This is a genomic window from Pedobacter hiemivivus, assembly GCF_004331685.1.
Lineage (GTDB): Bacteria > Bacteroidota > Bacteroidia > Sphingobacteriales > Sphingobacteriaceae > Pedobacter > Pedobacter hiemivivus.
The window spans coordinates 1-57671 of the sequence record NZ_SJSM01000026.1 but is presented as its reverse complement, the minus strand read 5'-3'; the positions used below and the strand labels follow the sequence as shown (position 1 = coordinate 57671).

Below are 57671 nucleotides of genomic sequence, written 5' to 3'. Positions count from 1 at the left end.
TCGACTCCTTCCCCAACAGCCAGTTTTTTTATGAATAATAAGTTAGTTAAAAACGAGTAATCTTGGATGAGATTACTCTTTTTTTTTGCTCTTTTTCGTTTCGGCGAGCTCTAAATTTTCTTTAACTCTAAATCTTGTCATTTCTTTAATCAGTTTTAGTGGCAATGGCCTATTCAGTGGCAGCTGAATCGCTGATGTACTCACTTTATAATCCGATAATTCATCTTTAAATGTATCGTAAACCTTAGATGGGGGAATAGAAATAGAGATGTGATTTTTGTATGCCGAATAAAAGATAAGCATCCCATGGAACTTGAAAGCAGGGATGTTGTAACTGATCACTTCTTCTGCCTTCGGTGCATTTTCCTTAATAGTTTCTCTGATCACCTCTAATAAAAATTGTACATCTTCAGGAACGTATTGATGTACGATTCAACAGTGGTGAATTTTGTTTTTTCTTCAGGCATCTTCTTTTGTTTTTATGTTGAAAAACAAATATCGGTGGCATTAACCAGATCTGATGGGGGCGTTGGCGACAATTTTGGGGTGGTTTACGGCAAAAAGACTTTAATTCATCCCTTCTTTTTTTAATTTGTAATGATTTTAAATACCAATTAGTATATAGCTTTTATACTAATCAGGAAGGAATTGGTTAAGTTTGAAAGAAAAAATATTATGTATCAGATTTTAAAAAGCGCACATTCAGGTTGGCGTTACCTGGTTTTAATTTTATTGGTAGTGGCAATTATTCAGGCATTATCTGGATGGCTTGGCAAAAAACCATATACTGAAGGAAATAGAAAAGTAAACCTTTTCACTTTAATCTCTGCGCACATTCAGCTTTTAATGGGTTTAATCCTCTATTTTATGAATGGATGGTATAAAATTGATAGCTCCGTAGCGATAGGTCGTTATTGGAAAATGGAACACATAGGAATGATGATTTTTGCCATTATTCTAATCACTGTAGGAAATGCGAGATCTAAGAAAGGTACAGATGCAGCGGTGAGACACCGTTCTGTTGCGCTTTATTTTGGCCTTGCACTGGCCCTAATTATTGCTGCAATTGTAGCGATGGTTAATGCCGATCCTAGCCGTTCATTCTTTGGTGTTTCATAAAAATTACAATTTTAATTTTGCATTGTAAGATTTATTTATATTTTTGTGACATATGATTAACAATATACATACTTGGCAATGGCGTAGTACTCTAAAAAAGAGTCTAGTCGTAGCTTTGTGTACCTTATAGTTTATCAACCTAAACCAAACCACATTAAAACCCGACGTAGACCACACGTCGGGTTTTTTGTATTCAAGGTTTTTTGTCCTACGGGGCAGATGCTTGGTTTGCTGATGCAGGTATGCTCCTCGTCATCCTGAATTTATTTCAGGATCTCGGAAGAGAAAGAGGACTTTAAGTGCGGGATCCTGAAATAAATTCAGGATGACGATGGTGCTAATAGAACGTTAAAAGAATATTAAAGAAATAGTTAACATGAAGACTAATTATATAATTAACACAACTTACAAGAAAAGACTTGCAGATACCACTACTCCGGTGAGCATCTATTTGCGGTTAAGGGATGTGTTTCCAAACACCATTTTGTTGGAAAGTTCGGACTATCATAGTCGTTCCAATTCAGTGAGTTACGTGTGTGCCGAGCCGGTAGCCGGTATTTTATTACAGAATGATGTGTTGTCCACTTATTTTCCTGACGGGCGCAAGGAAGAAAAGACGGATTTTGTACTGGCCGAAGAAATTGATGCTTTTAAAGCAGAGTTTGCACCGGGTGTAGTTGATGATACCAGGTACATTTCAAGCGGACTCTTTGGATATTTTACCTGGAATGCCGTACAGCATTTTGAAGACATTAAGTTTAGCGCGACTACGCCGAAAGGTCAGGAGATTCCAGTAATGCAATATCATATTTACAGATATATCATTGCGATTGATCACTTTAAAAATGAGATCACCTTATTTAAGAATACCTTTAATGGAGATGATAATGACGATCTGGAAAAGATTGAATACATTATTCAGAATAAGAATTTCCCGGAGTACAGCTTTAAGATTGATGGCGAGGAGCAGTCCAACATGAGTAACGAGGGCTTTATGGACATTGTGGAGAAAATGAAGAAACACATTTTGCGTGGTGATGTATTCCAGATTGTACCTTCCCGCGCATATAATCAAGGTTTCCTTGGAGACGAATTCAACGTGTACCGTTGTTTAAGATCTATCAATCCATCCCCTTACCTGTTCTATTTTGATTACGGAAGCTTTAAATTGTTTGGTTCTTCGCCTGAAGCGCAAATCACGATAAAGGATAATGTGGCTAATATTTTTCCAATTGCGGGTACTTTTAAACGTACCGGAAATGATGAGGAAGATGCAGAGCTGGCCAAAAAGCTGGAGCAGGATCCGAAAGAAAGCGCAGAGCATGTGATGCTGGTAGATTTGGCAAGAAATGACCTGAGTAGACATTGCAATGGTGTTGAGGTAAAATCGTTTAAAGAAGTGCAGTATTATTCTCACCTGATCCACTTGGTGTCGAAGGTAAGCGGAAATCTTCAATCAGATGTTTCAGCGTTTAAGGTTGTCGCAGATACTTATCCAGCAGGTACGCTAAGCGGTGCACCCAAGTATAGGGCTATGCAACTGATTGATGAATATGAGGGTTTGGGGCGTAATTTTTATGCAGGTGCAATAGGTTATATGGGCTTTAATGACCAGTTTAATCATGCCATCATGATCAGAACCTTTATGAGTAAAAATAACCAGTTGCATTACAGGGCAGGAGCGGGCATTGTTGCCGATTCTGTTGCCGTAAATGAGCTGAATGAAGTAAATAATAAAATTGCCGCCCTGCGAAAAGCAATACAGATGGCTACAGATATTTAAGAAAATGGATAAGAGCATACAAAAAAAGGTATTGGTTATCGACAACTACGACTCCTTTACCTATAATTTAGTCCACTTGGTGAATGAATTGGACAGAGAAGTGGAAGTGTGGAGAAATGATAAATTTGATTTGGCAGATGTAGATCAGTTCGATAAAATTATCCTGTCCCCAGGACCCGGCATACCTGAAGAAGCTGGTTTGCTATTGGATGTCATTAAGACTTACGCTGCAACCAAAAGTATTTTTGGTGTTTGCTTAGGGCAGCAAGCTATTGCACAGGCTTTTGGTGGAACCTTGTTAAATTTAGGAAGGCCAATGCATGGAATTGCAACGCCAATTACAGTGTTGGATAAAACGGAGCTGCTTTTTAAGGACTGCCCGGAGACCATAAATGTAGGTCGGTACCATTCATGGGTAGTGAACAATGAGGGATTGCCTGATTGCCTTACGGTAACTGCAACAGACATAGATGCAGAGATTATGGCTTTGCGTCATAAGGAATTAGATGTGCGTGGCGTTCAATTTCACCCGGAAAGCGTGCTGACAGAGTATGGAAAACAAATGATGAAAAACTGGTTAGAAAGCTAGATATGACTATTTTAGATAAAATTGTATTGCGTAAAAAAGAAGAAGTGGCTGCTGCTAAACAAGCTGTTTCTGTTAAGCAGTTAGAAGCAGGCTTACACTTTAACCGCAATCCGTATGTGTTTAAGGATTTTTTACTGGATAAAAATCGGACAGGTATTATTGCTGAATTTAAGCGTAGATCGCCATCCAAAGGGATCATTAACGACCAGGTAACAGTAGAAGAAGTTACCCATGCTTATGCTGCTGCGGGAGCCTCAGCACTTTCTGTGCTTACGGATGTGGATTTCTTTGGTGGTCATACCAACGACTTACTGGCAGCAAGAGCAGCCAATGAAATCCCTGTTTTGAGAAAGGATTTTATGATCGATGAATACCAGATCCTTGAGGCGAAAGCTTTGGGTGCTGATCTGATTTTATTGATCGCGGCGATTTTGACCCCTGCAGAGATTAAAAATCTATCTGCGTTGGCGAAGAGCCTGGGTCTAAATGTGCTGCTTGAAGTACATAATCTGGAAGAGTTGCAGCGCAGTATTTGTAAAGATTTAGATGCGATTGGGGTAAATAACCGTAACCTGGCCGATTTTACTGTAAATATTCAAACTTCTTTTGATTTGGTAAATCAAATACCTAATGAGTTTATGAAGATCTCAGAAAGTGCCATAAGTGCGCCAGAAACGATTAAAGAACTAAGGGCTGCTGGTTTCCATGGCTTCCTGATTGGAGAGAACTTTATGAAGACAAGTAATCCGGGTTTGGCTATGCAAGACTTCGCACGACAGCTGATCTCGGTATAACTTTTGTATCTTTGCACTTTAAGATGGGAAAACAGAAATATTACGATACGGCACTTAAGCAAGAACGAGCAGTACTTGTAGGAGTGATCAGGCCTGGTGAAAAGCCTGAAGAAACCAGGGAATATCTGGATGAGCTGGCCTTTTTGGTAGATACAGCTGGTGGTGTGGTGGTGCATGAATTTACCCAAAAAATGCTGAAGCCAGACCGCTCAACTTTTGTAGGTACTGGTAAGCTAGAAGAAATAGCGGCTTATGTAAAGTCAGAAGAAATTGATATGGTTGTGTTTGATGACGAACTTTCGCCATCACAACTTAAAAATATAGAAAGGGAACTGCAGGTTAAAGTATTAGACCGAAGCAACCTTATTCTGGATATTTTTGCTGGTAGAGCACAAACTGCTCAGGCAAAAACGCAGGTAGAATTGGCACAATTGCAGTATTTATTACCTCGTTTAACCCGATTATGGACTCACCTTGAGCGCCAAAAGGGTGGTATTGGTATGCGTGGGCCAGGTGAAACACAGATTGAGAGTGATAGAAGGATGATTCTCGAAAAGATCGCCCTTTTGAAAGGTCGCTTAAAGTTGATCGATAAGCAGAACGAAACACAGCGTAAAAACCGTACCGAATTGATTCGTATTGCCCTGGTTGGTTATACCAATGTGGGTAAATCGACCATCATGAATATGCTATCGAAATCGGAAGTGTTTGCAGAGAACAAGCTTTTTGCTACGCTGGATACAACGGTTCGTAAGGTGGTAATCGAAAATGTACCATTCTTATTGTCGGATACGGTTGGTTTTATCAGGAAATTACCACATCATCTTGTGGAGTGTTTTAAATCGACACTAGATGAGGTACGTGAAGCGGATATTTTAATTCATGTGGTGGATGTTTCACATCCCAATTTCGAGGACCAGATCAATGTGGTAAACGAGACATTGAAAGATCTGGGAGCCAGGGATAAGGAAACCATTATGGTGTTTAATAAAATTGACGCCTATGTGAGTCCTCAGCCTGACCATGAAGATGAGGAACAGCTTGTGCTTACGTTAGAAGATTTTAAAAAGAGCTGGATGGGGGCTGAGAATACACCTTCCCTATTTATTTCTGCCCTGCACAAAGAGAATTTAGAGGAATTTAGACAGTTATTGTATGATAAAGTTCGTGTTATACACACAGAGCGCTATCCTTATGATAAGTTGTTATATTAATAGAAGAAAGGAACCATTATGGAAAGTAAACGTCAACAGAAATTTGCCGGGTTATTACAAGAAGAGTTAGCTGCAATTTTTCAGCGTGAAGGAGCGGCATATTTGCCAAATACATTGGTTACCATTACCAAGGTGCGGGTGTCTCCGGATCTTGCTGTTGCAAAGGTTTATTTAAGCTTTTTGAATACTAATAATACCAGTTTGTCGGTTGCTGAAGTCAATTCACATGCGGGAGAAATCAGGTATAAACTAGGGGGAAGGATTCGTCACCAGGCCCGTGTAATTCCAACGCTTACGTTTTTTGTAGATGATACCAATGAGTATGTTGAACACATGGATAAGCTGTTCGATAAAATCTCCAAAGACCGTAAAGAAAGCGGAAGCGAAGAGGAATAATTTTAATCGCTCCGTTTTTAAATTGCTTTGATTTAAAAAGCGTAAATTAGTATATGACAAAGATTCTTTTAGCATTTTTTGTTTTATCAGCATTTACCCTAAAAGCCCAGCCTGTAATGAAAGGTGGGCTTGAAAAGTTTGTTACGGCCAATAACATCTACCCTCGCTATTCCTTACACAATTGTATTCAGGGGACGGTAATCATTAGCTTTAAAGTAAATAAGGGCGGCGAAGTATATGATTCGAAAGTGAGTTCTGGCATAGGCACTGATTTGGATGATGAAGCGCTAAGACTAATCAGAATGAGCAGTGGCAAATGGATTGTGCCCCAAGATCACGATACAACCGTATCTCTTATTGCACCGATAAAATTTAACCTTTCCGGTTACGATTGTGATCAAAAGAACCCTGAAGAGATTAAAAGGGCTATTATTGCGTACAAAACGAGCGAAGACCTTGCAAATAGTATCCAAAATTTTTATAAAAACAAAGAAAAGGGAACTTACAGAAAAGAAGAAGAGCCCAGGTTTGTTGCTTTAAAAGAGGAATTAGGCTATAACGATGAGTACTTTAAGGAACGAATATCGGATGGTCTTAAAAAGATTAAGCAAAAAGATAAACAAGGCGCCTGTGAAGACTTCCTTTTTGTAAAATACATGGGCTCGGATCTGGCAAATGAAATGCTGGAAAAATATTGTAAATAACTTGCAGTTCTTTTTGTTAGTTAATGATGTTGATCGCGTCTTCAATAATATGAGCCTTAATGCCAGTTACTTTTCCAATATATTCCCCGTCTACTTGAAAGTGAACTCTGCGTGTTGTTTTAATGGTAAGGCTTTTGGTCTGAAAGGATTCGATGTTTTTTGGATTGAAAGGTAAGTTAGTAAATCTGAGTTTTAAGATTTCCATTACTGAGTACTTCTTAACTAGGATTATTTCGAAAAGATCATCGTCTAATTTTCCTTCGGGGTTAATTTTAACACCGGTCCCGTACATGGTTGCATTTGCAATTACCACCATTGCCGCTTGTGATCGAATAATCTGATCTTTTATCTTAAACTCCACATGCATTTTGTTGTGGGTCCATAAAGCAGTCAAGGCAGCTTTTGCGTATCCAAGCATGCCCCGGTGTGATATATTGTCGAACTTTTTAACGAGGTATGCATTAAATCCAATATCTGCAAGGTGTATACACAGCTCCCCATTTACCATTGTTGCATGAATCTTTTTGGGTCTGCCGTTTACAGCAACATTTAGGGCCTCATTAATCTCTAATGGTATGCCTAATTCTCTGGCCATGCCGTTGGCTGATCCCGTAGGAATTATCCCAATAGGTGTATCTGTTTGAAGTAAACACTCAGAAACCATTTTCAAGGTCCCATCTCCACCAACAGCAATAACCCGATCGGCTTTTGATTTATGAATAATAGCCTTAATTTTTTCCAGTGCGCAGTTTTTAGGTAGTTCGTATAATTCAAAATGATGGTGACTATCGGTAAAGTATGCAGTTACGAGTTCATTGAAATTTATTTCTCCAACTCCGGAACCGGGATTTACAATAAACAGTAATTTTAGTTTCGAAGTTTCTTTATCCATCAGTTAAATACTTAATATAACAAACAACTACTACCGTAACCTGTTTTAATTAGTAATGAATAAATCTGTTAACGTTATAGTATACCACGGTTATGGGCATACACACAATTTGGTTGTGTACGGACATGTTTTTCGTTTTAAAGCTAAAAACAGGCAAGTTTATAGTGATAACCTATTTACAAACATCATTCATCTGATAAAGCTTTTTATACTTAAACCCTATCCCTTTATAAAAGTTAGGTTACAATTTTACGGCCAAACAGTTTATGGGCATACAGAATATGATGGCTTTTTTAGATTTGAGTGGGAGGCAGATAAAAATGTCATTGCTGGGTGGCATGGTGTTAAGGTGGCAGCCCTAGGTCAAAATGATGTGGTTCTTGCCGAAGATGATGGATTAGTTTATGTTCCTCACATTACTCAATTTGCTTTTGTTTCTGACATTGATGATACGATAATGATTTCTCATTCTGCTACAATTGGCCGTAGGCTTAGAGAATTGTTTATTAAAAACCCCAGAACCCGTAAAACATTTGCAGATACGCGATCACTTTATAATAAACTGGCTTTATCACATACAGATCTGGGACACCCTAATCCTTTTTTTTATGTATCGAGTAGTGAGTGGAACTTGTACAATTATCTCGTAGAGACTTTTAGATTTAACGGGTTGCCCGAAGGCACTTTTTTGCTAAATCAGATTAAACGATGGAGAGATTTGATTAAAACAGGTAAAACCGGACATGATGGGAAGCTGATAAGGGTTATGCGTATTTTGGAGGCGTTCCCCAATCAGAAGTTTGTTTTTTTTGGAGATAACAGCCAACAAGATCCGCTCATCTACACCACTATTGCCCGCAAATACCCTGAAAAAATAGCTGCTATATATATACGCAATATTCGTAAAGAGAAGGAAGTTGAAACTAGAAGGCTTCTCGATGAAATTGAGAAGGCTCAAGGTATTAAAACCTGCTTGTTCGATAAGAGTAGTGATGCCATTGAATATGCCGTCATGACGGGGCTTATTTCGGTTTAGCGATTTAACTAATCGATTTGCCAAAAGGAGTAAAGGCAAGGTTCATCAATTTGAAATGTTGTCTACCAAAAGGTATTCCTATAATTGTAATACAAAAGAGTAATCCGAAAACTAGGTGGGTAAGTGCAATCCAGAAGCCCCCAAAAATTAGCCATATAACATTCATAATTGTAGACAGGCAGCCTGTATTTGAGGAGGTGTCGGTTATTTTAACGCCAAAAGGAGCGAGGCCTACAAATGCAAATTTGAAACATTGTAAGCCAAAAGGGATACCGATAATTGTTAGACAAAGGATTAAGCCACCAATTATGTATTCAAAGAATATAAATATGCCTCCAAAAACTATCCAGATAATATTACCAATTAAGTTCATTTTATTTTTTAAATTAAGATGAAATAGGGAAAGGTTAGTTACAGCGTAGTAATTTTTTTTGACGATTATAAAATGAGGCTATTGACATCATGTTTTTAGTGTGTAATATTGCGTATGGTTTTTAAGTTAGACGATAATGAAATTGTTTTCCCGAGGCCAGAACTGGCCGATCCAGATGGGTTATTGGCAATAGGCGGTGATCTGAGCGCCGAAAGACTTATGCAGGCCTATAAGCATGGGATTTTTCCCTGGTTTAGTGAAGGCGACCCAATATGCTGGTATGCACCAATGGAACGGTGTGTAATTTTTCCTGGAAATGTAGTGATCAGCAAAAGCATGTCTAAGCTGCTTAAATCCGGCGCTTTTAAGGTTACTTACGATCAATCTTTTAAAGAAGTGATAGAAAGTTGTGCCAAGATTGGTAGAAAAGATCAGGACGGCACATGGATAACTCAGCAAATGCAAGAGGCTTATATAGAATTGCACAGGCGTGGGCATGCGCATAGTGTAGAAGTATGGCGGGATGAGGTATTGGTTGGGGGCTTATATGGTGTTCAGATGAATCAGATCTTTTGCGGAGAAAGTATGTTTAGTAAAGTAAGCAATGCCTCTAAATGTGCCCTGATCTGGCTTTGCCAGAACAAGGATTTTGCGATGATAGATTGTCAGCTCCCCAATGATCATTTGATGAGCTTAGGAGCCGAGATGATTAGCAACACCGCATATGCAGATTGCTTAAAAACTATTTAAGCAGCTCGCTAATGTCATCTTTAGTTAATGACTTGAAGAAGCTTTCCTCGGTAGTAATTAAGGAGCTGGCGAGCCTCTTTTTACGGTTCTGAAGGGCTAGGATCTTTTCTTCTACCGTATCTTTTGCAATGAACTTATAAATAAACACTTTTTTGTCCTGTCCAATTCTATGGGTACGGTCAATCGCTTGTTGTTCAACTGCAGGGTTCCACCAAGGGTCAAGGATAAACACATAATCAGCCTGAGTTAAGTTTAATCCAACTCCGCCGGCCTTTATGGAGATTAAGAAAACCTTTAGTTCTGTATTTTGCTGAAATTCGGCTACAATCTCGCCGCGGTTTTTAGTTCCGCCATCAAGGTATGCAAATGGAATTTTTTCATCATCAAGATATTGCTTGAAGATAACGAGATGCTTTACAAACTGAGAGAAAATAAGAACTTTATGTCCGCCTTTAAGCACATTGTCGAGTGTATGTACTACGTTTTCGAACTTGCCAGAGTCGGAAGTATAGTTGTGATCAACCATTACAGGATGATTGGCCAGCTGTCGCAAGGCCGTAAGTCCCTGCAAGAGTTGTACCTGTTTTTTTGCGTACGTTCCATCGTCCATGCTATTCAGCAGATCATTCCTGTAGGCCGATTTGGTTTTCTCATAATACGCAGCCTGATCTTCACTCATGTTACAGTAAAAGATCTGTTCTGTTTTTGATGGAAGCTCGGCAGCCACTTGCTCCTTTGTTCTACGCAGAACAAAAGGTTTAATGATAGCCTGTAATTTCCGGGCCTTATCCTCGTCTTTTCTCTTCTCAATAGCCTGTACATATTCTTCGTTGAAGAAGGCTTGTGTGCCTAGTAATCCTGGATTTAAAAACGTTAGCTGTGTCCAAAGGTCGCTTACAGAATTTTCGACAGGCGTACCGCTGAGGATCAATTTATGCCTTGATTTGAGTGCTCTTACCGCTTTGAAAGATTTAGAAGTGGGGTTTTTAATGTTCTGACTCTCATCGAGTATGATGTAACTGAAGTAGAATTCTTTGAGAACATCTATATCTACCCGCGTAATGCCATAGGTCGTAATGATGATGTCGAAATCGGAAAAACGGCCAACATCTTTATTTCTGGCGGTTCCAATATGCGCGTGAATCTTTAGCTTGGGCGTAAACTTCTTTGCCTCATTAAGCCAGTTGTATATCAGCGATGTTGGCATAACGATTAAGGAAGTGCTGTGTTTGGATTGCTCCTGATCCTCTTCCTTTAGTTTTTGCAACATGGCCAATGTTTGGATGGTTTTACCCAAACCCATATCGTCAGCTAAACAGCCTCCAAAATTATACTCCCTTAAAAAGCTAAACCAGTTGTAACCTGCTTTCTGATAACCTCGTAAATCACCTTTAAAATGAACAGGCATCTGCGTATCAGTTATATTTTCAAAGTCATTCAGTTTTTGAAGCTTCCGACTTAAAGTGATATTCGCTAAACTGTCTTCAGCCAATTCATTGATCAAGCCGATATGGTGTTTTTTGAGCTTAAGCGCCTTTCCACCATCAGATAGGCTAAAGAGGCTTCCATATTGGGTAAACCACTTGTCGGGAATGATGGCGATTGATCCGTCGGGTAATAGGAACTCTCTTTTTTTATGAAGAATATGTTGTTTTAGGGCGATAAATGGAATGGGGTGACTGCCAAAATAAACAATAGCATTGATGTCAAACCAGTCGTTGTCTTCTTTGATGTCAAAGCTGATTTTATTCGTCGCAAATAAAAAGCGTTTAGTGCCTTTATGCTGCTCTATTTCGAAGCCTTCCTGACTAAGCTGCTCCATGTGTTCGTTAACCCAATTGATAACTGCATAGGATGGATCCTCTTCCTGATCTACTGGTGCTTCCAGGTGATGATAAAGTGCGCTTGTTTTCTTAAGTCCAAGGTCAATCAGTAAATTGAATTTTTGCTTCTCCCAGGTCACATCCCTTTTGATGCGGGTGAAAATATAGTTATCGCCATCTTTATCCAGATGAACAGTTACTTTCTTTTCATTTCCCATAGCAAACATATGTTCACCATATTTAAAGTGTAATTGTAGCTGAGAAACTCCTGCATCCACGTAAATTACTTTAATGATGGGGGTTGGCTCGTATTTTTCTGTTTTAATGTCAAAGCCTTCAGCATAAACATGATACTTCTCTATTAATGGTGCTACAAATTTCCCAAAATAGGCGTCTTCAGTAGATTTTGGAATGGTGATGAATCTTTTATTTAGAAAAGGCATTAATTTTTTGCCTTCAATATCCTGCTCAAAAAAATAAAGCATCTCGTTTAGCAATAACCAGGCAGGCTGATTACTAATTACCTGAGCCTCTTTAAACATAAAGTCGATGCGTAGGCCTTGATATTTTATGGTAGGAAAATAACGGGTCTCTGTTTCATTTCTTCTAAAGTGAAATAAGACTGTTGCTGGTTCTGTGGCAATCTCGATTTTCCTTTCTGCAGGCCAGCCATCTTTATCCATCAGATATAAAGAACCTTCTAATTTTATGATCTCCAATACCTCGGACAGTTTTTTTTCAATCTTTGGGCGTACACTCTCGTAAAACTTGTCGTTAAAAAACTTGCTAAAGAACTCTACAGGTCTGATGGCTTTCTTATGAAATTTCTTGATAATGAAGTCTTGTTCGGTTTCATCCAGTATTTTAATCAGCTTAAGATCTGTGTCAGTAAGGTGTTTGATGAATTCCTTCGCTGTATGTGAAAAAACACGCTGATAAGTTAAGGAAAAATCGCCTTGCGGGTTTAATTGGACGATATGAGGTTCAATTAAATAGCCCAAATACGCATGTTTACATATAGAGTATACAATTTTGCAAGGTTTGGAGCTATCTACGCGTAACATTGGCTAAAAATTAAAACAATCAGGAGGTAAGCATTTAAAAATCTTTAAACTTACATCAAATTGAAATGCTATCAAATAAAATGGGCGAATTATTACCTGTTTTTTATTTCAGTTCGTCGAAAAAAAAAGGCTGTTGGTCGGGTATTACATTCATGTTGCCTAAAAGCATAAAAAATGCTGTAACGTTTCGCCGTTTCAGGCGACTTATATGTAAACAATTTGAAAAACTTAAAAACTTAAAAACTAAAAAATATGAAAACTTTAGCAAAAACATTATTCGCCTCAGCTTTAACATTAATCGTTTTAGCCACATCAACTTTCAGTTCATCAGCAACTGAAAAAAGTATTAATCTTGCAACATCGGTAGACTTTAATAAAGTGATCGTTTCAGGGAACGCAAGAGTTGTATTGATCCAGTCTAACAAGCCACATGTAATGATGCCTGAGAACTACAACAAGGAAACTACTACTATCATTCAAAAAGCCGACAAGTTGTATATTACAACAACAGAGAAGGAGATGATCGACATTGTTGTTTATGTGAAAGATTTACAACGGATTGACGCCTGCCAAAAAGCAATCGTAAATACCAGGGGTAAATTTACTTCCAAAGTGCTTCAGGTATTTTTAAAAGATAAAGCCAGCGCTTATGTAAATGGTGATATCGCGAGCTTATATACTGTCGTAAAGGACAACTCTTCACTTCGTTTAAAAGGAACTTCAAAAGATCACACGGTAACTAAAGGAAGCATTGCTAAATTAAAAATGGATAAATTTGCAGCATTAAAAACCACAGTTACTGCAGCCGATGGTCAGGTTTTAGCAACAGAGTATTCAACCGAGATTCCAAGAGATACAGTGCTTGCTGGTAATAAAACGAAATAAGACGGACACAGAAACCATTATACAAGAATGGCCAGAGAACTTATATTCTCTGGCCATTCTTGTATATGCATGCTGGGTTAGCTTTGGTTAGGCTAACGCGATCGTCATGCTGAATTTATTTCAGTATCTCGCACTCGCTGGGCCGCCTTTCTCTTGAGAGATGCTGAAATAAATTCAGCATGACGATCGGCTACAATCGGCTACAGGATGACGACTGGTTGTAAGGTGGCGACTTGATCACTGTACTAAAGATCGAATTTAATCCCCTGAGCCAATGGTAAAGTATTTGAGTAATTGATGGTATTGGTTTGTCGGCGCATATAAGCTTTCCAAGCATCCGAGCCACTTTCCCTACCACCACCAGTTTCTTTCTCACCACCAAATGCACCACCAATTTCGGCTCCTGATGTTCCGATATTTACATTCGCAATTCCGCAATCAGAACCTGCTACAGATAAAAACTGTTCTGCTTCGCGTAGGTTTAAGGTCATGATTGCAGATGATAAGCCTTGAGGAACGCCATTTTGTAAGGAAATGGCCTGATCGAGTGTCTTATATTTGATGAGATAGAGGATAGGCGCAAAGGTTTCTTCCTGAACAATCTCGTAATGGTTTTCTACTTCTGCTACACAAGGTTTTACATAAAAACCCGATTGGTATGGATTGCCGTTCAATACGCCGCCTTCTACTATAAATTTAGCACCTTCTTTTTTACCTTTTTCGATCGCATGCGTATACATATCTACCGCTGCGGTATCAATGAGTGGGCCTACATGATTGTGCTGATCCAGTGGATCGCCAATGCGTAATTGCCCGTATGCTTTAGTCAATTTATTTTTAAAGTCTTCGTAAATATCTTCGTGGATAATCAATCGTCTGGTAGATGTACAACGTTGACCCGCTGTACCCACCGCTCCGAAAACGGCTCCAATGATGGACATATCTATATCCGCATCTTTAGAGATGATAATGGCATTGTTACCGCCCAACTCGAGAATGCTTCTTCCAAATCTGCCCGCTACTGCTGATGAAACCACACGGCCAATACGGGTAGAGCCAGTAAAAGAAACCAAAGGGATACGTTTGTCGTTGTTGATTAGGTCGCCAACCGCATTTCCAATTAGCAAGTTACTGATGCCTTCAGGCATATCGTTGTTTTTAAGTACTGTTGCAATAATATGCTGACAGGCAACCCCACATAATGGCGTTTTTGAAGAAGGTTTCCAGATGCAAACATTACCACATACCCAAGCCAGAGCCGTATTCCAGCTCCATACGGCAACAGGAAAATTAAATGCAGATATGATGCCTACGATTCCCATAGGGTGCCATTGCTCGTACATTCGGTGATTCGGTCGTTCGGAGTGCATCGTTAATCCATAAAGCTGACGCGAAAGACCAACGGCAAAATCGCAGATATCAATCATCTCCTGTACCTCACCAAAGCCTTCCTGCAAACTTTTCCCCATCTCATAAGATACCAATGTGCCAAGATCTTCTTTGTGCAAGCGCAATGCATCACCAAATTGACGCACGATGTCACCCCTTTTTGGAGCCGGTAAGCTACGCCAGAAAATAAATGCTTCTTCAGCCTTTTTTACTACAGCTTCATAATCTTCAGCGGTAGCTAATTGTACACTAGCGATCTTTTTTCCATCAACAGGAGAAAGACTATCTATCGTTTTTGCGTTTGCCGAAGCGCCCCAATTGCTGCCCGTGCTAAAGGCCGGATTTAGATCAAGAACGCCTAAATTTTTTAAAACGGTACTGATATTATTTTGCATGACATAAATGGTTAGGTATACAAATCAACAAAAAAAATAATGGAAGGTTGGTAAGGAGAACCTCTAAATGAGTTTCGTGACTTGAATTTTACCTGATTTCAGATAATGTTGCGTTCTTTTGTAAAATAATACTGATCAGAGACCACTCGCATGATTAATATAATCAGTCAGTTAACTGTTAGGTTGTGTGTATGTTGAAAATTATTTCGCTTATCCCAACTATAATAGTTGTAAACTTATGATGTATTTAACAAAAAGGGATCTGTTCTTTAATTATTCGATACATGGAAGAGGAATTTTACTTTGATTTTAGTGATGATGCCCAACGATCAGTTGAGCGTTACGAGGAGATGATACGCAATCAGGATCAGTATTTTTTTGATGCCCAGGCTTTTGAAAATATTATTGATTACTATATTGAGAAGAGCGATCCAGTAAAGGCGTTGCAGGTGATAGAGTATGCAGTAAATCAACATCCATATGCTGCGGTTTTTTTAGTTAAACAAGCACAGTTGCTGTTTATAACAGATCAAACGGAACGCGCATTTTTATCCTTGCAGAAAGCTGAAATGCTGGAAGCTTCGGAAGCAGAGATCTATATTTTAAGAGGAAACATCTACAACAGCCTCGAAAGATACTCGGAAGCACTGGAGAACTTTCAGATCGCACTAGGCTTTGCAGAATCAACGGATGAAATTCTTTTGCAGATTGCTTATGTCTATCAGAATATGCTGGACTATGAAAGCGCAATTGTATACATTAAACAAAGCTTAGAGCAAAATATGGAAAACAAAGACGGTTTGTACGAACTGGCTTTTTGTTACGATATTTTGGATAAACAGGAAGAGAGTATCAAGTTTTATCAAGAATATATTGATAACGACCCATATTCTTATGCGGCATGGTATAACCTTGCCAACTCTTTTCATAAACTGGATCTGTTTGAGAAAGCCATTGATGCTTACGATTACGCTATCTTAATAAAAGACAACTTTGCTTCTGCCTATTACAACAAGGGCAATGCCCTGGTTCAGTTGGATCGTTATACGGAGGCCATTGAAGTTTATATACAAACTTTTGAATACGAACCACCTAATGCCGATACCTATTGTGCCATTGGGGAGTGCTATGAGAAGTTAGAAAAGATGGACGAAGCCAGGTCATACTATAAGAAATCTGTGAAAATGGATCCTAAGATGGCTGATGCATGGTTTGGAATAGGCGTTACACTTAACTTTGAGGAGCGTTATTTTGAGTCCTTGCATTTTTATAGAAAGGCCCTTGAGCTGGATGGTGAAAACCCAGATTTCTGGTTTGCTATGGCAGATGCGCATTACAAACTCGGACAGATAGATGAATCCGTTGCAGCCTACCATAAAGTACTTGAGTATAATCCGGTAGATGTAGAGGCATGGTTGGATTTTTCGACCGTATTGTATGAGCAAGGTAAGTTGCTGGAAGCATCTGAAACGATTTTAGATGCCATAAAAAACAATCCTGATGCTGCCGAGTTGTATTACCGTATGGTGGCTTATTTGTTTGCCCTTGGGAAAAAGAATGAAGCGCTTGTGTATCTTGAAACGGCCTTGGTTACTGACCCTGAAAAGCACTATATTTTATTTGAGTACTTGCCGCAATTGCAAGATAACAGCTCAATTATCGAAGTTATCAATAGGTATATTAAATAGTACTGTGCCTTTTATTAGATAGTATTGATAAAAACTGTCTATTTTTTTTCACCTTTGTGACCTATATGAATTACCAATTGAATAACATACCCGAGCGTCCTGTTAAACCACGTAATAAAGGAATTACAATGGTTATGGATAAGGGATTAAGCTTAAGACAGACAGAAGATTTTATAGAGGTTGCCGGAACGCATACTGATATTGTGAAGCTTGGATGGGCTACTTCCTTTGTTACCCCTAATTTAAAAGAGAAACTTCAGATCTATAGAGATGCCGGAATCCCAACCTATTTTGGCGGAACACTTTTTGAAGCTTTTGTGATACGCGACCAGTTTGATGACTATCGTCGTGTGTTGGATCAGTTTGGTATGGAGTATGCCGAGGTTTCGGATGGCTCTATTACAATTGAGCATGATTTAAAATGCGAATTTATTCAAAAATTAGCTCAGCAGGTTACCGTAATTTCTGAAGTAGGCTCTAAAGATGCAACCAAAATATTTGCGCCATATAAATGGATTAAATTGATGAATGCAGAGATTGAGGCCGGATCATGGAAGGTTATTGCTGAAGCAAGAGAGGGTGGAAATGTTGGTATTTACAGAGGCTCAGGAGAAGTTCGTGAAGGTTTGGTAGATGAGATTTTAACCCAAATACCTGAAGAAACAATTATCTGGGAAGCTCCGCAAAAGGAACAACAAGTTTGGTTTATCAAATTGCTGGGCGCCAATGTAAATATTGGTAATATTGCACCTGCAGAAGTTATCCCTTTGGAAACTATACGCCTTGGACTGAGAGGTGATACCTTTGATCATTTTTTGAACCTGGGAAAATAGTTCCTTAAACCCGTCTAAAGCTATAAATGAGAAAATTTGGTTTAATAGGTTACCCTTTATCACATTCTTTTTCGAAGAAGTTTTTTGGGGATAAATTTAGGGAAGAACAAATCGCGGATTGCGAATATGAGCTGTACCCTATACCCGAAATTGGACTCTTTTCTAACCTGATTACTGAAGATAGGGCGCTTTGTGGTATCAATGTAACTATTCCTTATAAGGTTCAGGTATTGCCATTTTTAAATGAAATGGATGAAGCATCAACTGAAATAGGAGCTGTAAACTGCATTTCCATAAAAAGAACTGAGGATGGGCAGTGGCTTAAGGGCTACAATACAGATGCCTATGGTTTCGAAGAGTCGCTAAAGCCTTTACTGGAACCTTATCATCAAAAAGCATTGATATTTGGTGATGGGGGAGCTGCAAAAGCTGTAAAGTACGTATTAAATAAATTGAATATTTCCTTTCTGGTTGTCACCAGGAAGCCCGCTGAAGGCTGTATTCTGTATGATGCAGTTGATGAAAAGCTACTTCAGGAACACACTGTACTGATCAATACTACGCCTCTGGGAATGTCGCCCAATGCAAATACTTACCCCGATATTCCTTATGCTTGTTTAACTGAGAAACATGTTGCATACGATTTGGTTTATAATCCTGCAGAGACTATCTTTTTAAAAGAGGTAAGGGAAAGAGGTGGAAAAACAAAAAACGGACTTGAAATGTTGCATCTCCAGGCGATACGTTCCTGGGAGATTTGGAATTTATAAAATGAGAAACTATTCTTTTATCCTCATGTTCGCTTGCTTATTGGCGCTTTCTGCCTGTAACAGCAATAGCTATACCCCTAAGCCAAGAGGATATTTTAAGATAGATTTTCCAGCTAAGGCTTATCAGAACTACGATAAGGATTGTCCCTTTTCATTTGATTATCCAAAATATGCAACGCTGGTTGCCGATAGCAGTACCGACACCCAGCCATGCTGGTACAATGTTAGTTTTCCTCAATTTAATGGTCGGTTGCATTTAACCTATTATGATATCTCTTCAAAAAAGGAGTATGAAAATTTAGTAGAGGATGCCCGCACATTTGCTTTTAAACATACTGTGAAAGCAAATGCCATTGATCAAAAGCTAATTAATTACCCTGAAAAAAAGGTTTATGGTGTTTATTATGCCATTGAAGGAAATACCGCATCTTCGGTGCAGTTCTTTTTAACAGACAGTGTGAAGCATTACTTTAGAGGAGCTTTGTATTTTAATGAGCGACCTCAGTACGATTCGATTCAGCCGGTAGTTAACTTTATTAAAAAAGATATTGATCGTATGATCAGTACATTCAAATGGAAAAATTAATAATAAAATAATGATAAGTATTAAACAATTCACCTTTAACCCTGTAAGGGAAAACACATATGTTCTGTTTGATGAGACCGGCGAATGTGTAATCATAGATCCGGGAATGTACGATGCAGAAGAGCAAAATGCAGTGGTGAACTTTATTAAAGAGCAGAAACTTAAGCCTGTACTTTTACTAAATACGCATTGTCATTATGATCATGTATTTGGTAATAAGTTTGTTTTCGACAATTGGGGATTAAAGCCTCAATTTCATAAAGGCGAGCTATATGTGTTGCAAGCTATTCCAGGTTATGTACCTCAGATGGGCTTACACTATGAACTTTCGCCTGAACCAGAAGTGTTTTTGGAGGAAACAGGGATAGTGAAATTTGGCAATAGCCAATTAGAACTCATCTTTGCACCTGGGCATTCACCGGCGCATTTATGTTTCTATGCTGCGGCGGATAACTTTTTAATTGGTGGTGATGTATTATTTTACTCCAGTATTGGCCGTACAGACCTTCCTGGAGGGAACCATTCACAATTAATCAATAGTATCAAAAATAACTTGTTTATATTGCCAGATGATTGCAAGGTTTACCCAGGACATGGTCAATCTACAACTATAGGTTTTGAAAAATTACACAATCCATTTTTGCAATAAGTATTAGTTCATAAGTATTGAATACACCATTTTACATAGCACGCAGGTATCTTTTTGCAAAAAAATCTACCAATGCCATCAACATCATCTCTGCAATTTCGGCAGCTGGTGTTTTTGTGGGTAGCGCTGCTTTGATCATTATATTGTCCGTGTTTAATGGCTTTGAGCAAGTGGTGTTAAAAATGTTCAATACCATTACGCCAGAGCTTGTTATTTCACCCGTTCGAGGCAAAACGTTCGATCCGAATACGGCATATTTTAATGAACTAAAAAAGAAAAAGGAGATTTATTCTTATACCGAAGTACTGTCAGAAAATGCGCTGTTAAGGTATAATGACAAGCAATCGGTAGGCTTGGTTAAAGGCGTGAGCCCGGATTATTTAAAAAATAAGAGCCTGGATAGCATTGCGGTTGATGGGGTGTTTAAATTAGAAAACAAAAGCTTGAATTATGCGGTTATAGGTTCGGCAATTCAGACTTATCTAATGGTAAATACCACTGATCCATTTAATCCACTTCAGGTGTTTTCTCCCAAAAAGAAAAGCAATCAAAGCGGCTCAATTAACCCTGCTGATGACTTTACCATTCTTTCTATCCCCGTTTCCGGTGTTTTTGAAGTCCAACAAGATTTCGATAATGTGGCTATTGTACCCTTAAGGTTTGCGCGAAAGCTACTCGAAGAACCAGTAAAGATCTCCTCTATTGAAATTAATTTGCAACAAGGAATCGAGCCAGATGAATTTAAAGCCCGCATTGAAGATCAGATTGGAAAAGACTTCGAGGTAAAAAATAGAATACAACAAAATACAGTGCTGTATAATATTTTAGGGAGCGAAAAATGGGCAGTATATATCATCCTGACCTTTATATTAATCATTGCTATATTTAACATCATAGGCTCTTTAACCATGCTTGTCATTGATAAACTAAAGGATATTGCCATTCTTAGTAGTTTAGGGGCGGGAAAGACCTTAATCAAACGTATTTTCCTATTTGAAGGAATGATGATTACCATGGCCGGCTGCATCTCCGGTTTAATTGTAGGCTTAATCTTTTGTCTGTTGCAGCAGAAGTTGGGCCTAGTAAAAATGTCTCAAGACAATTTGATTATTACCAGTGCTTACCCTGTTGCTTTAAAATGGAAAGATTTTTTGCTAGTATTTATAACAGTAACTGTTTTTTCTTTTATGGCATCAGCTTTGTCATCTAACTTGAGTGTCAAGAAGGTAAATCATTTAAATCAAGATCTTTAAAATCATGAATATATTTAAGCGTCCACTATTTTTATTAATAGCAATTGTTGTTGCGATTGCTGCTTGTAATCCTAAGCCTGGCGAGGTTCAAGAGAATGTCACACGTACGATGAAGGGGTTGTATAGTTACGGCCCAGAAATAAAGTCATTCACAGATTGTGAAGACGGGAATGAATACTGGGTTGCCGATAGCGCAAAAACGCTTGAACTGGCTTATAACAACCTTGGTTTCGAAAAACCTTACGAGCCGGTATATGTAGAGGTGGAGTGCCACACCATAAAATCAGACAGCCTGAATATGTCTGCTGATTATGATTCGACATTGGTGGTGACCAAATTGCTTAAGATTACAAAAGAGATACCTGATGGCCCTTGTAACTAAGGGATCAGGTAGATGTTTTGTTTAATGGGGGTAATCAAATCTCTTTCCTGAGCCATTTTAAACAACACATCGATGGCTTTTCGTCCCTCTTCGCCCAGTTCGATGCTATATTTATTGACATAGAGTTCGATGTGTTTGTACATTACTTCTTCACTCATTTCCTGCGCATGTTGCTTGATGAAATCCAGGCCTGATTTTGGGTTGGCGAAGGCAAACTCTACCGATTTTTTAATCAATCTGTTTACCTTTTCTTTGGTTGTCTGATCTAGGGCTCTGTTGATGACAATCCCGCCTAAAGGAATGGCGCATCCTGTGAGTTGCTCCCAGTAATTGCCCAGATCGACGATTTTATGCAGCCCTTTTTCAGTATAGGTAAATCGGTTTTCGTGGATAATTAAGCCCAGATCAATTTTATCTTCCAATAAAGAAGTTTCTATGTCTGAGAAAACCATTTCCTGTTTATTTGTCAAATGGGGGAATGCAATTCCCAACAAGAAATTCGCAGTGGTATATTTACCTGGGATGCCGACTTTATATTTGGGATTTAATTGTTCCCGCTGGGCAACTATGTTTTCATCATGGCAAATGAGTAGTGGACCTACACCAAAACCAAGGGCACTACCTGCATCTAGCAGTGCATATTGCTCATGGACATAAGCGAAAGCGTGAAAACTAAGTTTTGTGATGTCCAACTCCCCCCTCAGTGCTTTTTGATTTAGTGTTTCCACATCGTCAAAAAAAACTTCAAATTCTAAACCTTCAGTATCGATTTTATGATGGATCAGGGCATCGAAAATGAAGGTGTCATTAGGACAGGGAGAAAAGCCAAGACTAAGTTTCATCTTGTAAAGGTAAGGACTATGCGAAAAGCAATGGTTATGTATTTGTCAAAAATCCAATGGCCCATTCGTTAAGGTTCTTTATAGCCAGACCAATCTGCCATTTTTCCTTATTCCGAGGTTCAACATAATTGGATATGCTGCGGATCTGAAGGACGGGTAAAGATTCTTTTTCGCAAGCGTAAATCACAGCAGCACCTTCCATACTTTCCACTGCAGGGTTACTTTGCTTTATTACTTTAAGGATGCTATTCTCCTCTCCGTGGACCTTGTTTACGGTTATGCCATGCGCTTTTTGTAGCTTTTCTACACCATCGTGTAGCAAATTGTTTATGGCGCTATATCTGGCTTTGCCAAAACCCAATTCGTCAATAGTCAAAAAATCAGCTCCATTTTCGGCGCCTAGTTCGGAAAACTCATCTGTGGTTACATTTACCACAGTTCCTAAAGGGATGTTGCGATCAAAAGCGCCGGCAATACCGAGATTTAGAACCAGTTTGTAATGGTTGGATAGGTGCTTGCCCAGGGCAAAAGCCGTAGCAGTCATGCCAACACCTGTAAGCAAAATGTCAAAGTCTTTCGTGCGCACAAAATCCTGATCCGGTAAATGGAAGTGTGTGGCTAATAAAGCGATCTCAGCCCTTGTTGCGGCAACCAAAAGAATCTTCATGCTAGCTAAGTTAGATATTTAACCTTTCTACTTTAAGCTTTCTGCGTATATTTGTCGATAATATAACAGATAATGATTTATATAACCAGAAAAGCATCATTTAACGCAGCGCATAAATTATCCAGACCAGATTGGACTGACGATAAAAATACTGAAGTTTATGGCAAATGTGCCAATCCAAACTGGCATGGTCATAACTACCAATTGTATGTAACCGTTAAAGGAGAAATTAATCCGGAAACAGGTTTTTTGGTAGACCTGAAATGGCTGAAAGATATCACCAACACTTATGTCGTTGATAAAATTGATCATAGAAACTTGAACCTTGACGTTGATTTTATGAAGGGCAAATTGGCTTCAACAGAAAATCTGGCTATTGCCATCTGGGAACAATTGGCCGACCTGATCGCCGAATCGGGCGCGCAGTTACATAGCATAAAAATTTACGAGACTGAAAACAACTTTGTTGAATACTTCGGTCAATAACTGTACATAATGGACAACATACAACGTTTCGAGGAGGAAGAGGATAGCGGGTATATTAAAATTGACCGCTATAACGAAGATAAAATTGCTGCAGTAGCAGATCATTATAAAGATATTTTGGGTCAATTGGGTGAAGATCCAAGCCGCGAAGGTCTAGTGAAAACGCCTGAGCGTGTGGCTAAGGCCTTACAGTTTCTTACCCATGGTTATGACCTTAATCCGGCAGAAATATTGCGCTCAGCAATGTTTAGAGAGGATTATAGTCAAATGGTAGTGGTTAAGGATATAGAGGTTTTCTCTATGTGCGAGCATCACATGCTTCCATTTTTTGGGAAAGCCCATATTGCCTATATTCCAAATGGCCATATCGTTGGTTTAAGCAAAATCCCTCGTATTGTTGATGCGTTTGCAAGGAGGTTACAGGTACAAGAGCGTTTAACAAACGAAATCAGAGACTGTATACAAGATACTTTAATGCCTGCTGGTGTTGCCGTTGTTATTGAATGTAAACACCTATGTATGGCAATGAGAGGGATACAGAAACAAAATTCTGTAACCACCACATCAGCTTTTACGGGCGAATTTGCAAAAGATAAGACAAGAGCCGAGTTTTTAAGATTAATTACAGCTAATCTGCATTAGCAGAGTTTAAAACAAACATAAAACAAATGAAAGCATATATATTTCCAGGCCAGGGCGCTCAGTTTTCGGGCATGGGTAAAGAACTTTACGAAAACGAAGTTGCAAAAGCGTTATTTGAGCAAGCCAATGAAATCATCGGTTTCCGCATTAGCGATATCATGTTCTCTGGTAGTGACGAAGAGTTGAAGCAAACTAAAGTTACTCAACCTGCGATATTCCTTCATTCCGTAATTCTTGCTAAAACCTTAGGTGATGCTTTTAAGCCGGATATGGTAGCTGGACATTCATTAGGCGAGTTCTCGGCCCTTGTTGCAGCTAATGCACTATCTTTCGAAGATGGACTGAGATTGGTAATCACTCGTGCAAATGCGATGCAGAAAGCTTGTGAATTAGAGCCTTCAACAATGGCTGCAATCCTTGGATTAGCAGATGAAATCGTTGAAAACGTATGTAAAGAGATTCCTGAAATAGTTGTAGCGGCTAATTATAACTGCCCGGGACAGATCGTTATTTCCGGAAGTATTGAAGGTGTAGATATTGCCTGTCAAAAATTAACTGAGGCTGGAGCAAAGCGCGCACTGAAACTTAATGTTGGTGGAGCTTTCCATTCGCCATTAATGGAGCCTGCACGTCTGGAACTTCAGGAAGCAATAGAAAAAGTAACTGTACTTCCTCCAGTATGTCCTATTTATCAGAATGTAGATCCGGTTCCAAACGTTGATCCTCAAAAAATAAAAAATAACCTAATTACACAATTAACAGGCGCAGTGAAGTGGACACAGACAGTTGAGCGTATGCTTGCTGATGGTGCTGATGAATTTGTGGAAGTTGGCCCGGGAAATGTATTACAGGGACTAGTTAAAAAAGTAAATAGAGCCGTGCAGACCAGTTCTGCTTCAGCTTAGTGAAAGATGAAGAATCATTAAATAATATAACAAGCGTGAGTATAAGAGGTAAAATTAGATTTCTTTTATTAATACTGGGCGCTTGTTGTATTGTTACAGCTTTATCCTTAAAACACTCGATCACCAAAAGGGATCTGCTCAAGTACGATGCCCATCAGCTTCAGGAAAACCTGAAAGCCAAAGAGCAAACCATTTACAGTTTCCTTTCGGATTCCCTTCAAGTGGAGCGGGCTAAACAGTTTGATCAGAACGAACGTGCCAGCGCAGATTTTATCAAAAGCTATTCCGATAAGGGGCTTAGCTTATTGGTGTATAAAAATCGAGACCTTAAATTCTGGAGTTCATTCAATGTATTTCCTACTGATCCAAAGACGGCTAAAGAGGGTTCTTCTTTTGTTAAACTCCGAAATGGCTTTTATGAGCTGATCAAGAAGACTTCGGGGGATTATATCCTTATTTTTCTAATTGAAGTAAAGAGTCAGTTTGATATTCAAAATAATTTCCTCGAAAATATCATCTCAAAATACCTTTCTCCTTCTAATTCCTTGTTACTGGCAACTTATTCTGATCCAGAAGTATATGGGATAAAAAATCTAAAAGGAGAGCCCTTGTTTGAAGTTAAATTAAAACAAGAGGCATCTAAGAGCATTTACGGAACTATAGAAGTCTGGTTATGGGTGGTAGGGCTTTTCAGCTTTTGTCTGTTTTTAAACTCTTTTTGCGCCTGGTTGGTTAGAAGAGGACATTTACTAAGCGGAACGTTATTGCTGGCGGTCTTTTTTTTGGTAGTTAGGATTACAGACCTTGAATATGGCTGGTTTAATCACCAATTCAACTTGCAGATCTTTAGTCCAGCTATATTTGGTGAGAGTTTTTTCCTTCCCTCTCTAGGTGATTTTTTACTTAATGTAATTGCTATTACCTGGGTAGTCTTGTTCGTTTACACTTATCGGGATAAATATAAAGTTCCGGATTGGCTGGCTACAAGTAAGACAGGAGGTATAATCTTGCATTTGATCCTTTTGGTCGCTTTCTCAGGGCTGGCATTTTTGTTTGATCAGGTGTTTCATGGCTTGATCATGAATTCGAAGATAAATTTCAATATCACCAATATCGTTAACCTGGGCTGGATTAGCTGGATCAGCATTTTCATTCTATGCCTGGTATGGTTTAATGTTTATCTGGTTGGAAACATTGGCATGCAGCAAACATTGCAGCTCAACGTAACCAACAAGGAACGTTTAATTTTATTCCTTGCCGCTTTTTTTGCCTACCTCATCTACAGAATAGAAAATGGATTTAGCATATTTTTTATCGCGTATGCACTATTCATTTTTATTATGGGCTGGAATGTCTATATCAGAAGGGATAAGTTCTCTATAGGGATATTTGCGGCCTTATTTTTCTGTTTAGCTTTCATAACCTCAATTAAATATTTGAGATTTACTGATGAGAAGGATAAAAGTAAGCGCTACAACATCGCTAAAAAATTGGGTTATGCTGATGATCCAAAAATAATCAGTTCTATTGAGAATCTGGAAAAGGCCGTTTCTACAGATGCATTTATTGCCGAGTATTTTAAAAGGCCGATTTTAGATGGGACCTTTGATTTGGAGAAACATGTTAATAAAATATTACTAGGCGGATACCTTACACAGTACGAGTACAATTTGTATGAATATAACCGACAGGATTCTGCGATATCGAATAAAGATGGCGTTCCGCTCAGTTATTATAAAGATTTAGTAAAGTCGGGATCTGTTAAGGTGCCCGAATCGCAGTCCTTCTACAGGTTAAACTATACTTTTGGCTACCAGAATTATTTTGGGATCATACCAATATTTGTCGATAACCACAGGTTGGGGACATTGGTGATAGATCTTAAATCCCCACAGTACAACTATAACAGTCAGCTTCCAGAGATATTGGTAGATGGCAAGGTGAAAGGGGAGGAAGATTATACCAGTTACTCTTTTGCTTTTTACAACTCGGGCAAGCTAATCAACCAGTCAGGTAAATTTACCTATAAACTGTCCAACGCAGGGTTTAAAGGAGAGGTTGGGAAGGGCGAAGTTATTCGCGATACGCTTGGTTATACCCATTTAGTGTATATGCCAGCCAGCTCCAAGATGATTGTGATTAGTAAGGAACGCGTTTCCTATGTCGTAAGGCTAGCTACGCTGTCATTTTTCTTCCTTGTTTTTATTATTTTTTCGGTTACGCTTTATGCTTTGATCTGGCTCATCAAAAACATAGATGAAACCTGGGGTGGTTGGTTTAACATCAACCGGTCGTTAATGATTAATGCCAATAAGATTCTTTACAAAACCCGGATTCAGTTCTCCATTGTACTATCTGTGGTGGCTACTTTATTGATCGTAGGCTGGACGACTTATTTTTATATTCGTGATGAGTACCGCAAACAACAGGAAACGCTAATAAAAGAAAAGATCCGGAAAGTTCAGCTTGCTTACGAAAAAGTGGTTTTTAGTGCTGGTGCCATTCCTGATGCGAACGATCAAACTGAAGCTGACTTTAATCAATTTGCTAACGTTAATGCGGCCTACTTGAATCTTTTTGACATCAATGGGAATGTTCGCTTTACCTCCTTGCCAAAAATATACGACTTCGGGATTATTGGTAAAAAGATGGAGGCTACGGCTTACATCTATCTTAAATTACAGCAAGTATCAGAATATATTAATCCTTCAGAGCAGATTGGTGATTTTAAGTATGCATCAGCATATGCGCCGATAAGAAACGCAGAGAATAAAACGATCGCTTATATTGGATTGCCGTATTATGGGAATGAAGCGGATTATCAAAGTAAAATTGGCCTTTTTATCAATACGCTGATTAATATTTATGCGCTGGTATTTGTGGCCATAGGTATCCTTGCTGTTTTTTTGGCCAACCAAATTACCAGTCCGCTTACATTTATACAGGACAGTATCCGGAAAACCAAGCTGGGGCAAAAGAATCAACCTATTCAATGGTCGCGACATGATGAGATCGGCTCTTTAATAAAAGAGTACAATAAGATGATTGCTGCCCTGGAAGAGAGCGCCGCCAAGCTGGCACGCTCAGAGCGGGAGAGTGCTTGGAGAGAGATGGCTAAACAGGTTGCTCATGAGATTAAAAACCCACTGACCCCCTTGAAATTAGGTGTTCAGTTGCTCGAAAAATCATGGAAAGAGAAAGATCCTAATTTTGAAAAGAAGTTTGAAAGGTTTAATAAATCATTTATTGAGCAAATAGATAGCCTGTCGACCATAGCCTCGGAGTTTTCAAATTTCGCAAAAATGCCTGATACTAAGCTGGAAAAACTGGTGCTATTACCGATCATTGAGCAGGCGAGGAACGTTTTTACAAATACGGAGGATGCCGAGATTTATATCTTTAATCATTCGACTACAGAGCTGGTTGTGTTGGGCGACAAAGACCAATTGCTTCGAACCTTTAATAATCTGCTAAAAAATGGAATTGAGGCTGGTAATGTAAACCATAAATGTGTCATCAAGATTCGTATTGTTCAAGATGAATCGAATGTATTTATAGAAGTAGAGGACAATGGAAAAGGAATAGATACTTATCTGCAGGATAAGATATTTGTGCCGAATTTCACAACTAAATCATCCGGAACCGGATTAGGATTGGCGTTTGTTAAACAAGCTGTAGAAAATGCTGGTGGGACGGTTAGTTTTAAATCTGTAACCGATTTAGGTACTACATTTTACCTTAGCTTTCCCTTATCTTAAGGTAATGGAAGCCTTACCCATGGTAAAGCCATCTGTGTATAAAATGATGGAATAGTCTCCCTTGATAAAGGGATTAGGATTAATCCAGTCCATCACGTAAGCCGTATCATCACCAGAGTAGGCTATGGAAGTAGATGAGGTGTATTGCATTTCCTGCCCATCAGCTTCAAACATGTTGCGCTCATTGGCAATCAGGTTACCCACAGGATCAAAAATGCGAAGGTAAACTGTATGGTTGTTTTTCTCCGCAAGCTGATTAGGAACGATAGTGAATTTTACGCTTAGTTTTTTAGCGGTGCTTGCTCGGGTTACTTCTACGTTTTTACCACTACTTTTAACCTTATAAGCTGTAATCAGAACATTGTTTGCCTTTAAAGCCGCACTTGTTTTGACTTTTGCATTCAGTTCGGCATTCTTTTTCTCCAATTCGTTTGTCTTAAACCTTTCCGTACTAACGGACTGTTTTAAGCTATCTCGCTGTGTTTTTAAGAATAAGTTTTCTTGTTCCAGACGAAGAATCTGTTCGTTGTGGGTGCTCACAAATTGCCTTAGTTCGCGAACTTCTTTTTGGGCTGCGGTTAAATTCGCCTGAGTTAAGGTGCCTTTTTGGAGAGAGAGCTTCAACTCCGCTATCTTTTGCCTGGCTGATTGCTGCTCTTCCTGAAGCTTCCCAGTCAGCACTAAATTGAGCTCGTTCGCTTTATCTAATTCCACTTCAATTTTCTCGACCTCTAGTTGTAGCCGGTCTTTTTCGGTATTAATGGACACAAAACGTCCGTTTTGCTGTTCATCTTTAATATATAGATAAAGGTTAGTGCCAAGTAAAGCCGCAATAACTACAATCAAAAAATAAATTTTGTTGCGGTCACCTCTATTGACAGTATCATTTTGGTTTGACATTTTTTTATTCAAATAAGCTGTTAAAGAGGGAAGGCCATAAAATGCAGGATTAGGTAAAAAAACACTCAATTTGTATGAGAGCTGGAAAAAAATCGTTTAATTGCTAGATTCAGAGCGAATACTGTCTACTGAACACAACAAAATGAAACCAATTTTAATCACCACTAATTACAAAAGATGTTTAAAATACTAATTTATGCACTATTATCAGTTATAATCCCCATTTCCCTAATAGCGCAAACCCCATCAAAAATTGCTCCAAAAAGAGAGTTTAGAGGGGTGTGGGTTGCAACTGTTGCTAATATTGATTGGCCATCTAAGCCTGGACTTAGCGTTGACCAGCAAAAACAGGAGCTAATTGGGCTGTTGGAGCAGCATAAAGCAAATGGTATGAATGCGATTATGTTGCAGGTACGTCCTGCTGCGGATGCATTTTATGCTAAATCAAGAGAGCCCTGGAGTCAATGGCTAATGGGTAAACAGGGCGTAGCACCAGCTCCGGGTTACGACCCATTGGAGTTTGCCATCAAAGAAGCTCATTTTAGGGGAATGGAGCTCCATGCCTGGTTTAATCCTTACCGGGCAACCATGAGTGCCAACACGGTGGTTAGTGCTGATCATATGACACGAAAACGTCCCGATTTGTTTTTCGTGTATGGCGGTAAAAAACAATTCGATCCAGGAATACCCGAAGTAAGGGAATATATTGTTCAAGTGATTTTGGATGTGGTAAAGGGATATGATGTGGATGGGATTCATTTCGACGATTACTTCTATCCATATAAAATAGCTGGTCAAACGATAAATGATGCCACAACTTTTAACAAATACCCGAATGGCTTTACGAATGTGAGCGATTGGCGCCGGAACAATGTTGATTTGCTGATCAAACAGCTCGATGATAGTATCCATCATTATAAAAAGTATGTGAAGTTTGGCGTAAGCCCTTTTGGGATCTGGAAAAATCTTTCTGAGGATAGCCTCGGATCTGCAACCAATGGCCTGTCTAATTATTCTGAACTGTACGCGGATTCCCGCAAATGGATTAAAGAAGGTTGGGTAGACTATATTAATCCACAGGTATATTTTAGTTTTACGCGTAAGGCAGCGCCTTTTGCGACCATTGTAGACTGGTGGACGAATAATACCTATGGCAGGCATTTATACATCGGACAGGGCCCTTATTTGATCCACAACGGAACGACAAAGAAGGAAGCTGCCTGGGCTTTATCTAATCAGATTCCTAACCAAATCAGACATATCCGAAAGAGTAACCTGATACAGGGAAGCGTATTCTTTAGTTCTAAGTCTTTCTCTACTGTTGGACGGGCTTTTGGCGATTCTCTTAAGAATAACTTCTATAAATATCCGGCCCTGCCACCACAAATGCCATGGTTGGATGATGTGGTTCCTAATCAACCGCTCAATCTCATTGCTGAAGCACATGTCGATGGCGTTCACTTAAGCTGGGAAAAACCATTAAAAGCAGCAGATGGCGAAACGGCTTCCGGTTATGTAATCTATCGATTTAATGAAGGAGAAAAGATTGATGTGCTGGATGCAAAGAACATCATCAGGATTAGGTTCGAAGACTTTACTAAGTTTATAGATACCAATGTAGAAAAGGGAAAGCGTTATAATTACCTGGTCACGGCATTGGATCGGTTAAAGAATGAAAGTGAGCCGAGTGGACCCGTAGGAATTCAGACAAAGGAGCTTGCTAGTGCTGAATAAGGCTGCTGCGTGACGACCGTACAAAAATGACTATCATACATAAAAAATGGGGTGTTTAAATTAATAAACACCCCATTTTTTATGCTGATAATTCTTACTTCTGTGGCATCAATACCAAACGGATATAATTATCTTCATTTAAGTATTTCTTCGCAGTCGCTTTTGAAGTTTCAACAGTAACGCTGTTTAACCTTTGTTTAATGTCCAGGATTTGATCCAAATCATCTCCATACTTTAAACGGTTGGTTAGGTAGTTCAACCAAAAACTATTGTCACGTAAGCTTAGCTCAACCTGACGCTGTTCTTCTGATTTAAACTTACTGATGTCATCAACAGTGGCGCCATTGTTTTTAATCTGGTCAACCTCATCTAAAGCAGCAGCAATCAACTTTTCAACATTTGCTGTAGCGCAACTGAATGAAATGGTGAAATAATAATGAGCAGTTGGATACTTGGCTACGCTTAAACCTACACGTGGACTGTAAACACCGCTTTCTTTTTCGCGTAAGCGCTCTAGTATTTTATTTTCTAAAGCGGCCTTTAATGCATTTAACTGGATATTGGTTTGTGCGTCATAATTGTAATCACCATGGATGTACAATTGTACTTCCGCTTTATCTTCAAGACCCTTATATACTGTTTTGCTAACTTTTCCTTTTGGCGAGTTTATACCATTGTCAACAAAGTTTTGTTTTTTGTTTAAAGCAGGTAAGCTTGCAATGTAAGTTTCAAGAAGCGGTTTTATGCTTTCGATATTGAAGTTACCTACAATCACAAAAGTCTGCTCACTGTTGTCAGCAAAACGATCTTTATAAAAATTGTAAGCCTCATCCAATGATATTTTATCCAGGTCTGCTAAGGTTGTGGGCATTGCCCGTTTATGGTAAGATGACAATACTGCCTGTACCGTATCCGAAAAAACGCTTTCCGGGTTCGAATTTTTGTTCTCCAGGCTTACTTTATAATCGCTGATGCTTTTATTAAATAGCTCTACATCTTTACGTGGATTGGTTGCATAAGTATAAACCATCTGAAAAGCTGTTTCAAGGTCTTTTGGAGTCGAACTACCACCATATCCCTGGTATAAGTCACTTACATAACTGCCACCAGTTCCAGTTTTTCCAGCCATCAATTTATTCAATTGTGTTGGGTTGAAGGCGCCAACGCCACTTTGAGGGATTAGACTAACCATTTCGGCCGACTTAAAGTTGGCATCGGTAGCTAATGAAGTACCGCCTTTAGAGAAAGAGGTGAAAACGATCTGATCATTTTTAAAATCAGTAGGCTTAAGTAATACCTTAATACCATTGCTTAACGTAAGCTCAGTTACACCAATTTTATCAAATTTCTTTTCAGCTACCACTTTTCCGGCTACGGGTTTCTTATCCAATAGAGGTTTGTCTACCGTATTATCTACGTAAGCAGTTATATTGTTTCCTGCATTTTTTAACGCAGCAAGCAATTGAGCTTCTGTTGGAAGATTCGCTTTTTCTTTCTCTGGTGCCTGTACAATGATGATTTGGTTTTCTTTAGTGATCAGCGTTTTTGCCAATGCATTAACCTGATCAAGACTAATGTCAGCAAGTGCTTTTTTAGTCAACTCATAAGAAACTTCAGTAGACGGAATGATTGATCCAGTCAGGAAGTTGTTCAAGTATCTCTTTACAAGGGTTGCAGACTGTATTTTGTCCTTTTCCTTCAACCTCACGTCATTACCAGCGGCAATGTTCTTTTTAGCTACATCCAATTCAGATTGCATGAAGCCATACTTGTTCATACGCTCATTCTCGGCAAGGACGGCTGTAAAGGCTTTTTCAAGTGTAGCGCCTGTTTTAGATACAGCTGCCGACTGAAAGGCGTTAATGTTGGGTACTAAGCCGCCTTGGTAAGCACCATATCCGCTTTGACCCTGCAAAAATGGAGCATTTTCTTTTTGCATGATCTCTTGCATCCTTGCGCCAAGCATGCTGTTGATCATATTGTACATGATGCTCTTTTTGTAATCAGCAGCAGTTTTTGTGGTGTTGCCACGTTGTTTGTACATGATCTGTGCTACATTGTATTGTTGCTCAGGGTCAGTAATGATCTTTACAAGTGGTGCCTTGTTGTCAGGGAGATCATAGCTTGGTCGCGGTCTTGGGTTTGCTGGATTAGTTAGACCCGAAAAGTTAGCTTTGATCAATTGTTCAACCTCGTTCACATCAAAATCACCAACAGCAATTACAGCCTGCAAGTTTGGTCTGTACCAATCCTTATAGAAGTTTCTGATCTTATCGTGCGTAAAGGTGTTTAAGATGTCTATTTTACCAATAGGCAAACGATCAGCATAGCGAGAGCCTTTCAATAATAGCGGCAACAATTGCTTGCTCATGCGATCCTGCGCATTCTTACCGCGTTCACGATCTTCTTCTACAATTACACCACGTTCTTTATCTATTTCTACACCTTCCATGATAATTTTACCAGCCCAATTGGCTAATATTTTAAAGCCATTTTTAAATAAGGCGCTGCTATCTGTAGGAATAGGTAATTGATAAACGGTATGGTCAAAGCTGGTATAGGCATTAAGGTCGGCGCCGAAGCGAATCCCTGCTTTTTGTAGGTAATTGATCATTTCATTTTTAGGGAAATCTTTCGTTCCATTAAATGCCATGTGTTCTGTAAAGTGGGCTAATCCTTGTTGGTTGTCGTCTTCCATTAAGGAACCGATACGGGTTGCCAGATACAGCTCAGCTCTTTTTTTAGGCTCAGTATTCTTTTTGATGTAATAAGTAAGGCCATTTGAAAGCTTTCCAATTTTTACATTGGGGTCGTTGGGAATAAGATCTCCATCAACCTTTTTAGCCACAGCAGTTGTCGTTTTTTTAACAACCGTAGTTTTTTTCTGTGCGTACCCAGGCGTGTTTACAGCAAAAATGACTGCAAGTCCCAAGCTAAGGACGCTAAAATTTTTTCTCATGAATAATAAGTTTACCATCAAACCTACTAAGGCCATAGTATAGATGATAAAAATTTAACATAATTTAACAAATGGGCAGCTAGTTTCTGTTGCCTGAAATTAAATTTTGATGATGATTTTTCTATTGTACATCACCCAAAGTATCACTAGCCAGAATAAAATATAAGCAATGGCCCAGGCAAGAGAGGCATTGATGGGAGATAAGCAGCAGGTAAAGCCAGAATATAACCAAGCCTGAAGGTTCATTTCCGTTCCATCGGAAGCCTTTACCGAAAACATTCCCAAAGTTCTTGGGATCAGCCCCGAAAGGAAGAATACCGTGATTGCGTTTACACCATAAACCACGAACGGCTTGGTAAAGCGGTTGTATTGCTGAATGTCGATGATCCAGTAGCAAAAGGATAGGATAAGTGTAGCCAAACCACCGGTGTAGAGTACAAAAGAGCTTGTCCAAAGCGATTTGTTAATTGGAAACTGCAAATCCCATAGTAAGCCTAAGGCTACGGCCGTTATCCCGGTACAGAACAACCAGGCGATCTTCGTTGCGGGATCAATGTCTTTGCGTTTTAAATATACGCCAACCAATACGCCGAAAAGACCACTTGCAATTGCAGGTAGGGTGCTTAAAATTCCTTCGGGATCCCATGTTTTCGCGGCCTTCCATAAATGAGCTTCCGAAAGGATGCTGCGGTCTAGCCAGGCACCCAGGTTGGTCTCTTTCTCCAGGTTGGCATAACCAACACCCGGAACGGGAACAAAGGTCATTAGTGCCCAATAAACAGCCAGTATGGCAATCAGGATTTTGAATATATTCTTTTCTGAGTTTTTAAGAAAAATCACTGCCGAGATGAAAAATACAATAGCTATGCGTTGCAATACCCCCGGGATCCGTACATGTTGAAAAGCCTCAAGGGGTTCGGTGAAAACCTTAGGGTAGAGCGATAAGAACAAGCCCAATCCAAATAAGATAAGCCCTCTTTTTAATGCCTTTAAAATAGTTTTTCCATGAGTAGCGGGATCTGCTTTCTTGCTGCCCATGGCGTAAGCGATCGATACGCCCACAATAAACAGGAAAAACGGGAAAATAAGATCAGTAGGTGTACAGCCATTCCAGCTCGCGTGCTCTAGCGGCGCATAAATATTTCCCCAATCTCCGGGATTATTGACAAGAATCATGGCCGCAACAGTTGCGCCTCTAAAAAAATCAAGTGATAATAATCTGGTAGGAGCGTCTTTTGCAATTTGAGATTGGGCCATATAAAAGATCTTTAAACAAAAAAACCGCTAACAGTTTAACTGTTAGCGGTTATAAATATAATAATTTAACTAGAACTTATAGCGTACAAAAGCTTCCATAGCTTCGTACTCTGCTAAACCTAGGCTGTCATAAGCCTGGGCTGTTTCTCTGTTTCTGTCTTCAGCACGTTGCCAGAATTCTCTAGGGTCGTCACCAGGGAAAACAGCAGTGTCTTTTTGCGACTGGTGTTTGAAAATAGCCATTTTTTTACGCTCAACTTCTTGCGGACTAAGCGGAACTGCCATTTCAATTTCATGGGTCTCAAATTCTTGCCATGCACCACGGTACATCCATAACCAGCAGTCTTTAACCCAATCTTCAGTTTTAGCCAAACGTTTTAGTGCTTCTAAAATAATATTGAAGCAAACGATGTGCGTTCCATGTGGATCTTCGAAGTCGCCTGCTGCAAATACCTGATGCGGTTTTACTTTTTGCAATAGTTCCATTGTTAAAACAACGTCGGCTTCTGTTACCGGGTTTTTCTGGCTCTTACCACTTTCGTAGAAAGGTAATGCCATAAAATGGATATGGTCATCATCTAAACCGCAATATCTTGCTCCGGCAATCGCCTCCCCTTTTCTGATCAGACCTTTTACAGTTTGAATTTCAGGGGTATCAATTTGATTAGGTTTCTTTTTCCCCATGAAAGTACGCATGCTCTGATATAAAGCTTTTAATTCTTTCGTATCAAGGCCCATCTTCTCAGAGAAATCGATGTTAAACTCTACAAAGCGTAAAGCATCATCATCCCAAACAGCAGTGTTGCCTGAAGTTTGGTAAGCTACGTGTACATCTTGTTTCTGATCAGCTAATCTGATAAATGTACCCCCCATAGAGATTACATCATCATCAGGGTGTGGTGAGAAAATGATTGAACGTTTTTTAGCCGGCTCTGCGCGTTCAGGTCTTTGCGAATCATCAGCATTAGGTTTACCACCTGGCCAACCAGTAATGGTGTGTTGTAGTTTATTAAATATATCGATGTTGATGTTGTACACCGGACCTCTTTCAACAGCCAGTTGAGCCATACCGTGGTTGTTGTAATCGTCTTCAGTAAGTTTTAATACTGGTTTTTTAAGGGTATTGGATAGCCAGATTACTGCTTTTCTGGTTATTTTTTCATCCCATACACAGTCTTTAACCAACCATGGTGTGTCAAAACGGGTTAATAAACATGCTGCATCCTGATCTAAAATGAATTCAACATGCTGAGATAACTGTAAATAAGTTGCAGGAACTTCACTTGAAATTTCTCCTTCAACGGTTTTCTTAATGATTGGTGCTTTTTTCTTATTCCAAGCCATTAGGATAATTTCCCTGGCTTTGAAAATGGTACCTACACCCATGGTAATTGCTTTTGTTGGAACAAAAGATTTACCCCCAAAGTCTCTTGCCGCATCTCTTCTGGTCAAATCGTCTAGTGTAACCAGACGTGTTCCAGAGTTTGGTGCAGAACCTGGCTCATTGAAACCGATGTGACCTGTACGTCCGATACCGAGGATTTGTATATCTAATCCTCCCAGGTCCCCAATCTTTTTCTCATAATTCAGGCAAAATGCAGGAATTTCTTCTAAACTTAATGTACCATCAGGGATGTTCACATTGTCCTTATCGATGTCGATATGATCAAATAAGTTTTCATTCATGAAGGTCACATAACTCTGCGCAGCATTTGGCTGCATAGGGTAATATTCATCAAGGTTAAAAGTAACCACATTTTTAAAACTCAAACCTTCCTCTTTATGCATTCTTACCAGTTCGGCATAAACGGCAATTGGTGTAGCTCCAGTAGCTAAACCTAAAACCGCCTGAGCATTGTTTTTTTGTTTTTCCTTAATCAGTTTCCCGATGCGATGAGCAACGCTAAGTGATGCTGCTTTAGGGTTTTCAAAGACAGAAACAGGCAGTTTTTCAAAGCGTGTTTCTTCTAGAAGATTTAATCTAGCCATTTAGTTTGTTCTTAAAATTTGTACGGAGCAGTAAATATAGGCACTCTTGGGACTTTATCAAATTTTTTAATTACAAGATACTCTTTTTAAAAAATGTTTTTTTGAAGCGCTGGCTTCCAAAAGGTTGGTAAAATAACAAATCATCCTGTAAAAAAGTTCTTCAAGGAGGTCTAATTGCGGACCTCTCATTAACTTAATGGTTTAGTGGATGTTGTATTGGTATTTATATTATATTTATAACAAGATAACCGTTTTTAGCCAATGACAGAAAACAAGGGTTTAAAGAAAACGCTCAGTCCTTTTATGCTCTGGGGACTTGGGGTAGGGTACGTGATCTCAGGTATGTACTTTGGTTGGAACCTGGGCCTTGAGAAAGGAGGTACCGGGGGAATGGCCATTGCAACCCTCGTAATCATGGTGATGTACGTCACTTTTACTTTTAGTTATGCTGAGCTGGCTTGCGCCATTCCAAAAGCCGGTGGGGTGTTCGACTATGCGAATAAAGCAATGGGGAAAAACATCGGGTTTATAGCCGGCATTGCCCAGATTGTCGAATTTATCTTAGCTCCACCTGCGATAGCTTTTGCCATTGGCGCTTATTTCAACGCCTTTTTTCCGCAAGTACCCATACTGGCCTCTGCGGTGTCAATCTATTTTGTATTCACCGCCCTAAATGTTTATGGTGTTAAAGCTGCGGCCTCTTTTGAAGTGATCATCACCATCTTTGCAGTTGGCGAGTTGCTGCTTTTTTCGGGAATAGCAGCGCCAAAATTCCAGATGTCTAATCTTACTCATCATGCTTTCCCCAATGGATGGGGAGGTATTTTTGGCGCTATTCCCTTTGCCATTTGGTTTTTTCTGGGGATAGAAGGGATTGCAAATGTGGCCGAGGAGACTAAAAATCCGCAAAGAGATATTAGTAAAGGATTTGGCTGGGCCATATTTACACTTGTTATTCTATGTATATTGATTTTTGTAACAGCCACAGGGATTTCAGGCTGGGAAACGATTGTCTATAAAAATGGCGTTAGTGGAGAAACGTCAGATTCGCCGCTTCCACTTGCCTTGGCAAAAATAACAGGGAGCAATCATTTGATGTATCACTTACTCATCACAGTTGGCTTGTTTGGCTTGGTCGCGTCCTTTCATGGCTTAATCCTTGCGGCTGGTCGATCTACCTATGAGATGGGAAGAGTACACAACATACCTGCTTTTTTAGGTAAAATCTCCCCGCGGTTTCATACCCCGGCCAATGCGCTGATCGGAAATATGATCATTGGTATTTTGGCGCTATTGTCAGGTAAAACATCCGAAATTATTATCATATCGGTTTTTGGTGCGCTCACCTTATACATCATTGCAATGGTCTCCGTTATTATCCTCAGGAAAAAAGAACCGGAATTACACCGACCTTTTCGCCTGCGATTTTATCCTGCTTTCCCTATTATTTCTTTGCTGATCGCCACGGTATCTATTGTCGCCATGTTTATTTTTAACCTTAGCCTGGGGCTTATCTATTTTTCGATCCTGATCATTACTTTTTTACTGTATAAATTTTTTAAACCTGTAGACCGATGACAACAGAAGAGATTTTAACCTATGTAAAAGAACATCCTTTGGGCAAAGTAAAAATTGCCGTATCTGATATTGATGGCGTGTTAAGAGGCAAGTACATTTCGGCAGAGAAGTTTGCTTCGGTTGTAGCGGGACGCTTAGGTTTTTGCGATGTAACCTTTGGATGGGACATGGGCGATGTGGCTTATGACAATGTAAAGTTTACAGGATGGCATACCGGCTATCCCGATGCACAGGTAAAGCTGGATCTTACAACTTTCCGAAAAATCCCATGGGAAAACAATATCCCCTTTTTTTTAGGTGATTTTGTAGATGAAAAGCTTGTTCCTGTATATACCTGTCCAAGGCAATTGCTTCGAAAAGTGTTGGCGGATGCGGAAGCTTCAGGCTTTCAAGCCTACTTTGCACAGGAATTCGAGTGGTTCAACTTCGCGGAAACTCCTGAAACAGCGCATCAAAAGAATTTTAGTGGCCTAACGCCGCTAACTCCAGGTATGTTTGGTTATTCTATTTTGCGTAGTACGTTGAAAAATGAATACATGAGCGACCTGTTTGATCTCTTGAGCATGTTTGATATTCCTATAGAAGGTTTACATACCGAGACCGGGCCGGGGGTATATGAAGCTGCCATAAAGTATGCCTCGGTTTTAGTCGCGGCTGATCAGGCGGTGTTATTTAAAACGGCAGTTAAGGAGATTGCTTATAAGCATGGGGTCATGGCTACTTTTATGGCCAAGATTAGCGAGCACCTTCCGGGATGTAGCGGACATGTGCACCAGAGTTTATGGGATAAGGAATCTAAACAAAACCTGTTTCATGATGAAAAGGACAGGCATCAGATGAGTGAGCTGATGAAAAGTTATATCGCCGGACAGCTGCATTGTCTGCCCCATATTTTACCCATGATTGCACCCACCATTAATAGCTATAAACGATTGGTGGAAGGCGCTTGGGCACCAACCACATTGACTTGGGGCATCGATAACAGGACTGTCGCATTAAGGGCATTGCCTGGTCATACGAAGACCTGTCGATTGGAAACCCGTGTAGTGGGTTCTGATAGTAATCCTTATCTGGCTTTGTCGGCCTGTCTGGCTGCTGGATTGTACGGCATCAAAAATAAGATGAAGCTAGATAAAGAAGCAACCAATGGTAATGGTTACAAGGATCTCTCCAATGGCGTTTTTCCTCAAAATCTATATGAAGCAACACAACGAATGAAGCAGTCGGAGATTGCAAAAGAGCTGTTCGGAGCTGATTTTGTAGCGCATTTTACGCAGACCAGGGAATGGGAGTGGAGGCAATATGCAAAGGCAGTAACCGATTGGGAATTAAAAAGATATTTTGAAATTATTTAACCGCAATTATTCTATTAGCTATGACATTTGATCACATATACCAGTACAATTTTCCAACTACGATCCGGTTTGGGGCTGGAGCGATTAAAGAATTGCCGGCGTACCTCAGGCAAAATGGGTTGAAACGACCATTGATCGTCACAGATTCAACAATTGCTGTTCTTCCTTTTTTTAAGACTATTGTCAGTGATTTGCGCATTCACGGTATTGCGGTAGAGGTGTTTAGTGATATTCATAAAAATCCGGTAAAAAGCGATGTGTACAAAGGTACGGAGGTCTGGGACGATACCGCCAGAGACAGTGTAATTGGAATTGGGGGTGGTGCAGCGCTGGATGTGGCCAGGGCAATTGTGCTGCGGGTAAATCATCGTGAGGATCTGTTTAAGTACGATGACCTGATTGGGGGTGATGTTTATGTGACCAATGAGGTGCCACATTTTATTACAGTACCTACAACTTCAGGTACAGGTAGCGAGGTGGGGCGGAGTGCAATTATTGCCGATGATGAGACTCATCAGAAAAAGATTTTGTTCTCGCCAAAGCTCATGGCTAAGATTGTATTTGCGGATCCTGCCTTAACAATGGATCTGCCATCATTTATTACCGCGGCGACAGGTATGGATGCGTTAACGCACAATATGGAAGCTTTTTTAGCCAAAAATCCACATCCATTATGTGATGGGATCGCCCTTGAAGGTATTTCGCTAATCAAGGACGCACTAGAACCTGCAACAAATCGTCCGGATATCGAAAGTCGAAGCAAAATGTTGATGGCATCTATGATGGGAGCTATTGCTTTTCAAAAGGGGCTTGGTGTGGTACATTCCCTTGCGCATCCACTTTCTTCTTTACTCGATACACATCATGGTCTGGCCAATGCCGTAAATCTTCCTTATGGGATGGAGTTCAATATTGAAGGGTTTGAAGATAAATTCCGTCGCATTGCCCGAACGCTGGAATTGAAGGAGGAAAACGGAAAGGCTGTAGTCGAATATCTATTTAACCTCAATACTAAAATTAATATCCCACATCACTTGGGTGATATAGGTGTGAAATCGGAGCATATAGAAACGCTGGCCGATCTGGCCTTCGCCGATTTTGCCCACCCAAATAATCCAAAACCAGTGAGCAGAGCTGACTTTAAGCATTTGTATTTGACTGCGCTTTAATTAAATTGCAGTTGAAACAAATTTATACTGATGAAAAAGAAGTTAGGGATAAGTTATAGTGAAGCTAATTTTCAGAACTATTGGAACTGGTTTACTGCCGATGAGCTTGGTAATGAAATAGAATTGGTCGAGCTTTCCTTCCGGAAAAACAACAGGAGCGATATAGAGAAATGTGATGGTTTTGTATTGACCGGAGGAATTGATGTACTGCCCGCAATATATGGCGGAGCGGAAGAGTATCCTTATAAACCAGATGTATTTTTACCAGAACGGGATGAGTTTGAGCGATTGATTTACGACTATTCACAAAAAGCCAAATTGCCGGTGTTGGGTATTTGCCGGGGGATGCAATACATCAATATTCTAGAGGGAGGAAAGGTTTTTGAAGATAATGGTGCAGCGGTGAACGAGTTGCATAAGAAAGGTTCTGAAGATAAAGTACATGGGCTAAACATTGTTGAAGATAGCTTGTTATATGCGGTAACCGATAAAACGGTAGGGCATGTAAACAGCGCCCATCATCAGGGAGTTGATCCAGCACATTTGGGCAATAACCTGATGGCGAATGCTTATGCAGATACGCCAGATGCACTTATTGAAGGGTTGGAATTTAAAGATAAAACCGGAAAAGCTTTTATGCTTGGTGTACAATGGCACCCGGAAAGAATGAAAGAAAAAGAACTCAATCCTTTGTCACAAAAAATTAAGGAACAGTTTATAAAGGAAGTCAAAAATCATAAACGATGAATATTGTTAACCCCGCAACAGAAGAAATCATTGCAACAGTAAAGGAAGATGACAGCAAGTCGCTTGCTCATAAGCGCAATCTGCTTAAAATGGGACAAAAGGACTGGGCTTCCAAAACTTTGAAGCAACGTATACTGATTATCGAAAAGTTTTACAATCTGCTAGGTGTAGAAATAGAGCGCCTTGCTGTGGTGTTGACTTCGGAAGTGGGTAAGCCGCTATCGCAATCTCGCAATGAGATTAACGGAGCAAGAGGAAGGGTTCGGTGGATGTTGGATCATGCACTGCAGTATCTTTCTGATGAAATCGTAACGGATACACCAGAATTGAAGGAACAGATTTCCTATGATCCCTTGGGTATTGTATGTAACATATCGGCTTGGAATTATCCTTATCTGGTAGGGGTAAATGTTTTTGTGCCGGCGTTATTAGCAGGCAATGCGGTGATGTACAAGCCTTCGGAGTATGCGACTTTAACCGGACTGGAAATAGAAAAATTATTAAAGCGAGCGGGATTACCTGATGAGGTATTTAAGGTGGCTATTGGTGCAAAAGAAACGGGAGAACATTTGCTGGATATGAATTTTGATGGCTACTTTTTTACCGGATCTTATAAAACAGGCAAGTATATATATGAGCGGGTGGCGCCAAAAATGGTGCTTTGCCAGCTTGAGTTAGGGGGTAAAGATCCACTATATGTTGCTGATGATGTAAAGGATATTGCTGCTGTGGCTGCGGCGACAGCAGATGGCGCCTTTTATAATAATGGCCAGAGCTGCTGCGCAGTGGAGCGGATTTATGTGCACGAAAAAGTTTACGACGATTATATCGCCGCCTTTGTGGCAACGGTGCAATCCTGGGAAATTGGGGCGCCAACAGATGCTGATGTTTACTTGGGGGCACTGACCAGAAAAGAACAAATTGAAGTATTGGAGCAACAGATTAAAGACGCGTTGCAACATGGTGCTTTACTTTTAACCGGAGGCAAAAGAAAAGGACAAAAAGGCAATTATTTTGAACCTACAGTATTGGTTAATGTTACCAATCACATGAAGGTGATGCAGGAGGAGAGCTTTGGTCCTATCATTGGGATTATGAAAGTGAATGATGATACTGAAGCCACCTATTTAATGCAGGATACGGTATATGGTTTAACTGCCGCTGTTTATTCGGAAAGCATGGATAGGGCAAAGCGGATCCTTTCTCAAATGGATTCAGGTACAGGTTACTGGAACTGTTGCGATAGGGTAAGTGCAGGCCTTCCTTGGAGCGGCAGACGTCATTCTGGTATCGGAGCAACGCTTTCTCATCAGGGCTTGCGTGCCTTTACCAAGCCCAAAGCCTGGCATTTTAGAGCTTAATTAAGTTTATTGCTACTTTTGAATTATTCACTTTATTTTTAAGACCACGCTTATGAACTCAAACTGGAAAAGAATCTTCAATATCATTCAAAAGCCTGAACGCTTAATTATAGGATTGATGTCTGGCACCTCTATGGATGGCTTGGATATTGCCCTTTGTGGGGTCACCGGTAGTGGGATTGAAACTCGCGTTAGAGTAATCGAATTTAAAACGAAGGACTATACCAATGAATTTAAAGCGGAGATAAAGTCGATTTTCTCCCGGCGTGATGCTGATTTGCAAATGGTATGTCTGATGAATGAAAAAGTGGCGCTTTTGCATGCCGAAATGATATTGGAAGCAATTGCCGAATGGGGGCGCCAGCCGGAAGATATTGATGTGATTGCCAGTCATGGGCAAACTATTTTTCATGCGCCAAAGTCATTGCATGGCCTTGAAGATTATCCTAATGCGACTTTGCAGATTGGGGATGGCGACCATATTGCTGTTAAAACCGGGATTGTTACCATTGCTGATTTCAGACAAAAGCATATTGCTGCGGGTGGCGAAGGTGCTCCATTGGCTGTTTATGGGGATTATCTGCTTTTCTCAAAAAAGGATGAAGACCGCATCATGTTGAATATTGGTGGAATTGCCAATTTTACCTACCTGCCTGGTAGTAACGATGCAACTAAAGTATTCTCAACTGATGTTGGGCCCGGAAATACCTTGATGGATCAGTTTGTACAAAAACATTATAAAGGGTTGTATTACGATGAAAATGCAAGTATAGCGAGTGCTGGTGTGGTTAACGGTCAGCTTTTAAAAGAGTTGATGGAATCTGATTTTCTGGAGGCCGATTTTCCTAAAACAACGGGGCCGGAACTTTTTAATTTAGCGTATTTAGCAGCAGCACAAAACAACTCAAATACTTCGCAGATCAGCAAGGAAGATGTTATGGCTACGTTATGCAGTTTTTCTGCTCAGGTAATTGTCAATTCCGTTGAAAAATGCTTCGGAAAAGATAAAACTCCATCTATTTATATCAGTGGTGGCGGGATGCACAATCCCTTGCTTTTGCAGCAGCTTAAAACAAAGTTGAGCAATGCAAGCTTTCACTCCACTGATGCCCTCGAAATAAACCCAGATGCAAAAGAAGCGGTTTTATTTGCTATTCTGGCCAATGAGACATTGGTGGGCGATAAAATTGATTTTGGTAATCGTGCTGGAGTGCCATCTGTACAGATGGGAAAGGTCTGTTTGCCTTAGGGTTTACATTATTCTATACACTTTCTTAACAAAAAGGTGCTTTTTGTGGATTGGGAATGAAAAAGGTGTGAATAAGGTGTGAAGTAGTGTGCAATTTTGGGTTAGTGTTTTCTTTGGCGTAAACAATTTTATTCGAAAGAATGTTTTGTTTGAAATAGATAACTCACATGAAAATACTGTACTCACAAGGCTTCTTCAAAATTAAGTTTATTTTCTGGGTGCCAATCCTTCTGTTGCTGCTTGCTCATGTCGCAAACGCACAGACAAAACGATACACTTTAACCGGCAGGGTTACAGACGGTACGTCTGCTGCTGGGATCCCGGGGGTAGTTGTAAAAGTACAAAGCACAAATTTTGCAATGGCAACGAATGAGGATGGCCGGTTCAGTTTAAATGCTGATCTGTCACCAGGGACTTATCAGGTTGTGTTTTCTTCAATTGGTTACAAGTCTCAAACTAAATCTGTAGAACTGGGTGCTGCTACTCAGGTTACAGTCAACGGGGCGCTTACGGCTGATAATATTGGTCTTGATGAGGTCATCGTGACGGGTACCTCCCAAGGTACTACGCGTAAGCAAATGGGTAGTTATGTAAGCTCTGTAAAGGGTGATGATTTAGTAAAGGCGCCAAGCGGAAATGTGCTTTCCTCTTTGCAGGGTAAAGCACCTGGTGCGCAGATTACGCAAAACTCCGGGGATCCGGCGGGTGGAATGTCGGTCAGGTTAAGGGGAGTAAGTTCTCTGAATTCAAGTTCAGAACCTCTTTATATTATTGATGGGGTAATTGTTAATAATTCGACAACACGGGTAACCAATACATCGGCTAACTACGATGGGGGTGGTAGTGGTGTGGGGGGTAATGGCAACTTTGTAGGTGCTATTGGTCAGAATAGAATGAGCGATATCAATCCGAATGATATCGAACGTATAGAGGTTTTAAATGGGGCAGCTGCGGCAGCTATTTATGGATCGAGGGCAAATGCGGGGGTTATTCAGATCTTTACAAAAAGAGGAGTAAGTGGTAAGCCTGTCATTAGTTTGTCTACTAGTTTCACCACTAGCCATCTGCGCAAGGAAATTGAAGTTAACCAGTCGCCTGTTAAATTTGGAGGGTCGGTTGATGAATTGACGCAGGATTTGATATCGCTAGTAGGTACCCCTCCCGCTTTACCTACCACCACTACCCCTGTGACAAGGTATAATTATCAGGACTATATTTTTCAGTCTGCGATTGGAACAGACAATACGGTTTCTGTAGCTGGGGGGAATGATAACACCAAGTTTTATACCTCTTTGGGGTATTTTTCTAATCAGGGAATTATCAAGAATACCAATTATAGAAGGATGAATATGCGGGCAAACCTGGACCAGAAAATTAACGATTGGGCAAAGGTTTCTGCAAATTTTAATTATATACATAGTGATGCAGATGAAAAACCGGATGGGAATTCATTTTTCTCGCCAATGAACTCTGTTACCATTATAGGTAATTTTCATGATATTTTTGCCAGGGATGCTTTGGGTAATTTAAAAGCTGTGGGTGAACGGGGTAGGGTAAATCCTGTATCAGTAATTGAGGATATTAAACAGCGCCAGGCGGTTAACCGGGTTATTGCAAATGCCAAATTGGTTTTAAATCCGACTAAAAAGCTGACCGTAGATTATACTATAGGTGTTGACAATACCATTCAAAATGGAACTACTTTTATTCCTCCATTTGCCTATAATGTTAGCACAGGTTTTTATGGTGGCGGACCAACTTTAGACCCTAGTCTGAATGGTTACGCCAGTTCTGCCAGTTCTACGGCAACCTTATTTAACCATGAGCTCAACTTTACTTATGATACCAAGTTGAGTGATGATTTGTTGTCTACTACGCAGTTGGGGGGCTCTTATCAATATGAAAAATCAAATTATTTATTATTAAATGGTAGGGGGCTTGCACCATTCACGGAAAGTGTAAACGGCGCGAGTACGATTTTGCCAAATAACGACCTTAGGTTGCAAAGCTCTATCAGTGGAGCATATTTGCAACAGAACTTCAAGTATAAGGATCATTTGTTTTTAACAGGTGCTGTCCGTGTGGATCAAGCATCTGTTTTTGGGGAGAAAAATAGGACCAAGGTGTACTTCAAGGGGAATTTAAGTTATGTGCTCTCATCCGCAGATTATTGGAAGGGGCTAGCGGTGTCTGACTGGTGGGATACTTTTAAAGTTAGAGCAGCTTATGGGCAGTCAGGTAACCTAACCGGCATCGGACCTTATGATCGATTTAATGAGTATCTGTCTTCTTCTTACATTAGTAAAACCGCCTTGGTTTCAAAAACCAGTCTGGCTAATGTGGATATAGCTCCGGAAAAGCAAACGGAAATAGAGCTGGGAATGGATCTTTCATTTTTGAAAAACAGATTGGGTCTGGTATTTAACTGGTATGATAAAGAGGTTAGTGGTTTATTGGTGCCGGTTGTAATTGCGCCAACTACGGGTTTTTCTTCCTTATTAGAAAACAAAGGTTCGTTAAAAAATAGAGGGATTGAGGTGATGTTAACCGGAGCACCTGTCGCTGGGGAGGATTTCAAATGGAATGTTTCATTTATTTTTAATCGCAATAGAAATAAAGCAGTAGGTATTGGTGCATTGCAGTTGCTTTCTACCAATGCAGGTGCTCCTGTAGCTATAATTGATGGTCAGCCAATTGGAGTGTTCTATGGTACTTTCTTTGCCCGCAATGATGATGGTAGCTTGTTGACTAGTTCAGTTGGAATTCCGCAGATGGAACGGGGTATTCAAAACTCTTCGTTAACTTATACTCCTCAGCGCGGTCCGAATGGGTTGCCACTCTCTACTGGTACAACCTTGCGTAAAGTAGTTGGGGATCCAAATCCTGATTATACCGCTTCCTTCGTGAATGATTTTTCTTATAAAAAATTTGGTTTACATATACAGTTGGATGCTTCACAAGGAGCGGATGTATGGAATGCAGATTGGCGCACACGCCAGGGTGTGGGTGGTGGAAAGGTTGCTGAACAAGAACAGATGGGGTTATTACCAAGAGGTTATATTAATGGAGTGTATGCTATCGAAGAGTGGAGGATAGATGATGGTTCTTATGTTAAATTAAGAGAGGTATCTATAACTTATAATATTGGTAAGGTTAAGTTTATACAAGACCTGAGCATCAATCTAAGTGGAAGAAATCTGGTTTCATGGGATAATTATAAAGGATACGATCCTGAGCTGAATTCGGGTGGACAATCGACTATTCTAAGAAATATTGATTTTGGGTCGGTGCCTATTCCACGTACGTTTAGTTTAGGTGTGCGGGCTAAGTTTTAATTTAAGCTCATGATAGCTTTATAATCTTTAAAAAATAAACTATATACAGATGAAAACTTATATAAGTAAAATAGCATATATCTTTTTGATCCTGATTATAATATCAGCGTGTAAAAAGGAGTACAGAAATCCTTCGGGTGCAAATGCCAATGATGTGGTGACTACCGCAAAAGGTATGACAGGTATAGTTGTTGGCTTGCAAAAATTATACATATCAGGAAGATTGGGTGTTTATTTTAACTCCGTATCCGTTTCAGGATTTGTAACCAACGAAATTCTATTAAGGAATGCGGGTAATATTCCGGAATTGCAGTTGTTTACCGGGGGTGGTGCCGTTGATGGGACAAATAACATTCTGGCAAATTTGTGGACGACTAGCAATAAGATTATTTACGATGCTGACAATGTGCTCAATAATGCACCTAGTTTGGGTGATAAGGCGTATGCTTCAGGGCTAATCGCTTATGCGAGTATTTTTAAAGCGCTTGCATTAGGGAATCTTTCTCAATGCTGGGAAAGCATACCTGCTGGTACCGGACAAAATGTTAGTTTTATAAGTCGGGTTGATGGTTTTAATAAAGCCATTGGAGTGATTGATAATGCTTTTGCTGTCATGGCAGCAAACCCAATCAGTTCAGGTTTTATAAGTAATATGCCTCCAGGTATTGATATTCCTAATACTTTAAATGCCTTAAAGGCGCGGTATGCGCTTTTTGCAGGAAACTATCCCCTGGCATTGGCTGCTGCTAATAGTGTGGATTTAACGAGGAGATCGACCTTTAACTTTGATGCGCTGACTTTTAATCCAATATTTGAAATTGCTACTTCAACAAATAACGTATTTCAACCAACGGATATTAATCTGGGGTTGACTGGAGCGAATGTGCCTGATCCGGCGGATAGAAGGGTCCCTTTTTATACGGCAGTAGGTGTTAATCCTGTAGTTCGTTTAGCAGGCTTTGGTGTAGGGCTTGCTACTCCGATTCCACTTTATTTGCCTGGTGAGATTATTTTGATTAAAGCTGAGGTTTATGCCCGTCAGGCTGCACCGGATCCTGGGAATGCCTTGACTGAGCTGAACAGGGTAGTTACAAAGTTGCCCACAGTCGATATTTTTGGTGTAGGGGCGGCTTTACCACCAATTACCGGATCTTTAACTCCAGCCCAAATTCTACCGTTGATTTATAAGCATCGTTGTATAGAGCTTTATTTGTCGGGGTTGAAGCTGGAAGATATGAGAAGGTTTGGTTTACCTAATTCTGAGAGAAAGCGGAATTTCTTCCCATATCCATTTACAGAAAGGGATAATAATCCTAATACACCTGCTGATCCGGCGTTTTAGATCCTAATGCGCTTGTTCACCAAAGCAGGTTTCGTCACACATTGTTCACACCTCCTTCACACCAAAGCCACAAAAAGGTACGTTTTTGTGAAGGAAGTGTGTCTAATGTGTGTGTCATGTGAGGACATGACCTAAGGAGTGTATAGCGAATTACTAAAGAATCTGTAAAGATTTTATTCTGTAGGCATTCAATTCCGGCGCCTGTGGATCAAGTTCAGTGATTAAATAATCTATGTTTTCTAGTGGGGCTACTTTTAGCCTCAATGAAATGTCTAATTTTTCTGAAATACAGAGGATTCCTGCTTTTTTTGAAGAATTGAACATTGCTTTTTTTAGTTGATTGATTTCCCAATCGGTATCTGTTAGTCCGTCGTGCGGATGGATGGCGCTGGTTCCAAGTAGACAGAGGTCGGCATTGATCTCCGACAGCTGATTAATGACATGGCCACCGTAAGTTACTTGCGAATTTTTGGAGAATAAACCGCCAATCAGAATAACCTCGACTTTGGCGTATTTGGCAAGCTCTATGGCGACAAAAGGGCTAATCGTAAAAAAAGTGGCATTTAAATTTTCAGGTAGCTGCTTTGCCAACTCAATAATTGAAGTTCCACCACCAGTTAAAATAACCATTCCGTCTTTGATTAAAGAGATGGTTTTTTTAGCGATGCTGATTTTGGCATCCTTGGCATATACTTCACTATCATCGAAAGAAGATTGGTATGACTTTGAGAGTGCACCTCCATGTACTTTGGATAGTTGGCCCTTTTCGGCTAATTCCTGAAGATCACGGCGGATCGTGTCTTCTGAAACACTAAGTAATTGAACCAGATCGGAGGTGAGTACACGATTATGCAGATTGATTTGGCGCATTATAAAGTCGTGCCTTTCTTTTTTAAGCATATTGAAAATTTTAGCTAATGTAAATAAAAAATAAAGAATCCAAAATGCAGGGTTATGCGTGTTTATGCGCTATTTGTCATAAATAAAGTTAAAAATAGCATAATAATTATATTTTAATAGAAAAAGATTCTTTATATTTAATAAAAGATTGCAAATATGCGGGTTAATGCGTGTTTTTGTGATTTTTGAAACGAGCAACCAAACCAACTTAACAACCTAATTTCCTAATCAAAATTGACGTTTTATGAAAAAAAAACTACTCCTTCTTACTTTAGGTGGGTTATTGTTTTTTGTGCATGTCTTTGCCCAACAAAAAACAATAACCGGTAAAGTGAGCTCGTCGGGTGATGGCTTAACCATTCCTGGCGCTTCTGTTAAAATTAAAGGAACAAAGACGGTAACTCAGACAAATGCATTGGGTGTGTATTCGATACAAGCCAAAGTAGGAGACGTATTGATGTTTAGTTACATCGGAATGCAATCTCATGAACAGACTGTTGCTGCGGCTTCCCTAATTAATGTGGTGTTGAAGCCTGATACGAAGTCGTTGAATGAAGTTGTTGTAACGGCTTATGGTATTGAACGGGATGCGAAATCTTTGGGTTATTCTACCCCGAAAGTAAAGGGAGATGAGGTTTCTGATACGCAGCGGGAATCTTTCTTTGCCGGATTGCAAGGTCGGGTTCCTGGATTGACGATCAATCCTAGTAGTGGTGATCCCGGAGCTTCTTCTCAAATTGTTTTAAGAGGCTTTGTCTCTATGAGTGGAAATAACAGTCCGCTAATTGTTGTGGATGGTTTGCCGATCGATAATTCGGTTATTAATCAAACGGATGACTTAGTTGGTGGTGGAGTTAATCGCAACTCTGATTATTCGAATCGGGCGCTTGATCTTAATCCCGCGGATATTGAAAACTATGTGATTATGAAAGGCCCAGAGGCGACGGCACTTTATGGTAACTTGGGCGCAAGTGGTGCTATTCTGATTACTACAAAGAAAGGAAAGGTTGGTAAAGGAACGGTTAATTATAGTAATGCCTTTAATGTCACTACGCAGGTAAATATGCCTGATATCCAGCGGAAGTATAATCAGGGAGAAAGTAACGGTATTTATAGTGGTGGTTCTACTAATTTTTTTGGACCTGTTTATCCTGTAGGGACAAAAATTTACAATAACCTTGATCAGTTTCTTAATAATGCTTTTTCCCAAACTCACAATTTGAATTTTGAGGGTGGATCGGAGAAGTTTACTTACAGATGGTCAAATCAGTTTGCGGAGTTTAATAGTCCTATTCCTAATACTAGGCTCAGTAAGTTCTCGACTAAAATTACGGCGGAAGCAGAAATATCACCGCTGTTGAAGTTAACGACTACCATGAATTACATGAATAATTCCAACCGTAAGCCTGCTCGGGGTATTTCTGGGTATTTATTTTCTTTAATGCGTTTTCCCTCTCAGTATGATATTAACGATTGGCAGGATGAGAAGGGGGACAGGGTGTTGCATGTTGGCTCCATCTTCGGTGAGTACGATAACCCTTTTTGGAGTGTATATAAAAATACAAATGAAGATAAAACGAATCGTTTTATCATGAATAACCATTTTCGTTTTACCCCGAATAAATGGCTGAGTGTTTTAGCTATCCTTGGCGCTGATATTTATACGACAAATGGTATAATGGTTTTTCATGCTCAGTCTTATTCGGGGTCGGGTACTGCGGCTAGTCCTACAGGGGGGAGTGTGAGTACTTATGATAAGCTCAATAGAAATCTGACTGGGTCTATTACGGCTACGGCAAAACAGAAGTATGGAAATTTTTCCGGTACATATGTAGTGGGCGGAAATGTTGCGGATAACTATTACACAATTAATTCGATGCGAGGTGATAGTATGTATGATCCTAATTTTTATAACATCAATAATACGCTTCCTACTACGCAAAGGGCGCGGAATAATATCAATAACTATCGTACTGTCGGCGCCTTTGCTCAGGCGATTATGGGTTATAAATCCATCCTTTATTTAACACTTTCGGGAAGGGTGGATGGGGCCTCTCGCTTGATGCCTAATAACCCTTATTTCGCGTATCCTGCTGCCAGTGTGGCCTTCAATTTTTCTGATCTCGACTACTTTAAAAAGTTTGATTGGCTGAGTGGGGGTAAAATTAGGGGCTCGGCAGGAATGACGGGTAAGGAGCCTTGGAAGGTGTATGGGATTTTGTCTAATTTCACGCCACGGGCATCCAGCGGTGGTGGCTTTGCTTATGATTACTATGGTGGAAATGAATTGTTGAAGCCTGAAACAACAACAAATGTAGAGGCCGGGTTTGAGTTGCAGTTATTCAAAAATCGATTTGGTATTGATTTTAATTACTATTATTTGCTTAGTAAGGATCAGATTATACAGCCGCGCACCAGTTATGCTACGGGCTATGTGCTTCGTTTGATTAATGGCGGGAAGGTAGAGAATAGGGGTGTTGAGATTCAATTGAATGCGAATCCAGTTAGAAGTGAAAAAGTTAATTGGGATCTGACATTGAATTTTGCTAGAAATAGGGGGACTGTAATTTCTATTGCCGACGAATTGCCGGAGTTATATAATTCAGATACCTGGATTAATACAGTGAGAAGTGCTGTTTTTCCAGGTAAAAGTACGGGCTCTATGTCTGGTTTGTCATTAGATAGGAACAATAGAGGTGATGTGTTGATTGATCCGGCTACGGGGCTTCCTTATGCGACCAATGAAAATTATATGATCATTGGAGATCGAACCCCGAATTATACACTTGGTATTGTGAATCGGTTCAGGATTTTTGACTTTTCTTTATCGTTTTTATGGGACTTTAGTATTGGGGGTGATGTATATAATGGTACTGAACACATTAATTATGTGAAGGGGATTAGTCCGAAAACGCTTGACCGGGAACAGCCTCGGGTTGTTAAGGGGATTTTAAAAGATGGTTTGGAGAATACAGACAATCCTACCCCCAATTCTATCGCAATTACGCCTTATTACAACTCTAGATTTTATGGGGAAACTGTTGCTGCACAGATGTTTGTGGAGAAGGATATCAATACCATTCGTCTAAGAGATATTACATTGAGTTATAGATTTAGTAAGAATCTAATGGCGAGAATGCCCTTCTTGAAGAATGTAAGTGTGTATACGACATTGACAGATGTGTTGCTGTTTACGAATTATTCGGGAATGGATCCGGAAAGTAATTCCAATAATGCAGCGCTTGGAGGTGTTGGTGGGTATCGCATGGATTTTGGTAATATGGGACGTCCACTCGCTATTAATTTTGGTTTAAATGTTAAATTATAAAATCGCAACATCATGAATACGATTAAAAAATATATGCTGATGTTATTCCTTTTCATTGGACTATTGGCTATGAGCGGGTGTAAGAAATTTTTGGATATCAATAGAAATCCTTCCAATCCCCAGATTCCAAAAGCAGAGTTTATGATCTCTAGGGCTATTTTTCAGATGGCTAATGGTACCTCTGAGGATTATATGCAGTTGTTTAAGTTGGTTCAATACTGGTCAAGTACTACTCTTGATGATCGGTATGATCGACATGGGATGTCGGCGACGGGCTCTGACGTAACCGGAGTAATCTGGCGGTTGAATTATGTTGACCTTGGTTTGAACATAGAGGAGATGATTAAAGATGGAATTGAAAACAAGAAGTATGAGTATGCTGGAATTGGGTATGCGATTAAAGCATGGTCTTTCCAGATGACAACTGATATGTATGGGGAGATTATTCTTGATGAGGCTTTTACGGACCCTAATAAGCTGACGTTTCGTTATCAGTATCAAAGGGATGTTTATGAAAGGGTGCGGGAATGGAGCCAGCTGTCTATAAAGTATTTAAATATGAAAAGCCCGTCAGATTATAGTGGGGCGCTTGCGGGGCCGTCGGGTGATTATATGTATAGAGGGGATGTAAATAAGTGGAAGAAGTTTGTGTACGCGAATTTGGCGCTTCAATATGGCCATTTGGTGAATAAGTCGAGTTTTGCAACTACCTATGCGGATAGTGTTGTGAAATATGTGGATTTGTCTTTTACGAGTGTTGCTGAGGATGCAACGGTGAAATTTACGGCTTCGAATGAAGATGATTCAAATGTTTTTGGGCCGCTTTTTGGAAGGTTTTTTACGGTCCTTAATACTGCAAACGGACGGATTTCATCGACGATTTTAAATTTATTAGCTGGTGGTGTAAGAGGTGTTCCTGTTGTAGACCCTCTGGTTTCTGTTGATCCCAGGTTGAGTAGAATGTTGTCGCCTACAATTATTGCTGGAAGTCCGCCAACTTGGGGTCCTTATAAAGCGATTACCCCGACAAAGGGTGGTACTGGTGTGCCTCATGTTTTGGGCCCGCCAACAGGTATTGTGACTGCGCCTTATATCGGAAAATATCTTTTTAGTAATGCGAGCGAGTATGTGATTATGAGTTATGCACAATTGCAATTTGCTAAGGCTGAAGCCTTGTTTCTTAAGGGGGATAAGGCGGGTGCTTTTACGGCGTATAAAAACGCGATTCGTGCCCATATGGCTTTTGTTAATCGCTATGGTATGGCTGGTAATGTAACGATTCTTCCGGCTGAAATAGAGTTGTATATGGCTTCTACTGAGGTTGCTCAGACTGAGGCTGAACTGACTATTTCTGATATTATGAATCAGAAATATATTGCACAATGGGGTTGGGCAGGTTTGGAGCAATGGTGTGATCTCAGGAAGTATCATTATGATCCAACTGTGTTTACTCAGTATTATCAATTGTCTGGATCTGAGCTTAATGCAAACAATAAAGGAAAGTATGCTTACCGGTACCGTCCACGTTACAATTCCGAGTATGCCTGGAACAGGACTGAGTTAGACAAATGGGGTGGCCTGGCGTCTGATTACAATACCAAGGAGACTTGGTTTAGTACGACTGAAAATTAGAATTAATGTAAATCTATAATTATATAGTCATGAAAATATTTAAGAGTTTACTGATTGTGCTTTGTGTGGCATTGTTTTTCTCCGGTTGCACAAAGAATGTCCTCGATTATGGGGAGGTTGAGAAGATAACTGATGAGCAGCCGCTTATTAAAGTTAACTATGCCTCTAGTTATCTGGATGATCGGTTTGTGGTGATCCGATTTAATGGTAAAAGGGTTAGCCCCAGGATTCAGGGCCGAACGCCTTTCCCTGGTGGTGGGTACAATACCCGGGGGGATGTGCGGGCTGATTATTTAACCATAGATGTGGGGCAGGTGGAGTTGAGGGTGGCTTTACCTTTTAAAAAAGACAATGGGTTGGATTCTTTAGAGTTGTACAAAACAACGCTGAATATTGAAAGGGGAAAGCGCTATGTGGCTCATATTACAGATACGGCTGCCTTTACAAAAACGGTGTTGACGGAGGAAAATTTCTTGAAGCCCGATTCTGGTTATGCTACCTATCGATTTATTAATTTAATGCCTAACGTGCCGGCAATTGATTTGTATTACGGTATAAGTGCTACTGTGCATACGGCTGACAGGTTGGTGGCGGGGAATATAAAATATTTGGAGATCAGTAATTACTTCATATTGAATAGGTATTCTGCCAGAACATGGAAAATTCGTCCTGCGGGGGCGGCGCTTACTACTGCTACTGTTTTAGCGAGTTACTCCAACGTGGGTAGTTTATTGAATCAGCGAACGTATACGGTTTATGCAATGGGATATAGTGGTTTTACTGCAGGAACTCGACGGCCTTTTGTATCTTTTTTTCACATTAGGTAGGATTAGTTAATTTAAATATGAACCGATAAATTTTGTATAGATATGAATAAGGTATTGAATTTAATCTTAGTGCTGGCCATGGTTTCGGTGCTGTATGGTTGCAAAAAGGACAAGAAATTAGCTTCGGAAATCGAGGTGCCGGAAGAGGAGGTTGTTGACAATACGATTGAGCCGCTTACCAAGAAAATTATGGATAATACGACGGTGATTGGCACTTTTGTTTCGGATGGGACTACTAATGTGATGGCGGGAATAAAGCAAACTCAAATCAGGTTTAAAAGGAAAGACAAGCTTCCTGTGAAGATTTTTATCCTGGAGGCAGATATGAATACGCCAAAGTTGGAGCTTCTTGGTTTGGCGCCCTACAATGATTATATACCGGGCTTGCAGAGGCTTTCGGAGATGTGTAGGGATAATGAGGTAGCAGGTAGCTCCATTGTGGCGGCGATCAATGGGGATACTTATAATACGACCACTGGGCTGCCAACTAGTTTTTTTTATATTAATAATAGAGTTTATGTGAGCACTTTGCCTGCCGGGAGAACTTATATAGCTGCGTTAAATGATGGGACGATTGCGATTGGGGGAAAGGATACTAAGGGGGTTGATCGGCCTATTAATTTGGCCTTGATTAAGAATGCTGTGGGGGGGAGTCAATGGTTGGTAGATAATGGTGTAAAGGCGACTTTAACTGATGTTACCATTTCGGCAAGGACTGCATTTGGCTATACTGCAGGTAAGGTGGTTTATGCGGTGATTGTAGATGGTTCGCAGGCGGAGTATTCAAATGGTTTAAGTTTAGCTGATGTGAGGGATATTATGGCTGCGCTTGGGATAAAAGATGCGATTAATCTGGATGGGGCTTCTTCTTCTACGCTGGTTGTTAAAGATCAAGCGAGGGGTGCCTGGGTAGTTCAAAACAAGCCGCCTTTGGCTAAAAATGTAGAAAGGATGATTGGTAATGGATTGGGATTTGTGGTTAAAAATTAATCATTAGATGCTTTAGTGAATTCTGTTTGGAGGTATAAAAAAGAGGCATCAGCCCAGTCATGGTCGGAAGAAATTCCGACCATTTCTTTTATGTCTTGAAAAACAGTCCAGGATCTCCTCCACATTGTACGACAATTAAAGCCATTGCCAGGTCTCTGACTTCCATAGCTAGTCTTCTTTTAGCCGTTTTATAACTTAGGTCGTTAGCTTTTTTATACATCAGGACCATCATTGCCACAATTAAGGTCATGTATAAGATGATCTGTATTCCATTCTTGTTCAATGAGATAAGGTGACTTAGATTGAGTTCCTGTTTTAAAAAACGAAAGAATACCTCGATATCCCACCGCCG

At 40.0% G+C, this 57671-nt stretch carries 46 protein-coding genes, 1 tRNA gene and 1 pseudogene (1 of these 48 running past the window's edge); 35 read left to right on the top strand and 13 right to left on the bottom strand.

Features of this window, described 5'->3' with window-relative positions; translation table 11 throughout:
• A tRNA-Asp gene (locus EZ444_RS27325) sits at positions 1 to 22 on the top strand (it extends 123 nt beyond the left edge of the window).
• 50 nt (positions 23 to 72) lie between these two features.
• Here the strand turns inward: EZ444_RS27325 and EZ444_RS23720 are convergent.
• On the bottom strand, positions 73 to 387 hold the full coding sequence (locus EZ444_RS23720) for an iron chaperone (RefSeq protein WP_205945340.1): 315 nt from the start codon (positions 385 to 387) through the stop codon (positions 73 to 75).
• A gap of 288 nt (positions 388 to 675) precedes the next feature.
• Between EZ444_RS23720 and EZ444_RS23715 the strand changes: the two genes are divergently transcribed.
• The 7 genes from EZ444_RS23715 to EZ444_RS23685 all read left to right on the top strand — a co-directional run bounded on the left by EZ444_RS23715 (position 676) and on the right by EZ444_RS23685 (position 6599).
• Positions 676 to 1119 carry a cytochrome B gene (locus tag EZ444_RS23715; protein ID WP_131612048.1) on the top strand — a complete coding sequence of 148 codons (444 nt, stop codon included), beginning with the start codon at positions 676 to 678 and terminating at the stop codon, positions 1117 to 1119.
• A 376-nt stretch (positions 1120 to 1495) separates the two neighbouring features.
• The gene (locus EZ444_RS23710; protein WP_131612046.1) at positions 1496 to 2902 is read left to right on the top strand and encodes an anthranilate synthase component I family protein; all 1407 of its coding nucleotides are present in this window, start codon (positions 1496 to 1498) and stop codon (positions 2900 to 2902) included.
• A gap of 4 nt (positions 2903 to 2906) precedes the next feature.
• Complete coding sequence (locus tag EZ444_RS23705) at positions 2907 to 3491, top strand: anthranilate synthase component II (RefSeq protein WP_169472397.1); 585 nt, start codon at positions 2907 to 2909, stop codon at positions 3489 to 3491.
• A 2-nt stretch (positions 3492 to 3493) separates the two neighbouring features.
• A complete protein-coding gene (gene trpC, locus EZ444_RS23700; protein WP_131612044.1) occupies positions 3494 to 4285 on the top strand; it encodes an indole-3-glycerol phosphate synthase TrpC in 792 nt (263 codons plus the stop codon).
• A 23-nt stretch (positions 4286 to 4308) separates the two neighbouring features.
• Positions 4309 to 5499: a GTPase HflX gene (gene hflX, locus EZ444_RS23695; protein WP_131612042.1), complete on the top strand. Its 1191-nt coding sequence runs from the start codon at positions 4309 to 4311 to the stop codon at positions 5497 to 5499.
• A gap of 18 nt (positions 5500 to 5517) precedes the next feature.
• Positions 5518 to 5895 carry a 30S ribosome-binding factor RbfA gene (gene rbfA / locus EZ444_RS23690; protein WP_131612040.1) on the top strand — a complete coding sequence of 126 codons (378 nt, stop codon included), beginning with the start codon at positions 5518 to 5520 and terminating at the stop codon, positions 5893 to 5895.
• Between the two features lie 53 nt (positions 5896 to 5948).
• Complete coding sequence (locus tag EZ444_RS23685; RefSeq protein ID WP_131612038.1) at positions 5949 to 6599, top strand: TonB family protein; 651 nt, start codon at positions 5949 to 5951, stop codon at positions 6597 to 6599.
• 16 nt (positions 6600 to 6615) lie between these two features.
• Here the strand turns inward: EZ444_RS23685 and EZ444_RS23680 are convergent, their stop codons facing one another.
• Positions 6616 to 7491, bottom strand: a complete 876-nt coding sequence (locus EZ444_RS23680) for a diacylglycerol/lipid kinase family protein (RefSeq protein ID WP_131612035.1) — start codon at positions 7489 to 7491, stop codon at positions 6616 to 6618.
• A gap of 55 nt (positions 7492 to 7546) precedes the next feature.
• On the opposite strand from EZ444_RS23680, the gene EZ444_RS23675 reads away from it, so the two are divergent.
• Complete coding sequence (locus tag EZ444_RS23675) at positions 7547 to 8527, top strand: App1 family protein (protein WP_131612033.1); 981 nt, start codon at positions 7547 to 7549, stop codon at positions 8525 to 8527.
• Positions 8528 to 8531: 4 nt separating this feature from the next.
• Here EZ444_RS23675 and EZ444_RS23670 read toward each other — a convergent pair whose 3' ends face one another.
• Complete coding sequence (locus tag EZ444_RS23670) at positions 8532 to 8900, bottom strand: YccF domain-containing protein (protein WP_131612031.1); 369 nt, start codon at positions 8898 to 8900, stop codon at positions 8532 to 8534.
• A 114-nt stretch (positions 8901 to 9014) separates the two neighbouring features.
• Between EZ444_RS23670 and aat the strand changes: the two genes are divergently transcribed.
• Positions 9015 to 9650 carry a leucyl/phenylalanyl-tRNA--protein transferase gene (gene aat / locus EZ444_RS23665; RefSeq protein ID WP_131612029.1) on the top strand — a complete coding sequence of 212 codons (636 nt, stop codon included), beginning with the start codon at positions 9015 to 9017 and terminating at the stop codon, positions 9648 to 9650.
• Here aat and EZ444_RS23660 read toward each other — a convergent pair.
• On the bottom strand, positions 9643 to 12537 hold the full coding sequence (locus EZ444_RS23660) for a DEAD/DEAH box helicase (RefSeq protein WP_131612027.1): 2895 nt from the start codon (positions 12535 to 12537) through the stop codon (positions 9643 to 9645). The genes aat and EZ444_RS23660 overlap by 8 nt on opposite strands.
• A gap of 252 nt (positions 12538 to 12789) precedes the next feature.
• Between EZ444_RS23660 and EZ444_RS23655 the strand changes: the two genes are divergently transcribed.
• Positions 12790 to 13422 carry a GIN domain-containing protein gene (locus EZ444_RS23655; RefSeq protein ID WP_131612025.1) on the top strand — a complete coding sequence of 211 codons (633 nt, stop codon included), beginning with the start codon at positions 12790 to 12792 and terminating at the stop codon, positions 13420 to 13422.
• Between the two features lie 245 nt (positions 13423 to 13667).
• Here the strand turns inward: EZ444_RS23655 and amaB are convergent, their stop codons facing one another.
• Positions 13668 to 15206, bottom strand: a complete 1539-nt coding sequence (gene amaB / locus EZ444_RS23650) for an L-piperidine-6-carboxylate dehydrogenase (protein ID WP_131612023.1) — start codon at positions 15204 to 15206, stop codon at positions 13668 to 13670.
• A gap of 284 nt (positions 15207 to 15490) precedes the next feature.
• On the opposite strand from amaB, the gene EZ444_RS23645 reads away from it, so the two are divergent.
• The 7 genes from EZ444_RS23645 (at position 15491) to EZ444_RS23615 (ending at position 21367) form a co-directional block, all read left to right on the top strand.
• Positions 15491 to 16894, top strand: a complete 1404-nt coding sequence (locus tag EZ444_RS23645) for a tetratricopeptide repeat protein (protein ID WP_131612022.1) — start codon at positions 15491 to 15493, stop codon at positions 16892 to 16894.
• A 65-nt stretch (positions 16895 to 16959) separates the two neighbouring features.
• Positions 16960 to 17727 (top strand): phosphosulfolactate synthase, encoded by a 768-nt coding sequence (locus EZ444_RS23640; RefSeq protein ID WP_131612020.1) that lies wholly within the window; start codon positions 16960 to 16962, stop codon positions 17725 to 17727.
• Positions 17728 to 17753: 26 nt separating this feature from the next.
• Positions 17754 to 18497 carry a shikimate dehydrogenase family protein gene (locus EZ444_RS23635; RefSeq protein WP_131612018.1) on the top strand — a complete coding sequence of 248 codons (744 nt, stop codon included), beginning with the start codon at positions 17754 to 17756 and terminating at the stop codon, positions 18495 to 18497.
• 1 nt (position 18498) lies between these two features.
• Entirely contained in the window at positions 18499 to 19083 is a 585-nt protein-coding gene (gldD, locus tag EZ444_RS23630; protein WP_131612016.1) for a gliding motility lipoprotein GldD, read from the top strand.
• 10 nt (positions 19084 to 19093) lie between these two features.
• A complete protein-coding gene (locus EZ444_RS23625; RefSeq protein WP_131612014.1) occupies positions 19094 to 19732 on the top strand; it encodes an MBL fold metallo-hydrolase in 639 nt (212 codons plus the stop codon).
• Positions 19733 to 19749: 17 nt separating this feature from the next.
• On the top strand, positions 19750 to 20985 hold the full coding sequence (locus tag EZ444_RS23620; RefSeq protein WP_131612012.1) for an ABC transporter permease: 1236 nt from the start codon (positions 19750 to 19752) through the stop codon (positions 20983 to 20985).
• A gap of 4 nt (positions 20986 to 20989) precedes the next feature.
• Positions 20990 to 21367 (top strand): hypothetical protein, encoded by a 378-nt coding sequence (locus EZ444_RS23615; protein WP_131612010.1) that lies wholly within the window; start codon positions 20990 to 20992, stop codon positions 21365 to 21367.
• On the opposite strand, the gene EZ444_RS23610 is transcribed toward EZ444_RS23615, so the two are convergent.
• On the bottom strand, positions 21364 to 22209 hold the full coding sequence (locus EZ444_RS23610; RefSeq protein WP_131612008.1) for a menaquinone biosynthesis family protein: 846 nt from the start codon (positions 22207 to 22209) through the stop codon (positions 21364 to 21366). The genes EZ444_RS23615 and EZ444_RS23610 overlap by 4 nt on opposite strands.
• Positions 22210 to 22243: 34 nt before the next feature.
• Positions 22244 to 22876, bottom strand: a complete 633-nt coding sequence (mqnB, locus tag EZ444_RS23605) for a futalosine hydrolase (RefSeq protein ID WP_131612006.1) — start codon at positions 22874 to 22876, stop codon at positions 22244 to 22246.
• Between the two features lie 72 nt (positions 22877 to 22948).
• On the opposite strand from mqnB, the gene EZ444_RS23600 reads away from it, so the two are divergent.
• From EZ444_RS23600 to EZ444_RS23585, 4 genes are read left to right on the top strand one after another with little or no spacing between them, the layout of a single operon-like run.
• Entirely contained in the window at positions 22949 to 23362 is a 414-nt protein-coding gene (locus EZ444_RS23600; protein ID WP_131612004.1) for a 6-pyruvoyl trahydropterin synthase family protein, read from the top strand.
• A gap of 9 nt (positions 23363 to 23371) precedes the next feature.
• On the top strand, positions 23372 to 24004 hold the full coding sequence (gene folE / locus EZ444_RS23595) for a GTP cyclohydrolase I FolE (protein WP_131612002.1): 633 nt from the start codon (positions 23372 to 23374) through the stop codon (positions 24002 to 24004).
• 26 nt (positions 24005 to 24030) lie between these two features.
• Entirely contained in the window at positions 24031 to 24909 is an 879-nt protein-coding gene (fabD, locus tag EZ444_RS23590) for an ACP S-malonyltransferase (protein WP_131612000.1), read from the top strand.
• A 35-nt stretch (positions 24910 to 24944) separates the two neighbouring features.
• Positions 24945 to 28667: a sensor histidine kinase gene (locus EZ444_RS23585; protein ID WP_225874829.1), complete on the top strand. Its 3723-nt coding sequence runs from the start codon at positions 24945 to 24947 to the stop codon at positions 28665 to 28667.
• Here EZ444_RS23585 and EZ444_RS23580 read toward each other — a convergent pair.
• Positions 28659 to 29567 carry a hypothetical protein gene (locus tag EZ444_RS23580; protein WP_131611998.1) on the bottom strand — a complete coding sequence of 303 codons (909 nt, stop codon included), beginning with the start codon at positions 29565 to 29567 and terminating at the stop codon, positions 28659 to 28661. The two genes, EZ444_RS23585 and EZ444_RS23580, sit on opposite strands and share 9 nt — an antisense overlap.
• Positions 29568 to 29744: 177 nt before the next feature.
• On the opposite strand from EZ444_RS23580, the gene EZ444_RS23575 reads away from it, so the two are divergent.
• Positions 29745 to 31301 (top strand): glycoside hydrolase family 10 protein, encoded by a 1557-nt coding sequence (locus EZ444_RS23575; RefSeq protein ID WP_131611996.1) that lies wholly within the window; start codon positions 29745 to 29747, stop codon positions 31299 to 31301.
• 94 nt (positions 31302 to 31395) lie between these two features.
• Here the strand turns inward: EZ444_RS23575 and EZ444_RS23570 are convergent, their stop codons facing one another.
• The 3 genes from EZ444_RS23570 to nagB all read right to left on the bottom strand — a co-directional run bounded on the left by EZ444_RS23570 (position 31396) and on the right by nagB (position 37506).
• A complete protein-coding gene (locus EZ444_RS23570) occupies positions 31396 to 34260 on the bottom strand; it encodes a M16 family metallopeptidase (RefSeq protein WP_131611994.1) in 2865 nt (954 codons plus the stop codon).
• Positions 34261 to 34359: 99 nt separating this feature from the next.
• Positions 34360 to 35517: an acyltransferase family protein gene (locus EZ444_RS23565; RefSeq protein ID WP_131611992.1), complete on the bottom strand. Its 1158-nt coding sequence runs from the start codon at positions 35515 to 35517 to the stop codon at positions 34360 to 34362.
• Positions 35518 to 35586: 69 nt separating this feature from the next.
• Positions 35587 to 37506 (bottom strand): glucosamine-6-phosphate deaminase, encoded by a 1920-nt coding sequence (gene nagB, locus EZ444_RS23560; RefSeq protein WP_131611990.1) that lies wholly within the window; start codon positions 37504 to 37506, stop codon positions 35587 to 35589.
• A 261-nt stretch (positions 37507 to 37767) separates the two neighbouring features.
• On the opposite strand from nagB, the gene eat reads away from it, so the two are divergent.
• The 8 genes from eat (at position 37768) to EZ444_RS23520 (ending at position 49642) form a co-directional block, all read left to right on the top strand.
• A complete protein-coding gene (eat, locus tag EZ444_RS23555; protein ID WP_131611988.1) occupies positions 37768 to 39084 on the top strand; it encodes an ethanolamine permease in 1317 nt (438 codons plus the stop codon).
• A complete protein-coding gene (locus EZ444_RS23550) occupies positions 39081 to 40439 on the top strand; it encodes a glutamine synthetase family protein (protein ID WP_131611986.1) in 1359 nt (452 codons plus the stop codon). Before eat ends, EZ444_RS23550 begins: the two co-directional genes overlap by 4 nt.
• A gap of 20 nt (positions 40440 to 40459) precedes the next feature.
• Entirely contained in the window at positions 40460 to 41608 is a 1149-nt protein-coding gene (locus EZ444_RS23545; protein WP_131611984.1) for an iron-containing alcohol dehydrogenase, read from the top strand.
• 30 nt (positions 41609 to 41638) lie between these two features.
• Positions 41639 to 42355 carry a gamma-glutamyl-gamma-aminobutyrate hydrolase family protein gene (locus EZ444_RS23540; protein ID WP_131611982.1) on the top strand — a complete coding sequence of 239 codons (717 nt, stop codon included), beginning with the start codon at positions 41639 to 41641 and terminating at the stop codon, positions 42353 to 42355.
• Positions 42352 to 43716, top strand: coding sequence for an aldehyde dehydrogenase family protein (locus EZ444_RS23535; RefSeq protein ID WP_131611980.1), 1365 nt, complete (start codon positions 42352 to 42354; stop codon positions 43714 to 43716). Before EZ444_RS23540 ends, EZ444_RS23535 begins: the two co-directional genes overlap by 4 nt.
• 52 nt (positions 43717 to 43768) lie before the next feature.
• Positions 43769 to 44965, top strand: coding sequence for an anhydro-N-acetylmuramic acid kinase (locus EZ444_RS23530; RefSeq protein WP_131611978.1), 1197 nt, complete (start codon positions 43769 to 43771; stop codon positions 44963 to 44965).
• 167 nt (positions 44966 to 45132) lie between these two features.
• A complete protein-coding gene (locus EZ444_RS23525; RefSeq protein WP_131611976.1) occupies positions 45133 to 48300 on the top strand; it encodes a SusC/RagA family TonB-linked outer membrane protein in 3168 nt (1055 codons plus the stop codon).
• 49 nt (positions 48301 to 48349) lie between these two features.
• Positions 48350 to 49642, top strand: coding sequence for a RagB/SusD family nutrient uptake outer membrane protein (locus EZ444_RS23520; protein ID WP_131611974.1), 1293 nt, complete (start codon positions 48350 to 48352; stop codon positions 49640 to 49642).
• A 153-nt stretch (positions 49643 to 49795) separates the two neighbouring features.
• Here EZ444_RS23520 and EZ444_RS23515 read toward each other — a convergent pair whose 3' ends face one another.
• Positions 49796 to 50542 (bottom strand): DeoR/GlpR family DNA-binding transcription regulator, encoded by a 747-nt coding sequence (locus EZ444_RS23515; RefSeq protein WP_131611971.1) that lies wholly within the window; start codon positions 50540 to 50542, stop codon positions 49796 to 49798.
• 244 nt (positions 50543 to 50786) lie between these two features.
• On the opposite strand from EZ444_RS23515, the gene EZ444_RS23510 reads away from it, so the two are divergent.
• The 4 genes from EZ444_RS23510 to EZ444_RS23495 are packed head-to-tail and all read left to right on the top strand — an operon-like array spanning position 50787 to position 57319.
• A complete protein-coding gene (locus tag EZ444_RS23510; RefSeq protein WP_131611969.1) occupies positions 50787 to 53870 on the top strand; it encodes a SusC/RagA family TonB-linked outer membrane protein in 3084 nt (1027 codons plus the stop codon).
• Positions 53871 to 53882: 12 nt separating this feature from the next.
• Positions 53883 to 55502, top strand: coding sequence for a SusD/RagB family nutrient-binding outer membrane lipoprotein (locus tag EZ444_RS23505; RefSeq protein WP_131611967.1), 1620 nt, complete (start codon positions 53883 to 53885; stop codon positions 55500 to 55502).
• A gap of 29 nt (positions 55503 to 55531) precedes the next feature.
• Positions 55532 to 56329 (top strand): DUF4397 domain-containing protein, encoded by a 798-nt coding sequence (locus EZ444_RS23500; protein ID WP_131611965.1) that lies wholly within the window; start codon positions 55532 to 55534, stop codon positions 56327 to 56329.
• A 42-nt stretch (positions 56330 to 56371) separates the two neighbouring features.
• A complete protein-coding gene (locus tag EZ444_RS23495) occupies positions 56372 to 57319 on the top strand; it encodes a phosphodiester glycosidase family protein (RefSeq protein ID WP_131611963.1) in 948 nt (315 codons plus the stop codon).
• Positions 57320 to 57407: 88 nt separating this feature from the next.
• On the opposite strand, the pseudogene EZ444_RS23490 reads toward EZ444_RS23495, so the two are convergent.
• Positions 57408 to 57671, bottom strand: a pseudogene (locus tag EZ444_RS23490) (IS4 family transposase); the annotation flags it as partial.

Excerpts from the sequence above, each read along its gene's own strand:
- EZ444_RS23715 (WP_131612048.1), top strand. The coding sequence starts at position 676 with ATGTATCAGATTTTAAAAAGCGCACATTCAGGTTGGCGTTACCTGGTT.
- EZ444_RS23710 (WP_131612046.1), top strand. The coding sequence starts at position 1,496 with ATGAAGACTAATTATATAATTAACACAACTTACAAGAAAAGACTTGCA.
- EZ444_RS23705 (WP_169472397.1), top strand. The coding sequence starts at position 2,907 with ATGGATAAGAGCATACAAAAAAAGGTATTGGTTATCGACAACTACGAC.
- trpC (WP_131612044.1), top strand. The coding sequence starts at position 3,494 with ATGACTATTTTAGATAAAATTGTATTGCGTAAAAAAGAAGAAGTGGCT.
- hflX (WP_131612042.1), top strand. The coding sequence starts at position 4,309 with ATGGGAAAACAGAAATATTACGATACGGCACTTAAGCAAGAACGAGCA.
- rbfA (WP_131612040.1), top strand. The coding sequence starts at position 5,518 with ATGGAAAGTAAACGTCAACAGAAATTTGCCGGGTTATTACAAGAAGAG.
- EZ444_RS23685 (WP_131612038.1), top strand. The coding sequence starts at position 5,949 with ATGACAAAGATTCTTTTAGCATTTTTTGTTTTATCAGCATTTACCCTA.
- EZ444_RS23680 (WP_131612035.1), bottom strand. The coding sequence starts at position 7,491 with ATGGATAAAGAAACTTCGAAACTAAAATTACTGTTTATTGTAAATCCC.
- EZ444_RS23675 (WP_131612033.1), top strand. The coding sequence starts at position 7,547 with ATGAATAAATCTGTTAACGTTATAGTATACCACGGTTATGGGCATACA.
- EZ444_RS23670 (WP_131612031.1), bottom strand. The coding sequence starts at position 8,900 with ATGAACTTAATTGGTAATATTATCTGGATAGTTTTTGGAGGCATATTT.
- aat (WP_131612029.1), top strand. The coding sequence starts at position 9,015 with ATGGTTTTTAAGTTAGACGATAATGAAATTGTTTTCCCGAGGCCAGAA.
- EZ444_RS23660 (WP_131612027.1), bottom strand. The coding sequence starts at position 12,537 with ATGTTACGCGTAGATAGCTCCAAACCTTGCAAAATTGTATACTCTATA.
- EZ444_RS23655 (WP_131612025.1), top strand. The coding sequence starts at position 12,790 with ATGAAAACTTTAGCAAAAACATTATTCGCCTCAGCTTTAACATTAATC.
- amaB (WP_131612023.1), bottom strand. The coding sequence starts at position 15,206 with ATGCAAAATAATATCAGTACCGTTTTAAAAAATTTAGGCGTTCTTGAT.
- EZ444_RS23645 (WP_131612022.1), top strand. The coding sequence starts at position 15,491 with ATGGAAGAGGAATTTTACTTTGATTTTAGTGATGATGCCCAACGATCA.
- EZ444_RS23640 (WP_131612020.1), top strand. The coding sequence starts at position 16,960 with ATGAATTACCAATTGAATAACATACCCGAGCGTCCTGTTAAACCACGT.
- EZ444_RS23635 (WP_131612018.1), top strand. The coding sequence starts at position 17,754 with ATGAGAAAATTTGGTTTAATAGGTTACCCTTTATCACATTCTTTTTCG.
- gldD (WP_131612016.1), top strand. The coding sequence starts at position 18,499 with ATGAGAAACTATTCTTTTATCCTCATGTTCGCTTGCTTATTGGCGCTT.
- EZ444_RS23625 (WP_131612014.1), top strand. The coding sequence starts at position 19,094 with ATGATAAGTATTAAACAATTCACCTTTAACCCTGTAAGGGAAAACACA.
- EZ444_RS23615 (WP_131612010.1), top strand. The coding sequence starts at position 20,990 with ATGAATATATTTAAGCGTCCACTATTTTTATTAATAGCAATTGTTGTT.
- EZ444_RS23610 (WP_131612008.1), bottom strand. The coding sequence starts at position 22,209 with ATGAAACTTAGTCTTGGCTTTTCTCCCTGTCCTAATGACACCTTCATT.
- mqnB (WP_131612006.1), bottom strand. The coding sequence starts at position 22,876 with ATGAAGATTCTTTTGGTTGCCGCAACAAGGGCTGAGATCGCTTTATTA.
- EZ444_RS23600 (WP_131612004.1), top strand. The coding sequence starts at position 22,949 with ATGATTTATATAACCAGAAAAGCATCATTTAACGCAGCGCATAAATTA.
- folE (WP_131612002.1), top strand. The coding sequence starts at position 23,372 with ATGGACAACATACAACGTTTCGAGGAGGAAGAGGATAGCGGGTATATT.
- fabD (WP_131612000.1), top strand. The coding sequence starts at position 24,031 with ATGAAAGCATATATATTTCCAGGCCAGGGCGCTCAGTTTTCGGGCATG.
- EZ444_RS23580 (WP_131611998.1), bottom strand. The coding sequence starts at position 29,567 with ATGTCAAACCAAAATGATACTGTCAATAGAGGTGACCGCAACAAAATT.
- EZ444_RS23575 (WP_131611996.1), top strand. The coding sequence starts at position 29,745 with ATGTTTAAAATACTAATTTATGCACTATTATCAGTTATAATCCCCATT.
- EZ444_RS23570 (WP_131611994.1), bottom strand. The coding sequence starts at position 34,260 with ATGAGAAAAAATTTTAGCGTCCTTAGCTTGGGACTTGCAGTCATTTTT.
- EZ444_RS23565 (WP_131611992.1), bottom strand. The coding sequence starts at position 35,517 with ATGGCCCAATCTCAAATTGCAAAAGACGCTCCTACCAGATTATTATCA.
- nagB (WP_131611990.1), bottom strand. The coding sequence starts at position 37,506 with ATGGCTAGATTAAATCTTCTAGAAGAAACACGCTTTGAAAAACTGCCT.
- eat (WP_131611988.1), top strand. The coding sequence starts at position 37,768 with ATGACAGAAAACAAGGGTTTAAAGAAAACGCTCAGTCCTTTTATGCTC.
- EZ444_RS23550 (WP_131611986.1), top strand. The coding sequence starts at position 39,081 with ATGACAACAGAAGAGATTTTAACCTATGTAAAAGAACATCCTTTGGGC.
- EZ444_RS23545 (WP_131611984.1), top strand. The coding sequence starts at position 40,460 with ATGACATTTGATCACATATACCAGTACAATTTTCCAACTACGATCCGG.
- EZ444_RS23540 (WP_131611982.1), top strand. The coding sequence starts at position 41,639 with ATGAAAAAGAAGTTAGGGATAAGTTATAGTGAAGCTAATTTTCAGAAC.
- EZ444_RS23535 (WP_131611980.1), top strand. The coding sequence starts at position 42,352 with ATGAATATTGTTAACCCCGCAACAGAAGAAATCATTGCAACAGTAAAG.
- EZ444_RS23530 (WP_131611978.1), top strand. The coding sequence starts at position 43,769 with ATGAACTCAAACTGGAAAAGAATCTTCAATATCATTCAAAAGCCTGAA.
- EZ444_RS23525 (WP_131611976.1), top strand. The coding sequence starts at position 45,133 with ATGAAAATACTGTACTCACAAGGCTTCTTCAAAATTAAGTTTATTTTC.
- EZ444_RS23520 (WP_131611974.1), top strand. The coding sequence starts at position 48,350 with ATGAAAACTTATATAAGTAAAATAGCATATATCTTTTTGATCCTGATT.
- EZ444_RS23515 (WP_131611971.1), bottom strand. The coding sequence starts at position 50,542 with ATGCTTAAAAAAGAAAGGCACGACTTTATAATGCGCCAAATCAATCTG.
- EZ444_RS23510 (WP_131611969.1), top strand. The coding sequence starts at position 50,787 with ATGAAAAAAAAACTACTCCTTCTTACTTTAGGTGGGTTATTGTTTTTT.
- EZ444_RS23505 (WP_131611967.1), top strand. The coding sequence starts at position 53,883 with ATGAATACGATTAAAAAATATATGCTGATGTTATTCCTTTTCATTGGA.
- EZ444_RS23500 (WP_131611965.1), top strand. The coding sequence starts at position 55,532 with ATGAAAATATTTAAGAGTTTACTGATTGTGCTTTGTGTGGCATTGTTT.
- EZ444_RS23495 (WP_131611963.1), top strand. The coding sequence starts at position 56,372 with ATGAATAAGGTATTGAATTTAATCTTAGTGCTGGCCATGGTTTCGGTG.